Consider the following 57,671-nt stretch of genomic DNA (forward strand, 5'->3'; position numbering starts at 1 on the left):
GCAGCGTGAACTTTACCCTGCCGCTGAATTATTCACTGTTTGCGCAGCTGTATGAGATCCCGCTGCTGCATCACTGCCTGCCGATTGACTGGCAGGCTGATGCCGCCCGCTGGCGCGAAAAGGCGCTGCCGCTGGCGGAATGGAGTAAGCGGTTAGTGGAAGACGCCGGGCTGCATCCACTGTTTCATCACTGGCTGCTGCTGGAAGGTCAGCGCAGTATGCGCGGCGTACGGATGAATACGCTGGGCTGGTTCGATTTTAAATCGGCCTGGTTTGCGCCGCCCGCGCTGTAACGCTTTCGCGCTACGGCTGAAATGACTAGAATGTGACGTTCTCAACGGGGTGCCGCGTGCGGCTGAGAAAGACCCGTCGAACCTGATTCGGTTAATACCGACGTAGGGATTTGAGAGACCTGCTGCTCAGATCCTTTGCGACTCATCCCCTATTCTCCCGAAGGAGCGCAAAGTGTTAAACAAAGTTCTGCCACTGCTGCTGTTACTCTCCACGCCGGTCCTGGCGGCTAAACCGGTGCTCACGGTCTACACCTACGACTCCTTCTCCGCTGACTGGGGCCCAGGCCCGGCGATTAAAAAAGCCTTTGAAGCGCAGTGCGACTGCGAACTGAAATTTGTCACGCTGGAAGATGGCGTATCGCTGCTGAATCGCGTGCGGATGGAAGGCAAAAACAGCAAAGCCGATGTGGTACTGGGACTGGATAACAACCTGCTGCAGGCGGCGCAAAAAACCGGCCTGTTCGCCGCCAGTCAGGTCGATACCGCGCAGCTGACGCTACCGGGCGGCTGGCACGACAGCACCTTTATCCCGTTTGACTACGGCTATTTCGCCTTCGTCTATGACAAAACCCGCCTGAAAAATCCGCCGAAAAGCCTGAAAGAGCTGGTAGAGAGCCCGGAAAAATGGCGGGTGATCTACGAAGATCCGCGCACCAGTACACCGGGATTAGGTCTGCTGCTGTGGATGCAAAAAGTCTATGGCGATCAGGCACCGCAGGCGTGGCAAAAGCTGGCGCAGAAAACCGTGACCGTCACCAAGGGCTGGAGTGAAGCCTACGGCCTGTTCCTGAAAGGGGAAGGCGATCTGGTGCTGAGCTATACCACCTCGCCGGCTTACCACCTCATCGAAGAGAAAAAAGAGAACTACGCCGCCGCGCCGTTTGCCGAAGGTCACTATCTGCAGGTTGAGGTCGCCGCACAGTTAGCCAGCAGCAAACAGCCGAAACTGGCGCAGCAGTTCATGCAATTTATGGTGTCGCCTGCGTTCCAGAACACCATCCCGACCGGCAACTGGATGTATCCGGTGATCAACACCACCCTGCCGGCCGGATTTTCGACACTGAAGGTGCCTGCCACCGCGCTGCAATACTCGCCGGAAGAGGTTGCCAGCCAGCGTTCAGGCTGGATTAGCCAGTGGCAACGCGCCGTCAGCCGCTGATGCCGCGCTGGCTGATTCCTGGTTCGCTCGCCACGCTGCTGTTAATCAGCGTGGCGCTGTTCGCCTTTGGCTCACTGTGGAATGCCGCGCCGGTCACCGACTGGCGCAGCGTGCTGCAGGACGCGTATCTGCATCACGTTATCGCCTTCTCCTTTGGTCAGGCGCTGCTCTCTGCCCTGCTGTCGCTGCTGCCCGCCCTGCCGCTGGCCCGCGCCCTCTATCGACGCCGCTTTCCCGGCCGCCAGTTATTGCTGCGCCTGTGCGCCATGACGCTGGTGCTGCCGGTGCTGGTGGCGGTGTTCGGCTTGCTGACGGTCTATGGTCGCGTCGGCTGGCTGGCGCAGATTTGTCAGCTGATCGGCATCGATTATCGCTTCTCGCCCTATGGGTTGCAGGGCATTTTGCTGGCACACGTCTTTTTTAACCTGCCGCTGGCGACGCGCCTGATGCTGCAGGCGCTGGAAAGTATTCCGGCGGAACAGCGCCAGCTGGCGGCGCAGCTTGATCTGCGCGGCTGGCACCACTTTCGCTTGCTGGAGTGGCCGTGGCTGCGTCGTCAGCTGCTGCCGACCGGCGCGCTGATCTTTATGCTCTGCTTCGCCAGCTTCGCCACCGTGCTGTCGCTGGGCGGCGGGCCGCAGGCCACCACCATTGAACTGGCGATCTTCCAGGCGCTCAGTTACGACTACGATCCCGGACGGGCCGCCCTGCTGGCGCTGATCCAGCTCGGCTGCTGTCTGACGCTGGTGCTGCTTAGCCAGCGTTTCAGCAAGGCGATTCCCGTCGGCACCAGCCAGCTGCACGGCTGGCGCGATCCGCAGGATTCGCGCCTGGCGCAGCTGACCGATGGCCTGCTGATTGTGCTGGCGTTACTGCTGCTGTTGCCGCCGCTGGCGGCAGTGGTGGTGGATGGTTTGCACGGCGGGTTGCGCGGCGCGCTGGCCCAGCCAGCACTGTGGCAGGCGACGCTGACCTCGTTGCGCATTGCGCTGGGTGCCGGTCTGCTCTGTGTCACACTGACGCTGATGCTGCTGTGGAGCAGTCGCGAGTTGCGCCTGCGCCAGCATCCGGTCGCGGCGCAGCTGATCGACACCAGCGGTATGCTGATTCTGGCCATGCCCGGGATCGTGCTGGCGACCGGTTTCTTTTTGCTGTTTAACGCCACCGTCGGCCTGCCGGACTCGGCGGATGGGCTGGTGATCTTCACCAATGCGCTGATCGCCATTCCCTATGCGCTGAAAGTGCTGGAAAACCCGATGCGTGACGTCGCCGGGCGCTACGGCAGACTCTGCGAATCACTGGATATCCACGGCTGGAACCGGCTGCGACTGATTGAACTGCGGGCGCTGAAGCGTCCGCTGGCGCAGGCGCTGGCGTTTGCCTGCGTGCTGTCGATTGGTGATTTTGGTGTCGTGGCGCTGTTTGGTAACGCCGACTTCCGCACGCTGCCGTTCTACCTTTATCAACAGATCGGCGCCTATCGCGGTGCCGATGGCGCAGTGACCGCCCTGTTGTTGCTGTTACTCTGTTTGTTGCTGTTCACCCTGATGGAAAAATTACCGGGCCGCCATGCTGACTCTGAATAACCTTACCTACCTTTATCAGCATCTGCCGATGCGCTTCAGCCTGCACGCCGGGCGCGGCGAGCGTCTGGCGATCCTCGGCCCAAGCGGGGCGGGAAAAAGCACGTTGCTCAGTCTGATCGCCGGATTTCTGCCGATTCGTCAGGGCACGCTGCTGATTGATGGTCAGGACCACAGCCACAGCGTACCGGCCAGGCGGCCGGTTTCGATGCTGTTTCAGGAGAACAACCTGTTTCCGCACCTCAGCGTGCAGCAGAACATGGCGCTGGGATTGCATCCGGGATTGAAACTGAACGCCGATCAGCGTCAGCAGCTGGCTGCGCTGGCTGAACAGGTGGGGCTGGGCGATCTGCTGGCGCGGCTGCCGGGCGAGCTGTCGGGTGGACAACGTCAGCGCGTGGCGCTGGCGCGCTGCCTGCTGCGTGACCGGCCAGTGCTGCTGCTGGATGAGCCGTTTTCGGCGCTCGACCCGGCGCTGCGCAGCGAAATGCTGCAGCTGGTGCGCTCGGTGTGTGAAGCGCGCAGCATCACGCTGCTGATGGTGTCGCACAGTCTGGAAGATGCGCAGCAGATCGCGCCGCGCAGCGTAGTGATTGTCGATGGTCGGGTTTACTGGGATGGCGCGACCCGACAGTTGCTGTCGGGCGAGACGCGGGAAGCCGAGGTGCTGGGCATCCCGCGCCGCTGAATTACTCGAAGAAGACCTGCCACAGCAGATGGCGGAAAATCGGCATCATCGGATGGAACTGAATGCCGACGAAGGCGGCGATGGCGAGCGCCAGCCCCAGCGGTCCCAGCCAGCGCAGCCGTTCCGGCGGCAGATACGCAGTCGCCCAGTCCTGACTCCTGCCACTGCGCCACCAGCGCCAGCCCAGCCAGCCACCCAGCCACACCACAATCGCGGCCGCCAGCAGCAGCCACTTAAAGTTGCCGCCCTGCGCCGCCTCGGGAACATCCACCGCCACGCCCGCCAGGATGCCGGGCAGCAGATAGAGCGGTGGCCACAGCAGGCAGCCAATCAGATTAGGCGGCAGGAATTTACGTACCGGCAGCTCCAGCATCCCCGCGGCCAGCGGGATCAGCGGACGCGTCGGCCCGACAAAGCGCCCGACCAGAATGGTAAACATGCTGTGCTGATGCAGCGCGTGTTCGGTTTTATCCAGCAGACCTTTGTACTTTTGCAGATACTTCCAGCGATGCAGCGGCCCCTGAAATTTCCAGCCGATCCCGTAGGAAACCCAGTCGCCAATCAGGCAACCGACAAAACCCGCCGCCCAGGCCGGATAAAGACCAATCTGTCCGCTCCCCACCAGCGCGCCCAGACTCGCCATCAGCACGGTACCCGGCAGCAACAGCCCGACCAGCGCCAGCGATTCCAGAAAGGTGACCAACGCCACCGCAAACAGCGCCCACTCCAGCGACTGCGTAAACAGGTGTTGAACCCAGGCTTCCATAAACTTCCTTAGAAAAAGCAGAAGGCTGGATTGTCCAGAGCCAGCTACACAGCGTCAAGGCAAGAATTGTAGGACAATGTTGACAAAACCCAGCGGCGGAACTGTATAAATATCCATGTTATACTGAGCGGGTTTTCTCACCGATCAAAAATCCTGAGTCTGGAGACGATGTGAATAGGCCCCGCGCAGGTTTTCTGCTTACCCGCCACTGGCGCGATACGCCGCAAGGCAGCGAAATTATCCTCTGGCTCGCTACCGATCAGGGTGCGCAGCGCGTGGTGCTGCCGGTTCAGGAGTCAGTAGCGTTTATTCCGCGTGAGTTTCAGTCTCAGGTCAGCGAGCTGCTGAAGGATGAGCGTCAGCTGCGCATCCAGCCGCTCGAACTGAAAGATTTTCGCCAGCGCCCGGTGTTCGGGCTCTATTGCCGACAGAATCGCCAGCTGCAGCAGATCGAAAAGCGGCTGCGCGAACAGGGGATTCCGGTCTATGAAGCGGATATCCGCCCGCCGGAACGCTATCTGATGGAGCGTTTTATTACCGCACCGGTCTGGTTTGATGGCGAAGCCCGGGGCGACAGCGTGGTGAACGCCCGACTGAAGCCGCATCCCGACTATCGGCCCCCGCTCAAATGGGTCTCACTGGATATTGAAACCACCCAGCACGGTGAGCTTTATTGTATCGGGCTGGAGGGTTGCGGCCAGCGCCAGGTCTACATGCTCGGTCCGGCAAACGGCGATGCCAGCGCACTCGATTTTGAACTGATCTACCTTGATACCCGACCGCAACTGATTGAAGCACTCAACCAGTGGTTCGCTGAGCACGATCCCGACGTGATTATCGGCTGGAACGTGGTGCAGTTTGACCTGCGGGTATTGCAGAAACACGCCGATCGCTACGCGATTCCGCTGCGGCTGGGTCGTCAGAACAGCGCGCTGGAGTGGCGTGAGCATGGCTTCAAGCCCGGCGTGTTTTTCGCCCAGGCCAGCGGCCGGCTGATCATTGACGGTATTGACGCGCTGAAATCCGCTTTCTGGGATTTCCCGTCATTCAGCCTGGAATCGGTGTCGCAGCAGTTACTGGGCGAAGGCAAGGCGATCGATAACCCGTGGCAGCGCATGGAGGAGATCAACTGGCGCTTCGCCAACGATAAACCAGCGCTGGCGCGCTATAACCTGAAAGATTGTGAACTGGTGACGCGCATTTTCCACAAAACGGCGATCATGCCGTTTTTGCTGGAACGGGCAGCGGTGAACGGCCTGGCGGTGGATCGCCACGGTGGTTCGGTCGCCGCGTTCGGTCATCTTTATATTCCGCGTATGCATCGGGTCGGCTTTGTCGCGCCGAACCTCGGCGATGTGGCGCCGGAAGCCAGCCCTGGCGGCTACGTAATGGATTCGCGGCCAGGCCTCTACGACTCGGTGCTGGTGCTGGATTACAAAAGCCTCTATCCGTCGATTATCCGTACCTTCCTGATCGATCCGGTTGGGCTGGTGGAAGGGCTGGCGCACCCTGATGATGCTGATTCGGTGGAAGGCTTTCGCGAGGCGCGCTTTTCACGTCATACCCACTGCCTGCCCGCTATCGTCGAACAGATCTGGCTGGGCCGCGAAGCCGCCAAAAAGCAGGGCAACCAGCCGCTGTCGCAGGCGCTGAAGATTATCATGAACGCCTTTTATGGCGTGCTCGGCACCAGCGCCTGTCGCTTTTTCGATCCGCGCCTCGCCTCCTCGATTACGATGCGTGGTCACGCCATTATGCAGCAGACCCGCACGCTGATTGAGGCGGAAGGCTACGATGTGATTTATGGCGATACCGATTCGACCTTTGTCTGGCTGAAATCGGCCCACAATGAACAGGATGCGGCCGCGATTGGTCAGCAGCTGACACAAAAAGTGAACGCCTGGTGGCGTGACCATCTGCAGCAGACCCAGGGCCTGACCAGCGCGCTGGAGCTGGAGTATGAAAATCACTTCTGCCGTTTTCTGATGCCCACCATCCGTGGCGCTGAACAGGGCAGTAAAAAACGCTATGCCGGCCTGATCCGTGAAGCGGCGGGCGAACGCATGGTGTTTAAAGGGCTGGAGTCGGTACGCACCGACTGGACGCCGCTGGCACAGCAGTTTCAGCAGCAGCTCTACAGCCGGATTTTCCATCGTGAGCCGTGGCAGGACTATATCCGTGCTACCGTGGCGCAGTTGCTGGCCGGTGAACTCGACGATCAGCTGATTTATAAAAAACGTCTGCGCCGTCCGCTGAAAGAGTATGAAAAAAATGTGCCGCCGCACGTCCGCGCCGCCCGGCTGGCGGATGAGCAGAATCGCAAATTAAACCGGCCGTTGCAGTACCAGAATGGCGGCCGGATTCGTTACGTGATGGCGACGGCCGGCCCGGAGCCACTGGAGGCGCGTACCACGCCACTGGATTACGATCACTACGTCAGTAAGCAGTTACAACCGGTCGCCGACGGGATTTTACCTTTCGTCGGAGGGGACTTTGCTACACTGATTACCGGGCAGTTGGGTCTTTTTTGACAGGTGACGAATGCCCTGCCATCCAGTACCATAGCGCCCTTCCTGATACTCACCGCGCTAAGAGAGACTCTCCAGACCTGTTCGTTTGGATGAAATCCTATTGCCTGAGTATCCGGGAACACCTCTAAAAACGTTAAAATTCGAGCTAAAAATATATGGTTTTTACATTAGGTCAGCGCTGGATTAGTGATACGGAAAGTGAACTGGGACTGGGCACGGTGGTGGCGGTTGATACCCGCATGATCACCCTGCTGTTCCCGGCCACCGGGGAAAACCGCCTCTACGCCCGCAACGATTCGCCTGTTACCCGCGTCATCTTCAATCCGGGTGACACCATCACCAGCCATGAAGGCTGGCAGATGCGAGTCGATGAAGTACGCAACGAAAATGACCTGATGACCTATATCGGCACCCGTCTTGATACCGACGAAAGCGACGTGATGCTGCGCGAAGTGATGCTCGACAGTAAGCTGGTCTTCAGCAAGCCGCAGGATCGTCTGTTCGCCGGCCAGCTCGACCGGATGGACCGCTTCGCCCTGCGCTTCCGCGCCCGCAAATATCAGAGTGAGCAATATCGTCTGCCGATCAGCGGTTTGCGTGGCATGCGCACCAACCTGATTCCGCATCAGCTGCATATCGCCCACGATGTGGGCCGTCGCCACGCGCCACGCGTGCTGCTGGCGGATGAAGTCGGACTGGGTAAAACCATTGAAGCCGGGATGATCATCCAGCAGCAGCTGCTGGCCGGACGCGCCGACCGGGTATTAATCGTGGTGCCGGAAACCCTGCAGCATCAGTGGCTGGTTGAGATGCTGCGTCGTTTCAACCTGCGCTTTGCACTGTTTGATGACGATCGCTATACCGAAGCCCAGCACGACAGCGATAATCCGTTTGAAACCGAACAGTTAATTATCTGTTCGCTCGACTTTGTGCGCCGCAACAAGCAGCGTCTTGAACTGCTGGCCGATGCCGAATGGGATCTGCTGGTGGTCGATGAAGCGCACCATCTGGCGTGGTCGGAAGGCGCACCGAGCCGCGAATATCAGGTAATTGAGCAGCTGGCGGAAAAAACCGCTGGCGTCCTGCTGTTAACCGCCACGCCGGAACAGCTGGGCATGGAGAGCCACTTTGCCCGTCTGCGCCTGCTTGACCCCAATCGCTTTCACGACTTTGCCGCTTTTGTTGAAGAGCAGCAGCATTTCCGGCCGATTGCCGATGCGGTGACCGCGTTGCTGGCGGATCAGCCGGTCTCGCAGCAGGAGATGAACCGGATCAACGATCTGGTCGGCGAGCAGGATATTGAGCCGCTGCTGCAGGTCGCCAACAGCGATCGTGACGGCAAACAGGAGGCGCGCCAGGAGCTGATCTCGATGCTGATGGATCGCCACGGCACCAGCCGCGTGCTGTTCCGTAACACCCGTAACGGCGTCAAAGGGTTCCCGAAACGCGAACTGCACCAGATTCGTCTGCCGCTGCCAGCGCAGTATCAGACCGCGATTAAAGTCTCCGGCATTATGGGCGCCCGTAAAAGCGCAGAAGAACGCGCGCGTGACCTGCTCTATCCGGAACAGATTTATCAGGAATTTGAAGGCGACAGCGGCACCTGGTGGAACTTCGATCCGCGCGTGGAGTGGCTGATGGGTTACCTCACCAGCAACCGTAAAGAGAAAGTGCTGGTGATCTGCGCCAAGGCCGCCACGGCGCTGCAACTGGAGCAGGTATTGCGTGAGCGCGAAGGTATCCGGGCGGCGGTGTTCCATGAGGGTCTGTCGATCATCGAACGTGACCGTGCTGCGGCGTGGTTTGCTTCGGAAGAGAACGGCGCGCAGGTGCTGCTCTGCTCAGAAATCGGTTCAGAAGGCCGTAACTTCCAGTTCGCCAGCCGTCTGGTAATGTTCGATCTGCCGTTTAACCCGGATCTGCTTGAGCAGCGTATCGGTCGTCTCGATCGTATTGGTCAGGCGCACGATATCCAGATCCTGGTGCCGTGGCTGGAGAAGACCGCACAGGCGGTGTTACTGCGCTGGTATCACGAAGGGCTGGATGCGTTTGAACATACCTGCCCGACCGGCCGCACCATTTATGACAGCGTGCATTCGCAGCTGATCGACTATCTGGCGGCACCGGAAAACAGTGACGGCTTCGATGCCTTTATCACTGACTGCCGTAAGCAGCATGATGCGCTAAAACTGCAGCTGGAACAGGGACGCGATCGCCTGCTGGAGCTGAACTCCAACGGCGGCGACGCGGCTCAGGCGCTGGCGAATGCGATCGCTGATCAGGACGATGATACCGGCCTGGTGAACTTCGCGCTTAACCTGTTTGATATTGTGGGTATCAATCAGGAAGATCGCAGCGATAACCTGATCGTGCTGACACCATCCGATCATATGCTGGTGCCCGACTTCCCTGGCCTGCCGGAAGATGGCTGTACCATCACCTTTAACCGCGAACAGGCGCTGTCACGCGAAGATACCCAGTTCATTACCTGGGAACATCCGCTGATCCGCAATGGTCTGGATCTGATCCTGTCGGGTGATACCGGCAGCAGCGCCATCTCGCTGCTGAAGAACAAGGCGCTGCCGGTCGGTACGCTGCTGGTCGAGCTGATCTACGTGGTCGAAGCGCAGGCACCGAAGCATCTGCAGCTGACCCGCTTCCTGCCGCCGACGCCAATCCGTCTGCTGCTGGATCGTAACGGTACCAACCTGGCGGGCAAGGTGGAGTTTGAAAGTTTCAACCGTCAGCTGAATGCCGTTAACCGCCATACCGGCAGTAAGCTGGTCAACGCGGTACAGCAGGATGTCCACGCCATTCTGACCCAGGGCGAAGAGAAGGTAGTCAGCGAAGCGCGTGCGGTGATTGATGCTGCCCGCGCAGAAGCGAACGAGAAGCTGGGTGCGGAACTCTCCCGCCTGGAAGCGCTGAAAGCGGTCAACCCGAACATTCGTGAAGATGAAATCGAGGCGCTGGAAAGTAACCGTCAGCAGGTGCTGGAAAGCCTCGATGAGGCTAACTGGCGTCTCGACGCGCTGCGCCTGATTGTGGTGACTCACCAGTAAGCTCAGGGGCCGCATGGCCCCTTATTTTTGGAAAGATGCATGGAACCCTACAATCCACCGCGTGAACCCTGGCTGCACATCCTCTATCAGGATGCGCACATCATGGTGGTGAACAAGCCCAGCGGCCTGCTCTCAGTACCGGGCCGGCTGGACGAACATAAAGATAGCGTGATGACGCGGATCCAGCGTGATTACCCGCAGGCAGAGTCGGTACACCGGCTGGATATGGCCACCAGCGGCGTGATTGTGGTGGCGCTGACCAAAGCGGCAGAGCGCGAGCTGAAACGGCAGTTTCGGGAGCGTGAGCCGGCTAAGCGCTATGTCGCCTGCGTCTGGGGCCATCCGGCAGAGGAGAAGGGGCTGATTGATCTGCCGCTGATTTGCGACTGGCCCAACCGACCGAAGCAGAAAGTCTGCTTTGAGACCGGCAAAGCCGCACAGACTGAATATCAGGTGCTGGAGTATCGCGCCGATAACAGCGCACGCGTGTCGCTGAAACCCATTACCGGCCGGTCACATCAGCTGCGGGTACACTTGCTGGCGCTGGGGCATCCGATTCTGGGCGATAACTTTTATGCGCATCCGGAGGCCAAAGCGATGGCACCCCGTCTGTTGCTGCATGCGGAGTCCCTGACCATTACCCATCCCGCTTTCGGTAACCTCATGACCTTCCGCCAGCCCGCCGACTTTTAATCACCGGCCGGGCAGCCCGTGACGTCGGGAAAGACGTCACGGCAACAGCGCGATTATTTAAACCCTTTCTCTTTGCGGATCAGGTCGTAAGCCGCCTGAATTTCCTGCGCTTTCTGCTTCGCCATCTCCATCATCTCTGGCGGCAGCCCTTTGGCCACCAGCTTATCGGGATGGTGCTCCGTCATCAGCTTGCGGTAGGCGCGTTTGATGGTGGTGGCATCATCGCTGCTCTTTACGCCCAGCACGCTACAGGCATCTTCCAGCGTCGGTCCGCGTTGCGCCTGCTGGAAGCCACCGGCTGAACGCTGACCGCCGCCGAATTGCTGCCCGCCTTCCATCATCCGCAGGAACTGATCGAACTGACCGCGCGATATTCCCAGCTCTTCCGCAATCACGTAGAGCACCTGACGCTCATTAGGATGCAGTGAACCGTCCGCGAAGGCGGCCTGAATCTGAATCTCAAGAAACATCCGAATCAGGTCAAAGCGTCCGAAACAAGCGCTGCGCAGTTCGCGTAGCTTGCTGCGTAATGGATAATCGGCCTGCTTGCCTTCGCGGAACGCGCGCTGTGCCGCCGTACGCGATTCGCCGTGCAGTTGCATCCGCTCCATTAATAGCGAAGCAATCTGGATATCCGCTTCGGTGACGCGCCCTTTTGACTTGGTCAGATGGCCCATCACCTGAAAGGTGGTGCTGAAAAACAGCGTCTGTCGGGTTTGATTATTCGAGAAGTAAGCCTTGCCTTGTGCGCCGCGAACTTTGTCAATCATATGGCCAATGATCAAACCGATCACAATACCCCAAAAGCCTGCACCGGAAAGTAATCCCACCGCCAGACCCACAACTTTTCCCCAGTAGCGCATAAACTCCTCAATTCGCCATGCTTGCGGCTGAAAATTGCATTATCATACCTGTCATTTATCTCAGCGCCTAACGGCAACGCGGACAGAAAAGGATTAACGCTGGCACAACGCCGGGCAGTAAGTTAGTCTCTGACCCGATTGTCGGCATGATGCCAGTTTTCATGGAATTCTCGATACCGCGTATGAAAAAACATATACCTACCCTGCTGGCCACTCTGATCGGCTCAGCCATTAGCCAGCAAGCCTTTGCCGACGATTTGATGTCGCAGTGTATGTTAGGCGTGCCGAGTTATAACCGCCCGCTGGTAAGTGGCGACACTAACCAGCTGCCGGTGACCATTCACTCCGACGCCGCAAAGGGGAATTACCCCAATGATGCGGTTTTCACCGGCAATGTGAATATTGAACAGGGCAACAGCCGGATGCAGGCGGATGAAGTACAACTTCATCAGCGTCAGCAGGAGGGCCAGACCACGCCGGTTCGTACCGTCGATGCCCTCGGTAATGTGCACTACGACGACAATCAGGTCATCCTGAAAGGTCCGAAAGCCTGGTCAAACCTCAACAGCAAAGACACCAACGTCTGGAATGGCGACTACCAGATGGTGGATCGTCAGGGGCGCGGCACCGCTGACCAGATGAAGCTGCGCGGCAATAACCGCTATACCATTCTGGAAAACGGCAGCTTCACCTCCTGTCTGCCAGGTTCCAACAGCTGGAGCGTGGTGGGCTCGGAAGTCATTCAGGACCGTGAAGAGGAAGTGGCGGAGATCTGGAACGCCCGCTTTAAGCTCGGCTCGGTACCGGTGTTCTACAGTCCCTATCTGCAGTTACCGATCGGCGATCGCCGCCGCTCCGGTTTCCTGATCCCAAATGCAAAATATGGCAGCAACAACGGCTTTGAATTTGTGCTGCCCTATTACTGGAACATCGCGCCGCAGGCCGATGCCACCATCACGCCGCACTACATGAGTAAGCGCGGCATGCAGTTTGAAAACGAATTTCGTTATCTGACTGTGGCTGGTGCAGGTCTGGTGGAGTTCGACTATCTGGGCTCGGACAAACAGTACGATAACGACAAAGCGGTGCGCGGCATCGCCGAGGACGACAGTTCTGACCGCTGGTTATTCTACTGGCGTCACGCCGGTGTCTACGACAAGAACTGGCGTTTCAGCGCCGACTACACCAAGGTCAGCGACCAGTACTACTTCAACGATCTCGACTCGAAGTACTACAGCTCGACCGACAACTACGCTACGCAGAAATTCAGTATCGGCTACGCTGACACCAACTGGGATGCCACGCTCTCGACCAAAGACTTCCAGGTCTTTGGCGATACCAGCAGCAGCAATGTCTACCGTGCGATGCCGCAGCTGGACCTCAATTTCTATCAGAACGATATCGGTCCGTTTGATGGCCGTATCTACGCCCAGGCGGTGAAGTTCACTAACGTCAGCGATCGCTATCCTGAAGCGACCCGTTTACACATTGAACCAACCCTGAACCTGCCGCTCTCTAACGGCTGGGCCAGTCTGGATACCGAAGCGAAGCTGCTGGCGACCCACTATCAGCAAACGGATGTCGATTTCTACAACAACAATTACGCCAACGTAAATGGTAAGAGCGGCACGCTCGATGAGTCCGTCAACCGTACCCTGCCGCAGTTTAAAGTAGATGGCCGGATGGTGTTTGACCGCGACATGAGCTCGGCGGCAGGCTATACCCAGACGCTGGAACCGCGGGTGCAGTATCTCTATATCCCCTATCGCGACCAGAGCAATATCTATCCTTACGACTCGACCCAGCTGCAAACCGACTATACCGGTCTGTTCCGCGACCGTACCTATAGCGGCCTGGATCGCATCGCGTCGGCCAACGAAGTGGCGACCGGCGTCACCTCACGTATTTATGATAACGATCTGGTTGAACGTTTTAACGTTTCCGTGGGTCAAATCTACTCGTTTACCCCTTCACGCACTGGCGTTAATCAGACCAGTGAAGAAGATGATACCGGCAGCCTGATCTGGGCTGGCGATACATACTGGAAAGTAAGCGATCGTTGGGGCGTTCGGGGTGGGATTCAGTATGATACCAAACTCGATAACGTCTCCCAGGGAAATGCGGTGCTGGAATACCGTCGTGATGCCGATCGTATGGTGCAGCTGAGCTACCGCTACAGCAGCCCGGAATACGTGGCGACCGCACTGAATGACAGTACGCTGGTGAATAACCCGATCTACAAAAACGGGATTTCTCAGGTCGGCACCACGGCCAGCTGGCCGATTGCGGATGCATGGTCTGTCGTAGGCGCTTACTACTACGATACCCGCAACACGCGTCCGGCATCGCAACTGGTTGGCCTGCAATACAGCTCATGCTGTTACGCCATTCGCCTGGGCTACGAGCGCAAAATTAACGGTTGGGAAAATGACGACAGTAAGTATGACAACCAAATCTCATTCAACATTGAGTTGCGTGGTCTGAGTTCCAACTATGGCTTAGGCACCAACCAAATGCTGCGTCAGGGCATCATTCCTTACCAGCGCGCTTTCTGATGTTGTGATGTTTGACAGGCAATCCCGCAGTGCGGAACCAACAATGGATAAAGTATGAAGAACTGGAGAATGCTGATTCTTGGTGTGGCGATCAGTGCCAACACCGCGTTCGCAGCACCACAAGTGGTTGATAAAGTTGCAGCCGTGGTCAATAACGGCGTGGTGCTTGAGAGCGACGTTGACGGAATGATGAGCACCGTCAAATCTCAGGCCCAGCAGGCAGGTCAGCAGTTGCCAGATGACAAAACGTTGCGCCACCAGATTCTGGAACGTCAGATCATGGATAACATTATTCTGCAGATGGGCGAAAAAGCGGGCGTTGAGATCAGCGACCAGCAGCTGGATCAGGCGATTCAGAACATCGCTGCGCAGAACCGCATGAGCCTCGATCAGCTGCGTAGCCGCCTGGCTTACGACGGCATGAACTACGGCACTTACCGTTCGCAGATCCGTAAAGAGATGTTGATTGCGGAAGTGCGTAATAACGAAGTGCGCCGTCGCGTCACCATTCTGCCGCAGGAAGTGGATACGCTTGCCACCCAGATCGGCTCTCAGAACAGCCAGGGCACCGAGCTGAACGTCAGCCACATCCTGCTGCCGCTGCCAGAAAACCCGACCCAACAGCAGGTCGATGAGCAGGAAACCCTGGCGAAACAGCTGGTGGGTGAACTGAAAAACGGCGCTGACTTCGGCAAAATGGCGGTCACCTACTCAGCTGACTCGCAGGCGCTGAAAGGCGGCAACATGGGCTGGGGCAAAATTGAAGAGTTACCAACGCTGTTTGCACAGGCGCTGGCAACCGCGAAAAAAGGCGATATCGTCGGTCCGGTTCGTTCCGGTGTCGGTTTCCACATTCTGAAGGTGAACGATCTGCGCGGTGAGAGCAAAAATGTCTCGGTGACCGAAGTGCATTCGCGTCACATTCTGCTGAAGCCGTCGCCGATTCTCACTGACGATCAGGCGCGTGCTCAGTTAGAGCAGATTGCCGCCGATATCCGCAGCGGAAAAACCACCTTCGCGGCCGCCGCTAAAAAGTTCTCTGACGATCCCGGCTCGGCCAACCAGGGCGGCGATCTCGGCTGGACCTCACCGGAAGCCTTTGATCCGGCGTTCCGTGATGCGCTGCTGCGCCTGCAAAAAGGCCAGACCAGCCAGCCGGTTCACTCCTCTTTCGGCTGGCATTTAATTCAGCTGCTGGATACCCGTCAGGTGGATAAAACCGATGCGGCCCAGAAAGAGCGTGCTTACCGTATGCTGTTCAACCGCAAGTTTGCAGAAGAAGCACAGACCTGGATGCAGGAACAACGCGCCAGTGCCTACGTGAAGATTCTGGATGGCAATGCGCAGTAATGCCCGTGTGGTGATCACGCCCGGCGAACCTGCCGGGATTGGTCCCGATTTGACGGTGCAACTGGCCCAGCAAAACTGGCCGGTTGAACTGGTGGTGTGCGCCTCACCGGCTTTATTGCAACAGCGTGCGGCGCAGCTCGGTCTGCCGCTGACGCTGCGGAATTACCAGCCTGGCGTGGCGGCACAGCCGCAGCAGGCGGGTACGCTGACCATCCTGCCGATTGAAACCGCACAGCCAGTATCGCCTGGTGAGCTTTGCGTGGCCAACAGCGACTATGTGTTGTCCACGCTGGCGCGCGCCTGTGACGGTTGTCTGAGCGGTGAATTTGCCGCTCTGATCACCGGCCCGGTACACAAAGGCGTGATCAACGATGCCGGTATCGCCTTCACCGGTCATACCGAGTTCTTTGCCGATCGCGCCGGTGGCCATCGGGTAGTGATGATGCTGGCGACAGAAGAGTTACGCGTTGCGCTGGCCACCACCCATCTGCCGCTGAAAGCGGTCTCCGACGCGGTCACGCGGGAGTGCCTGCACGAAGTCATTACCATTCTGCATCACGACCTGCAGCAGAAATTCGCCATCGCCGAGCCGCACATTTACGTCTGCGGCCTTAACCCGCATGCGGGTGAAAGCGGCCACATGGGTCGCGAAGAGATCGACGTTATAATCCCGGCATTGAACGAACTGCGTCAGCAGGGCATTCAGCTCACCGGCCCGCTGCCGGCGGATACGCTGTTCCAGCCCAAATATCTGCAATATGCCGATGCGGTGCTGGCGATGTATCACGACCAGGGCCTGCCGGTGCTAAAATTTCAGGGGTTTGGCCGGGCGGTAAATATTACCCTTGGCCTGCCCTTTATCCGGACTTCAGTTGACCACGGTACCGCGCTTGAACTTGCCGGGCTGGGCCAGGCTGAACCGGGCAGCTTCATCACGGCGCTTAACCTCGCCATCACTATGATCAAGAGCAGTAATGAATAATCGCGTCCATCAGGGGCACTACGCCCGTAAACGTTTCGGGCAGAACTTCCTGAACGATCAGTACATTATCGACAGCATTGTCTCCGCTATCCATCCGCAGCGCGATGAAGCGCTGGTGGAGATCGGTCCTGGCCTGGGTGCCTTAACCGAGCCGGTGGGCGAACGCCTCGACAGCTTAACGGTGGTGGAACTGGACCGCGATCTCGCTGCGCGCCTGCAAACCCATCCGTTCCTCGGACCGAAGCTGACCATTTTCCAGCAGGATGCCATGACCTTCGACTTCGCCGCGCTGGCGCAGGAAAGAGGCCAGCCGCTGCGTGTGTTTGGTAACCTGCCGTACAATATTTCGACCCCGCTGATGTTTCACCTTTTCAGCTATACTGGTTCGATCAAAGACATGCACTTCATGCTGCAGAAAGAGGTGGTCAACCGTCTGGTGGCCGGTCCGGGCAGCAAAGCGTATGGCCGTCTGACGGTGATGGCGCAATATTACTGCCAGGTGATCCCGGTGCTGGAAGTGCCACCGCACTCCTTCACCCCGCCGCCGAAAGTGGACTCTGCCGTGGTACGTCTGGTGCCGTTTGCCGAGCCGCCGCATCCGGTCAGCGACGTGCGTATCCTGAGCCGCGTGACCACTGAAGCCTTTGGTCAGCGTCGTAAAACCCTGCGCAACAGCCTGAGCCATATGGTCGCGGCCGGAGCGCTGGAAGCGTTGTCGATTGATCCAACCCTGCGGGCCGAGAACGTCTCGGTTGCGCAATATTGTCAGCTGGCAAACTGGCTGGCGGACCATCAGGGAAAATCGCAGGAGTAAGTGATGAGTGAAACGGCCCGCGTCTCGGTTCATGTGCAAAGCCAGTACGTTGCTTCGCAATCCTCACCGGATGACGAACGTTACGTCTTCGCCTATACCATTACCATTCGCAACCTCGGCCGTTCATCGGTGCAACTGCTGGGACGTTACTGGCTGATTACCAACGGTAACGGCCGGGAAACTGAAGTTCAGGGCGAAGGCGTGGTGGGTGAACAGCCGCACATCGCCGCCGGTAATGAATTTCAATACACCAGTGGTGCCGTGATTGAAACACCGATGGGCACCATGCAGGGACACTACGTGATGGTCGACGAGCAGGGTGAAACCTTTCACGTTGAGATCCCGGTTTTCCGCCTCGCAATTCAGACTCACATTCATTGATTTACACGCCTGTTGCCCGCGTCGTCGGGCAAATTTTCATACTGGATAAAAGTCTATGAGCACATACCTGATTGGTGACGTTCACGGGTGCTACGACGAATTACGTGCGCTGCTGCAGCAGGTCGATTTCGATCCTCAGCAGGATACGCTGTGGCTGACCGGCGACCTGGTGGCACGCGGCCCCGGCTCGCTTGAAGTCCTGCGCTACGTTAAATCGCTGGGTGACGCGGTGCGGCTGGTTCTGGGTAATCACGATCTCCATCTGCTGGCTGTCTATGCCGGCATCAGCCGTAATAAGCCTAAAGATCGTCTGACACCGCTACTGGAAGCAGACGACGCCGACGAGCTGATTAACTGGCTGCGTCGGCAGCCGCTGTTACAGGTCGATGAAGAGCACAAGCTGGTGATGGGTCATGCCGGTATTACGCCACAGTGGGATATCGAAACCGCGAAAAAGTGTGCGCGTGAAGTAGAGTCGGTGCTCGCCAGTGACAGCTATCCGCTGTTCCTGGATGCGATGTATGGCGACATGCCGAACAACTGGAGCGAAGAGCTCACCGGACTGGCCCGCCTGCGCTTCAGTACCAATGCCCTGACCCGCATGCGTTACTGCTTCCCGAATGGTCAGCTGGATATGATCTGTAAGGATGCGCCGGAGTCGGCGCTGCCGCCGTTAAAGCCCTGGTTCAACATTGAGGGACCGGTAGCACGCGACTACACCATTGTGTTCGGTCACTGGGCTTCGCTGGAAGGCAAAGGCACGCCTGCAGGGATTATTGGTCTGGATACGGGCTGCTGCTGGGGCGGCACGCTGACCCTGCTGCACTGGGAAAGTCAGCGCTACTATGTGCAGCCTTCCAATCGCCAGCAACCGCTGCCGGATGAAGTCATTACGCAACAATCCGCAGGTTGATCAGACAAACAAAAACGCCCTGAAAATTCAGGGCGTTTTTTATTGCGCGCGGGCTTAACGGCGGCGATCGAGGATCTCAAAACAGTAGCTGTGTGAGTTCTGCGCATCCGCGTCATGAAACTCGCTGAAGGTCGATTGCCACTCATCGGGCTCATAGTCCGGGAACTGAGTGTCGCCTTCCACTTCCGCATCAATATGGGTCAGATAGAGACGGTCAGCGCGCGGCAGCATCTGCTCATAAATCCGGCCGCCACCAATCACCATCACCTCTTCCGCCTCACCTGCAGCCTCTAACGCCGCCTCCAGCGAGGTGACCCAGGTAACGCCTTCCGTGCTGCCCGGCTTGCTGCTGACCACGATGTTCAGACGGCCCGGCAACGGACGACCAATCGATTCAAAGGTCAGCCGCCCCATAATAACCGGCTTTTTCAGCGTGTTGCGCTTAAACCACGCCAAATCTGCAGGCAGGTCCCACGGCATGGCGTTCTCCATACCAATAATGCGATCTGCTGCTAATGCCGCGATAAGACTAATCATGTTAACCACTCACTGGAAAAAATTGGCGCCATCATACGTAAAGGCGAAACTTTCGTCGATAGCGGGAAAGGTCTATTTGCGTAAAGCTGTTTAGCCACCGCGTTTTCGCGCTGATGCAGAGTTTTTCACCGCACATTGGCAGCAGTTGACCACAGCTCGCCAGAGATCCGGCTCAGGCTGGTACAAAAGGGAGAGGAAGAGATAAAAACGGCTCCCGCAGGAGCCGCCAGGATAATCAGAAGTCGTAGCGCAGACGCACCAGATTCATATCACCGAGGTTATCAGTGCTGGAGGTAAAGACATGTTCGTAATCGACGCGGAAGCCGTAGTCGAGGAACAGCGTAACGCCCAGGCCGTTATCGATACGCTGGTAATTACGACCGTTAGCGTACTCGATACGATCGCCCATGACATAAGGCTGCACCGCTTTCAGACCGTACTGCGCCACCGGAACTTTATAACCGGCAAAGTATTCAATGCCCCAGGCGTCGTCAGCAAAGTAATCGTGCACATCTTTGCGTTTGGTGGTCATGAAGTTCTGATACCAGCCACCGCCCGCCGAAAGGGTCCAGTTGCCTGGCGTCCAGCTCAGCGCAGTACCCAGAATGTTCTGGTCATAATCTTTGCTGTCGCCGTTATCCGGGTTACGCATCGCCGCATGGGTATAGTTCCACGCCGTGCCCCAGGTCAGATCGTCAGTGATGTGATAATCCAGACCCAGCGAACCGCCGCCTTTACGTTTGTAGCGCAGGCCGTTGCCTGGCAGATATTCGTTATCGTCAAACAGGTAGGAGGCATAGAGATCGACGTCGCCGAAGGTGTTTTTATACTTCAGCTGCTTACGCGAGCGGTAAGATCCGTCGTAGTCGCCATTGATGCCGTTGCCAGGTGCCTGGCCGATCATGTCGTAATCCCAGATATCGGTTTTGGCGCCCACTACGTCGTAATAGACACTGTTCTGCTGGCCAAAGGTCAGCTGACCCCAGGTTTTGCTTTTCAGACCGGTATAGAGCTGGCGACGGGTGGTGTTATTGGCACCATCCGCGTAGTGACGATCCCAGTCGAATACCGCCGGCACGTTGACGCCCAGCTCGTAGTAGCTGATCCAGCTGACATCATCAAACAGGTAGTAGTCAGCACCGAAACGGAAACGGGTGCCGCCATCAAAGCCGTCACGCTTGTAGGATTTATCATTGACGCCGGTCTGGTGGTTGACCTGGGCACGAATACTGCCGCCCACGGCAAAGTTCAGACGGCTAAGCGGATCGCCCGCCTGCGGGTCCTGTTTTAACAGGGTGATTTCCGCCTGGCTGGCGAAAGGGAGCATTGCCATTAGTGCAGCCACTGCACTCAGAGAAAAAGTACGCATTTTCATTTTATTTTTGTCCTGAATCCGCTCTGGTAATAAGCGGCAGGCATAGTACTGATGAAAGATTTGTACAGGAAGCGTTTCAATTATAAAAACGTGCGAAACGACTTTATTCGCACCGAAAGCTAAAAAACTAAGCCAAATCAGTAACTTTAATTCAAATGCGTCTGCTTATCACGAGCATTTCAGTACCAATAAAAGCCAAAAAAAACGGCTCCCGCAGGAGCCGTTATCACCATTATTTCGCTTTGATTTGTGCGTGCATTTCCTGCACCGAAATAACCTGTTCCGTCGGATCGGCATTCAGCGCCATCGCCGTGGCGAAACCGCCGTTCAGCGTGGTGTCGTAGTGCACTTTATACTGCAGTGCGCTGCGGCGAATCAGCTTGGAATCTTCAATTGCCTGACGGCCTGCGGTGGTATTGACGATGTAGGTGTACTCGCCATTCTTCAGACGATCCTGAATGTGCGGACGCCCTTCATGCACCTTGTTGACCAGCCGCGGATTGATGCCGGCTTCACCCAGCACTACCGCCGTACCGTGGGTCGCATCCAGTTCGAAACCAAACTTCTGCAGTTTAGCGGCGAGGTCGACGATACGTTTCTTATCGCCTTCACGCACCGACAACAGCGCACGGCCTGATTTCTTCATGTTGCTCTGCGCACCGAGCATCGCTTTGGCAAAGGCTTCAGCGAAGGTCCGGCCCACACCCATCACCTCACCGGTGGAGCGCATTTCCGGGCCCAGGATCGGGTCGACACCCTGGAACTTGTTGAACGGCAGCACCACCTCTTTCACCGAATAGTAAGGCGGAATCACCTCTTCGGTGACGCCCTGCTCGGCCAGGGTTTTGCCAGCCATCACGCGCGCTGCCACTTTCGCCAATGGCACACCGGTCGCCTTGGAGACGAACGGCACGGTACGCGCGGCGCGAGGGTTGACCTCAATCAGATAGACTTCATTGTCTTTCACTGCGAACTGCACGTTCATTAAGCCACGCACGTTGAGCTCAAACGCCAGCTTCTCAACCTGCTGACGCATCACATTCTGAATCTCCTGATTCAGGGTGTAGGCCGGCAGGGAACAGGCGGAGTCACCGGAGTGCACGCCAGCCTGCTCAATGTGTTCCATGATGCCGCCAATCAGCACCCGCTCACCGTCGCAAATCGCATCGACATCCACTTCTACCGCATCATCAAGGAAGCGGTCGAGCAGTACCGGCGCATCGTTTGAAACCGAGACCGCCGTCTGGAAGTAGCGCTTGAGGTCGATTTCGTCATAGACGATCTCCATCGCGCGTCCACCCAGCACATAGGAAGGACGCACCACCAGCGGATAACCCAGTCCGGCGGCTTTTTCCACCGCCTGCTCCAGCGTCGCCACTGTGGCATTCGCCGGCTGCTTGAGGTTCAGGCGATCGACAGCCTGCTGGAAACGCTCACGGTCTTCAGCACGGTCAATCGAGTCCGGGCTGGTTCCGATAACCGGTACGCCAGCGGCTTCCAGCGCGCGCGCCAGTTTCAGCGGGGTCTGACCGCCATACTGGACGATAACGCCCTTCGGCTGCTCGATGCGCACAATCTCCAGCACATCTTCCAGCGTGACCGGTTCGAAGTAGAGGCGATCAGAGGTGTCGTAGTCGGTCGAAACGGTTTCCGGGTTACAGTTGACCATAATGGTCTCGTAACCATCTTCACGCAGCGCCAGCGCCGCGTGCACGCAGCAGTAATCGAACTCAATGCCCTGGCCGATACGGTTGGGTCCGCCGCCCAGCACCATAATCTTTTCGCGATCCTGATTCGGATTCGCTTCGCACTCTTCTTCATAAGTGGAGTACATGTAAGCGGTATCGGTGGCGAACTCTGCGGCGCAGGTATCCACGCGCTTGTAGACCGGGTGCAGGTTAAACTGCTGACGCAGCTTACGAATCTCGCTTTCAGCCACACCAGCCAGCGTCGCCAGTCGTGCATCGGCAAAGCCTTTACGCTTCAGGGCGCGCAGGAACGTATAGTCGAGGCTGTTAACCCCTTCACGCGCTACCTGCTCTTCCAGCCGCACCAGCTCTTCAATCTGCACCAGGAACCAGCGGTCGATGTTGGTCAGGTTGAAGACGCCATCCACGGACATGCCGGCACGGAACGCATCCGCGATGTACCAGATGCGGTCAGAACCGGCATCTTTCAGTTCGCGACGGATGCGGGTCAGCGCTTCCGGATCGTCGAGGTGAACTTTCGGGTCGAAGCCATTAGCTCCGACTTCCAGCCCGCGCAGCGCTTTCTGCATCGATTCCTGGAAGGTGCGGCCAATCGCCATCACTTCACCCACCGATTTCATCTGGGTGGTCAGGCGATCGTTGGCACCGGCAAATTTTTCAAAGTTGAAGCGTGGGATCTTGGTCACCACGTAGTCAATCGAGGGCTCGAACGAGGCTGGCGTTAAGCCGCCGGTGATGTCGTTCATCAACTCATCGAGGGTAAAGCCGACCGCCAGTTTGGCTGCCACTTTAGCAATCGGGAAGCCGGTGGCTTTGGACGCCAGCGCGGAGGAGCGCGAGACGCGTGGGTTCATCTCGATCACAATCAGTCGACCGTTTTTCGGGTTGACCGAGAACTGCACGTTGGAGCCACCGGTTTCGACACCGATTTCACGCAGCACCGCCAGCGAGGCGTTACGCATGATCTGGTACTCTTTATCGGTCAGCGTCTGGGCAGGTGCGACGGTGATCGAGTCACCGGTGTGAATACCCATCGCATCGAAGTTTTCGATTGAGCAGACGATGATGCAGTTGTCGTTCTTATCACGCACCACTTCCATCTCATACTCTTTCCAGCCAATCAGCGACTCATCAATCAGCAGCTCGTTGGTCGGAGAGAGGTCGAGACCGCGTTCGCAAATCTCTTCAAACTCTTCGCGGTTATAGGCGATACCGCCGCCGGTGCCGCCCATGGTGAATGAAGGACGGATGATGCAGGGGAAACCGACATCTTCAGCCACCGCCAGCGCTTCTTCCATATTGTGCGCGATGCCAGAGCGGGCGGTATCCAGCCCGATACTTTTCATCGCCACGTCGAAACGGCGACGGTCTTCAGCCTTATCAATCGCATCGGCAGTGGCACCAATCATGGTGACGCCAAATTCCGCCAGCACGCCCTGACGTTCCAGCTCCAGCGCACAGTTCAGCGCTGTCTGGCCGCCCATGGTCGGCAGGACCGCATCCGGGCGCTCTTTTTCGATGATTTTACGTACTACTTCCCAGTGAATCGGCTCAATGTAGGTCGCATCGGCCATTTCCGGGTCAGTCATAATGGTCGCCGGGTTGGAGTTGACCAGAATGACGCGGTAACCCTCTTCACGCAGCGCTTTACACGCCTGCGCACCGGAATAGTCAAATTCGCAGGCCTGGCCGATCACAATCGGACCGGCGCCAAGAATCAGGATGGATTTTATGTCTGTACGTTTTGGCATGATTAGCTCCTGATTACTTCGCTTTCGAACGGAATGCGTCAATCAATTCAATAAAGTGGTCAAACAGCGGTGCGGCATCGCCCGGTCCCGGACTCGCTTCAGGGTGACCCTGGAAGCTGAACGCGGGCTTGTCCGTGCGGTGAATCCCCTGCACGGTCTGGTCAAACAGCGAAATGTGCGTCACGCGCAGGTTCGCCGGCAGATCGGTTTCATCCACCGCAAAACCGTGGTTCTGCGCCGTAATCATCACGCGGTTGTTATCCAGATCTTTCACCGGATGGTTGCCGCCGTGGTGGCCCAGCTTCATCTTGACGGTTTTCGCTCCGCTGGCCAGCGCCAGTAACTGGTGGCCGAGGCAGATACCAAACAGCGGAATATCGGTTTTCAGGAAGGCCTGAATGGCGCTGATGGCATAGTCACAGGGTTCCGGGTCGCCCGGACCGTTGGAGAGGAAAATGCCATCCGGGTTCAGCTTCAGCACTTCTTCGGCCGGTGTCTGTGCCGGAACGACCGTCAGGCGACAGCCGCGGTCCACCAGCATCCGCAGGATGTTACGCTTGGCACCGTAGTCATAAGCGACCACATGGTAAGGCAGCGCTTCCGCTGAGGCCTGCTCTGGCAGTCCTCCTTCCAGCTGCCAGCTGCCCTGCTGCCAGCTATAGGTTTCCGCTGTGCAGACTTCTTTCGCCAGATCCATTCCTTTCAGACCCGGAAACGCCTGGGCTTTTTGCAGCGCCAGCGCAGCATCCGGGTTGTCACCGGCAATGATGCAGCCGTTCTGTGCCCCTTTCTCACGCAGTAAGCGCGTCAGCTTACGGGTATCAATATCGGCAATCGCCACAATGTTATTGCGCTGCAGGTAGGCAGATAAGCCCTCTTCGCTACGGAAGTTGCTGGCGATCAGCGGCAGATCACGAATAACCAGGCCCTGAGCATGAATCTGACTGGATTCTTCGTCGGCGGCATTGGCACCGACATTGCCGATATGAGGATAAGTGAGAGTGACGATTTGGCGGGAATAGGAAGGATCAGTGAGGATTTCTTGATAACCGGTCATTGAGGTATTGAAAACGACTTCCCCCACTGCCGACCCTGTTGCCCCGATGGCCCGACCGTGGAATTGGGTTCCGTCTTCCAGAACCAAGAGCGCTGACTTAATCAAAACATCCTCCAGGGAATAAACAGTCACAATATCTGCATATTAATTCAAAATAGTGGCCTGAATCAATGCAAAAACCGCCTGAATTGTCGATTTTTGGCAAATTGCGCGCATTCTAATGATCGACCTGGTGCTTGTCTACCCTGAGCCGGTATTTTTTCACTATTATCTGCCTTCTGAGTGGTAAAACGGGCATGAGCGGTAAAAAGAGAGGAAAACTCGGTGGAATAATCGTTTGCCAGACAGCAAAAAATCGAAACCGTGACGTAGCGGCGATTATTTTTGACCAAATGGTCAAAAATAGCAATTTTAAGAGCAGAAAATCAATGATAAAGATTAAAAATGGATTTTACGAGGCATTATGACATCGAAACGCCTGTTTTTGATAAAATTAAGGGCAATGAAAACATTGCCCCCTTTCAATCAAGTAATTACCGATTGAAACAACCACATCACGATGGTTCACAACACTCACAACATCGATAAATCCAGCACATCACGCATATCGAACAGGCCAGATTTTTTGTCTTTCAGCCAGGATGCCGCCTTAACAGCACCATTTGCAAAGGTCATACGGGTTGAAGCCTTGTGGGTAATCTCTACCCGCTCGCCAATATCAGCAAACATCGCCGTGTGCTCACCCACGATATCCCCCGCCCGCACCGTCGCGAAGCCGATGGTCTGTGGCTGGCGCTCACCGGTATGGCCTTCACGGCTATAGACCGCATGCTCATCCAGTTTCCACTGCATGGCATCGGCAATCGCTTCCCCCATCGCCAGCGCGGTGCCAGACGGCGCATCCACTTTATGACGATGGTGAGCTTCAATAATTTCGATATCCGCATAGTCGCCCATTACTTTGGCCGCCTTCTCCAGTAGCTTCAGCACCAGGTTCACGCCCACGCTGAAGTTAGCGGCGAATACAATGGCGATCTCTTCTGCGGCGGCACGGATCGCTGCTTTACCGGCTTCATCAAAACCGGTGGTGCCAATCACCATCGCTTTCCCCTGCTCACGACAGACAGCCAGGTAATCCAGCGTGCCTTCCGGGCGGGTAAAGTCGATCAGCACATCGAAGTCATCGATCACGGCGCCTAAGTCGTCAGCGATAATAATGCCGTTTTTGCCAATACCGGCCATCTCACCGGCGTCGCTGCCGATCAGAGAAGAGCCCGGACGCGCCAGCGCGGCACCCAGTTCTACCCCGTCCGCCTGCTGCGTCGCCTGGATCAGATGACGGCCCATACGGCCCGGTGCGCCGACAATGGCAATGCGGATATTCTTCATATTTATTCATTCCTAAAACAAAACTATGCATCCAAAGCGTCATCAGGTTAACCACGAGTTAACAGGCACGCCACTATTAATCAGGGATAATAAGAATTTTATGCCAGCCGCGCGCGATTATCAGTAAAAGCAATCATGGCAGCGCATTGGCGAGAGAGAAAAACAAAAAAGGCCGAACAGAGTCGGCCTTTATTTTAAATCACAATCAGTCACTTACTGCACGTTACGCACATCAACCCGCAGTTCTTTCGGCACTTCAAAGACGATATTCTCTTCACGACCAATCAGCTCAATCGCCGCTTCGCCGCCCAGGTCACGCAAGCGCTGGATCACCTGCTGCACCAGAATATCGGGCGCTGATGCACCTGCGGTCACGCCGATGCAGTCAACACCTTTGACCCACTCTTCCTGAATATCATCGGCAGAGTCAATCAGCTTCGCCAGTTTACCGGCACGCTGCGCCAGTTCTGCCAGACGGTTAGAGTTAGAAGAGTTCTTCGAGCCTACCACCAGCACCACATCCGCATCTTTAGCCAGGGTACGCACCGCTTCCTGCCGGTTGGTGGTGGCGTAGCAGATGTCATCTTTACGCGGCCCGATGATTGCCGGGAAGCGCTGACGCAGCGCATCAATGATGTCAGAGGTATCATCCACCGACAGCGTGGTCTGCGTCATGAAGCTGAGATTGTTCTCGTCTTTCACCGTCAGCTTAAACACATCTTCCGGCGACTCGACCAGATACATACCACCTTTGGGGTTGTTGTACTGCCCCATGGTGCCTTCCACTTCCGGGTGCCCGGCGTGACCAATCAGAATCGCTTCCACGCCCTTACGGCTGGCGCGCGCCACTTCCATATGTACTTTGGTCACCAGCGGACAGGTAGCATCAAACAGCATGGTGAGATTGCGCGCCTTCGCTTCTGCACGCACCGCCTGAGAGACACCGTGCGCAGAGAAGATCAGAATCGCGTCATCCGGCACTTCACTGATCTCTTCAATGAAGATGGCGCCGCGTTCGCGCAGACTGTTGACCACGTAGCGGTTGTGCACCACTTCATGACGCACATAGATCGGCGCGCCGTACATCTCCAGCGCACGCTCGACAATACTGATTGCCCGATCTACGCCAGCGCAGAAACCGCGCGGATTAGCCAACAGGATTTGCATCGTTCGCCTCCAGTGCCGGATCAATCTCCAGCACCTCGATATCAAACTGAACACGATGACCTGCCAGCGGATGGTTGAAATCGACGGTGATGGAATCACCTGAGACTTCACGGATCACCCCTGGCATTTCACTGCCGCCCATGCCGGTGAACAGCATAATGGCACCCACTTCAGGTTCTCCCGCGTCGATAAAATCACGACGGGAGAAATACTGGATCAGATCAGGACTGACGCTGCCAAACGCCTCTTCGGGCGCCAGGGTGAACTGTTTAGTTTCACCCGCCTTCAGCCCCAGCAGCGCCTGTTCCAGCGCGGCCGACAGGCTGCCATCGCCCAGACGAAACAGCGCCGGCTTGCCGTTTGCACGGGTCGATTCCGCCGTCGAGCCGTCTTCCAGCTTCAGCGTAAAATGCACCAACACCGCGCTGTCGCGCTGTACAGACTCACTCATCACTTACCCTTTCTGTTTTGCCTGTTTGCTGGCCGGGCTGAAAAAGCCCTCCAGCACCACTAACGCCGCACCAATACAGATGCCGCAGTCAGCGATATTAAATGTAGCGAAGTGCCAGTTACCGACGTAGAAATCGATAAAATCGACCACAAAGCCGTGATAAGAGCGATCAAACAGGTTGCCTATCGCTCCGCCGATGATCAGTGCATAGGCGATATTGGCGATCTTCTGACTGGCGCGATTGCGATACATCATCACCAGCAGCGAGACCACAATCGCCAGCGCGATACCGGCAAAGAACCAACGCTGCCAGCCGCCTTTGTCCGCCAGGAAGCTGAACGCCGCACCGTAGTTGTGGGCGTAGAACAGATTCAGGAACGGCATCAGCGGCTGCGTTTCGTGCAGCATCATGTTGTTCATCACCCACTGCTTACTGGCGAAGTCGACAACAATCACCACCAGCACCAGCCACAGCCAGCGCAATCCGGTTGAGAAAATAGGTTTACGCATCAGGCAAATTTACGCTCTTCACCGTTGCCGGCTACGTTGGTATAACAGCGACCACACACTTCAGCATGCTCCGGGTTCTGACCGACGTCGGTAGTGTAATGCCAGCAACGCTGACATTTCTCGCCTTCCGCTTTATGCAGGGCAATTTTCAGACCTTTCAGCAATTCGCTCTGCTGCGCTTCGTCGTTCGCCAGGGCGTAATCCGCCACCTGCGCGCCCGAGGTCAGCAGCACAAAGCGTAGTTCATTGCCCAGCGCCTGCAGTTTGGCCGCCAGCTCTGGCTCGGCATAGAGCGTCACCGTCGCTTCCAGTGCGCCACCGATACGTTTGTCGGCACGCGCCTGCTCGATCACCTTGTTAACTTCGCCGCGCACTTTCAGCAGCTCAGCCCAGTAGGCGTCGTTCAGCGCTTCATCTTCTGCCAGGCCAAACAGGCCCTGATACCACTCTTCGGTGAAGACATACTGCGCGCGATCGCCAGGCAGGTAGCCCCAGATCTCATCCGCGGTAAACGACATGATCGGTGCCATCCAGCGCACCAGCGCCTCAACGATGTGCCACAGCGCGGTCTGGCAGCTGCGACGCGCCAGGCTGTCGCCTTTGGCGGTGTACTGACGGTCTTTGATGATGTCGAGATAGAAGCTGCCCATCTCCACCGAACAAAACTGCATCAGGCGCTGGATCACTTCATGGAAGTCATAGTTTTCGTAGGACGCGGTAATATCCGCCTGCGCCGCCTGCGCACGGCCCACGGCCCAGCGATCCACCACCACCATCTCTTCCGGCTGCACCAGGTCGGTCGCCGGATTGAATCCGCTGAGGTTAGCCAGCAGGAAGCGGGCAGTGTTACGGATACGACGATAAGCATCGGCAGAACGCTTCAGGATCTCGTCTGACACCGCCATTTCGCCGGAGTAGTCGGTTGAAGCCACCCACAGACGCAGAATATCAGCGCCCAGTTTGTTCATCACATCCTGCGGCGAGACGGTGTTGCCGATCGACTTCGACATCTTGCGGCCCTGACCATCCACGGTGAAGCCGTGGGTCAGTACCTGACGATAAGGCGCTTTGCCTTTCATCGCCGTGGAGATCATCAGTGAGGACATGAACCAGCCGCGATGCTGATCCGAACCTTCCAGATACATATCCGGGGCGTGACCGCCAAATTCCGGACGCGCATCGACCACGGAGTAGCTGGTTGAACCGGAGTCAAACCAGACGTCCAGGGTATCAGGCACCTTAACGTAGTTATCGGCGTCATCGCCCATCAGTTCACGCGGATCGAGATCCCACCATGCCTGAATGCCATCCTGCTCTACGCGCTGCGCGACTTTCTCCATCAGCGCCAGCGTCTCCGGATGCAGCTGCTCGGTCTCTTTATGGACGAACAGCGCCATCGGCACGCCCCAGGTACGCTGACGCGAGATGCACCAGTCAGGACGGTTAGCCACCATCGATTCAATGCGCGCCTGACCCCAGTCCGGGATCCACTGCACGCCTTTGATCTCCTGCAGCGACTGCGCACGCAGGCCTTTCTGATCCATGCTGATGAACCATTGCGGTGTGGCGCGGAAGATGATCGGCGTTTTGTGACGCCAGCAGTGCGGATAGCTGTGCAGCAGTTTCTCAACGTGCAGCAGCGCATCTTTCTCTTTCAGCAGCTCAACGATCATGTCGTTGGCTTTAAAGACGTTGACCCCATCCAGCGTCGGATAGGTGCCTGGCAGATAGCTGCCATCCGGACCGACCGGATTGGCGGTTTCGATGCCATATTTCTGGCCGATGATATAGTCATCCGGGCCGTGGCCTGGTGCCGTGTGCACCGCACCGGTACCGGCTTCCAGCGTCACGTGATCGCCCAGTACCACCAGCGACTGAATCGCCATGAACGGATGCTGGAATTTCTGCAGCTCCAGCGCCGCGCCTTTGCATTCGCCCAGCACGCGCCATTCGCTGACGCCAGCGCGCTTCATCACGCTTTCGACCATCTCTTTCGCCAGGATCAGCGCGCGACCGTCGATCTGCAGCAGCTGGTAGTCAAATTCAGCGTTTAATGAGATCGCGCGGTTAGCCGGCAGCGTCCACGGCGTGGTGGTCCAGATCACCAGGGAAATCGGGCCATCAACCTGCGCCGCACCAAACGCCTGACGCACCGCGTCGGCATCGATAGCGTTGAACATCACGTCGATTGAAGGCGAAGTCTTGTCGTAATACTCCACTTCCGCTTCTGCCAGCGCAGAACGGCAGTCGAGGCACCAGTGCACCGGCTTGGCGCCTTTGTGCAGGTGACCGTTACCGATGATTTTACCCAGCGCGCGAATGATGTTGGCTTCGGTGGTGAAATCCATCGTCAGGTAAGGACGATCCCAGTCGCCGAGCACGCCCAGACGAATAAAGTCCGCCTTCTGGCCTTCAACCTGTTCAGCCGCATATTGGCGACAGGCGGCGCGGAACTCGGCGGCAGTGACCTTCTCGCCTGGCTTGCCGATCATCTGTTCAACTTTATGCTCGATCGGCAGACCGTGACAGTCCCAGCCCGGCACGTACGGCGAGTCGTAGCCCGCCATGCCTTTCGACTTGACGATAATGTCTTTCAGAATCTTGTTAACGGAGTGACCAATATGAATGCTGCCGTTTGCATACGGAGGGCCATCATGCAGGATAAAGGTTTTTTTCCCCTTTTTGGCTTCGCGGATAATGCCGTACAGGTTGTCAGCATTCCAGCGTTGCAACATTCCCGGTTCGCGTTTGGCCAGATCGCCACGCATCGGGAATCCCGTTTCCGGCAAATTCAGGGTAGATTTATAGTCACTCATCAGATTCTCGATTCCGTTTTTCGCTCAGGTTAAAGCCCAAAGAACTGCCGGGCCGTTACCACATCTTTCGCAATTTGTTCTTTCAACGCCTCCAGTGAGGCAAAGCGCTGCTCGTTTCGTAATTTATGCTTCAGCACCACGTCGATGTGCCGGCCATACAGATTCATATTGATGTCAAGCAGGTGAACTTCAAGCTGCTGGCGTAAACCTTTTACCGTCGGGCGGGTACCGATGTTGGCGACACCGGGTAGCGGCTCTGGCGTCAGGCCGTGTACCTCTACCGCATAGACCCCTTTCACCGGTGAAACGCTGCGGCGCAGAGGAAGGTTAGCGGTAGGAAAACCCAGCGTGCGTCCCAGTGCATCACCGTGCACCACACGACCTGAAATACTGAAGGGGTGGCCTAACAGCGACTGCGCCAGCGCTAAGTCATCCGCGGCCAGCGCCTGACGAACGGCGGTGCTGCTGATGCGCTTGCCGCCGTCACAGAAGGTTTCGGTGCTGACGACATCAAAGCCATACTCCGCACCGGCTTTCTGTAATAACAGGAAATCCCCCTGGCGACCAGCGCCAAAGCGGAAATCATCGCCCACCGCGAGATAGTTCACGCCCAGTTTTTCGACCAGTAATTCACTGATAAAACTCTGGGCGGACAGGGCCGCAAAGCGGCGGTCAAAGCGAACGCACAACACTTTATCGACCCCAGCTTCAGCCAGGTAGCGCAGTTTTTCACGCAGACGCGTCAGACGAGCCGGGGCTTTGTCACCCGCAAAAAGCTCCAGCGGTTGTGGCTCAAAAACCATCGCTACCACCGGTAAATTACGCTTCCGTCCCTCTTCACACAGACGGGACATCAGCGCCTGGTGACCGCGGTGCACGCCATCGAAATTACCAATGGTCAGAACGCAGCCGCGATGCTGCTCGTTAAGATTATGAATACCGCGGATAAACTTCATGGCTGACTCAAACCGGTGGAAATCGGCGGATTATACCCTTGAAACCGGCTGAGGTTAACCCGTCAGCACGCCTTTCATGCTTAACGGTGCGCATTTACTGGCGTGGAAGCCCCGGATAAGAATTTTGTCGCGAAATACTGTATTCAGCGAGGCGAAGCTGGTAGAATCTTGCGCCATCAAATACGTAACCGAGTGCTGCTCATAGAGCGACGCTTATTTGCACAAATCCATTGACAAAATCAGGTTGGAAGGGCATAGTCCTCGGCCTTTGATTTGTCTCTATAGAACACATTTGGGAGTTGGACCTTGGCTAATATCAAATCAGCTAAGAAACGCGCCGTAACATCTGAGAAACGCCGTAAGCATAACGCTAGCCGCCGCTCTATGATGCGTACCTTCGTTAAGAAAGTATACGCGGCGATCGCTTCAGGCGACAAAGCTGCTGCGCAGAACGCATTCAATGAAATGCAACCAATCGTGGACCGTCAGGCTGCTAAAGGTCTGATCCACAAAAACAAAGCTGCACGTTATAAAGCAAACCTGACTGCACAGATCAACAAACTGGCTTAATCGCCGCTTGTTCATCGCTTTGTTGAAAGAACCGGCGCTATGCCGGTTTTTTTTCGTCTGCGATATGGCGAGGAAACAGCGCGCTGAAGTCGGCATGGCAGATACGCTGGACAGCCGGATGCTGAATCATTCGCTCAGCAAAGATGATGTGATACTCCTCTAATACCGTATCCAGCCGTCCGATCTCCCTGATCACCTCACGCTGCCAGATCTCCTGCCGGTCCAGTGCCGGAGCGACAAAAAGCGCATTCTGCTGAGCACCAAACGCTTTCATTAACGCGGCATCATCAAACTCGCCCAGAATCTCAACCTGCAAACCCTGACTGTCGATCCAGTTAAGAATCTTACGTCCCAGCATTGAACGGCGTCCCGGAATCAGCAGGCGGCGCGTCTCCAGACAGGCGGGAAAAGGCTGTTCTGGCAGCGGCTGGGTGGACCAGAAACTGACCGGACACTCGCCCAGCTTGACCGAAAACAGCCCTTCCTGCTGGGTAGAGTCGATGGAGCAGTCAGAGATGATCATATCCAGCTTATGCTGACTGAGCTGCTCCAGCAGCATTTCATGGGTCGACTCGAAGCAGCGCAGATGGATCTTCTCTTCCGCCACCACCGCCGTCTCCAGCACTTTGCTCACCAGTTGCTTAGAGAGCGCATCCGCCACGCCCACATCAAACAGCAGATGCGACTCTTTGCGGTAGTTGACGATATCCAGCATCTCCTGACCGAGCATAAACATGCGGTCCGCATAGCGAAACACCAGTTGCCCCAGCTCAGTCGGCACCAGCCCGCGTCCCTGACGGCGGAACAGCTTGCCCTGCAGGCGCTCTTCCAGCGCCTTGATCTGTCCGGTAATAGTTTGCGGCGTCAGGGAGAGCGCCTCCGCCGCACCGACAATCGATCCCTCCCGGCAGGCGTGCCAGAAGTAGTAGAGATGATTGTAATTAATGTGCGACATGGTCCGGATTCCCGCGTAGCTGCGCCGGGCGATTGGCCAGACGCCGCCACAGAATCAGATAGCCCAGCACCGCAGAGAGAATCGATCCAATCAGAATACCGAGCTTCGCCAGGGTAATCAGTTCAGCATTGGTATCGCCATAAGCCAGCGAGCCGATGAAGATCGACATCGTAAAGCCGATACCGCACAGCACGCCCACCGCCGCGATGTCCTTAATGTGGGTATTTTCCGGCAGCCGGGCTAAGCCGGTTTTCACCGCCAGCCAGCAGAACAGGGTGATCCCCAGCGGTTTGCCGATCAGCAGTCCGGCAACAATCCCCAGCGGCAGCAGCGAGAACAGGCTATCAAACGAGACGCCCTTCAGTGAGACCCCGGCATTGGCAAAAGCAAACAGCGGCAGAATCAGCCAGCGCACCCAGGGATGCAGCGCATGCTCCAGGTGAATGGCCGGTGAGTGCCCCTCTTTCTTCGCCAGCGGGATCAGGAAGCCGACCACCACACCAGCCAGCGTCGCGTGGACACCCGATTTCAGCACCGCCGTCCACAGCACCATGCCAACCAGTAAATAGAGCCCGGTATTGCGGACGTTGAGCAGGTTCATCAGCGCCAGCACGCCAATCGCGGCGGCGGCCACACCCAGTGAAGCGACCGAGAGATCGTGGGTATAGAACAGCGCGATAATCACAATCGCCCCGAGATCGTCGATGATCGCCAGCGCCATCAGGAAGATCTTCAGCGCGGGCGGCACGCGGCTGCCTAACAGCGCCAGAATACCGAGAGCAAAGGCGATGTCGGTGGCGGTCGGGATCGCCCAGCCGCTGCGTGTTTCGGCGTCAGCGCCATTAAACAGCAGGAACAGCACCGCCGGTGCCACCATCCCGCCCAGTGCGGCAATCAGCGGGAAAATCGCCTGGTCACGCTTAGCCAGCGCGCCCATCACCAGTTCCCGTTTGACCTCCAGCCCCACCATCAGGAAAAACAGCGCCATCAGTGCATCGTTGATCCACAGCAGCAGATTTTTGCTGATATCGAGATTGCCAAAACGAAACTCGACCGGTATTGCCAGCAGGTCGCGGTAACCCTGTTGTGTGTCACCGTTGTTGGCAAGAATCATCGCCAGCGCAGCCGCCAGGATCAGCACTACCCCGCCGGTCGCATCACTATTCAGGATTTTTTTTAGTCTGATATTCACACGCGTTATCCTTATCCATCCAGAGATCAATCAAAGTCTCTAAGAGTAACGATAATGATAGCTCGAAAAAAACAGATTATTTAGCGTATATCGCTCGGAAATAGCGAGCTATCGCCCCAGGCAAAAAAAAGCCAGCGACCTGGCGCTGGCTTCGGAGCAGGATGAACTTAGCGGGTTAAGTCATCAAAGAATTTTTTCACGCCGTCGAAAAAGCTCTTGGAGCGCGGGCTGTTGTGCTCGCCGCTCGGTCCGCCAAAGCTCTCTTCCAGTTCACGCAACAGCGCTTTCTGTTTCTCGTTGAGGCTGACAGGCGTTTCCACCACCACCCGGCACAACAGATCACCAACCGCACCGCCGCGTACCGACTTCACGCCGCGTCCGCGCATGCGGAACAGTTTACCGGTCTGGGTTTCAGACGGCACTTTCAGCTTCACACGACCATCCAGCGTCGGCACTTCAATCTCACCGCCCAGTGCTGCCATCGCAAAGTTGATTGGCACTTCACAGTAGAGGTTGTTCTCTTCACGTTCAAAGATCGGGTGCTTCTTCACCGATACCTGAACGTAGAGATCGCCCGCAGGTGCGCCCTGCTCGCCGGCTTCACCTTCACCACTCAGACGGATGCGGTCACCGGTGTCGACTCCGGCCGGGATTTTCACCGACAGCGTTTTCGACTTCTCTACCCGGCCATGACCATGACAGGCATTGCACGGATCTTTAATCACCGAGCCGCGACCGCGACAGGTCGGACAGGCTTGCTGCACGGTAAAGAAGCCCTGGCGCATCTGCACCTGGCCCGCACCGTGACAGGTCGAACAGGTCTGAGGCTGCGTTCCCGCTTTTGCGCCGCTGCCGTGGCAGACGTCACACTCTTCCAGCGTAGGAATGCGGATCTCTTTGGTCACGCCGCGTACCGCTTCTTCCAGCGACAGCTCCATGTTGTAGCGTAAATCGGCGCCACGGGCTGCGCGCTGACGGCGGCCGCCACCAAAGATGTCACCGAAAACGTCGCCAAAGATATCGCTGAAATCTGCGCCGCCGCCACCAAAGCCGCCGCCACCGAATCCACCGCCGCCCATGCCACCCTGTTCAAAGGCGGCGTGGCCATATTGATCGTAGGCCGCACGCTTCTGCGCATCGGTCAGGATTTCGTAGGCTTCCTTGACCTCTTTGAATTTGGCTTCGGCCTCTTTGTCACCGGGATTGCGGTCCGGGTGAAACTTCATCGCCAGGCGTTTGTAAGCCTTTTTGATTTCACGCTCGTCTGCGGATTTGGCGACGCCTAAAATCTCGTAGTAATCACTCTTCGCCATATTTATTTAGCCCTTAACATGATCGCACGGGCGTGGAGAGAACTCCTACGCCCGTGCTGGTTTCAACGGCTGTCAGGCCAACCGTCGCGCCCGGTCAGGGGCAATTATTTCTTGTTGTCTTTCACTTCTTCAAATTCAGCGTCGACAACGTCGTCATCTTTCTTCGCTGACGCATCGCCGGCATCCGCCGCACCCGCCTGAGACTGCTGTGCGGCTTCCATCAGTTTGCCAGACACTTCCATCAGCGCCTGCATTTTGGCGTCGATTTCCGCTTTGTCTTCGCCTTTCAGCGCGGTTTCCAGTGCGGCCAGCGCAGCTTCGATAGGCGCTTTGTCGTCAGCGGTCAGCTTATCGCCCGCTTCATCCAGCTGCTTACGCGTGCTGTGGGCAATCTGGTCACCCTGGTTACGGGTCTGTACCAGCTCTTCGAACTTACGGTCAGATTCAGCGTTCGCTTCCGCGTCACGCACCATTTTTTCGATCTCTTCGTCGTTCAGACCGGAAGAGGCTTTAATGGTGATTTTCTGCTCTTTACCGCTGTTCTTATCTTTCGCTGACACGTGCAGGATACCGTCCGCATCAATATCGAAGGTGACTTCGATTTGCGGCATACCGCGCGGTGCCGCCTGGATACCGTCCAGGTTGAACTGGCCCAGTGACTTGTTGTCATTGGCGCGTTTACGCTCACCCTGCAGCACGTGAATCGTCACGGCTGACTGGTTATCTTCAGCTGTTGAGAACACCTGGCTGTGCTTGGTCGGGATAGTGGTGTTCTTGCTGATCAGCGACGTCATCACGCCACCCATGGTTTCGATACCCAGTGACAGTGGCGTTACGTCCAGCAACAGCACGTCTTTCACGTCACCGCCCAGTACACCACCCTGAACCGCTGCACCTACTGCAACCGCTTCGTCCGGGTTCACGTCTTTACGTGGCTCTTTACCAAAGAACTCCGTTACTTTGGCCTGAACCAGCGGCATACGCGTCTGACCACCAACCAGAATAACGTCGTTGATGTCAGACACTGACAGACCGGCATCCTGCAGCGCAACTTTCAGTGGCGCAATAGAACGGGCAACCAGATCTTCCACCAGTGACTCCAGTTTCGCACGGGTCACTTTGATGTTCAGGTGCTTAGGACCGGTCGCGTCTGCCGTGATGTATGGCAGGTTAACGTCGGTCTGCTGTGCTGAAGAAAGCTCGATTTTCGCTTTTTCTGCCGCTTCTTTCAGACGCTGCATTGCCAGCGGATCGTTGTGCAGATCGATGCCCTGATCTTTCTTAAATTCTGCGACCAGATAGTTGATCAGGCGGCTGTCGAAGTCTTCACCACCCAGGTGGGTATCACCGTTGGTCGCCAGAACTTCGAAGGTTTTTTCGCCATCAACTTCGTCGATCTCAATGATTGAGATATCGAAGGTACCGCCACCCAGGTCATAAACTGCGATGGTGCGGTTGCCCTGGCCTTTATCCAGACCATACGCCAGCGCGGCTGCCGTTGGTTCGTTGATGATACGCTTCACTTCCAGACCCGCGATACGGCCGGCATCTTTGGTCGCCTGACGCTGCGCATCGTTAAAGTAGGCCGGAACGGTAATAACGGCTTCAGTTACTGGCTCACCGAGGTAATCTTCGGCGGTTTTCTTCATTTTTTTCAGCACTTCAGCAGAGATCTGCGGGGGTGCCATTTTCTGACCTTTCACTTCCAGCCAGGCGTCACCGTTGTCTGCATTGGTGATTTTGTACGGCATGATTTTGATATCACGCTGCACTTCTTCGTCCTGGAAGCGACGACCGATCAGACGCTTAATCGCGAACAGGGTGTTCTGCGGGTTGGTCACTGCCTGACGTTTAGCCGGTTGACCGACCAGAGTCTCGCCATCCTGCGTGTAAGCAATAATTGAAGGCGTGGTGCGATCGCCCTCGGCATTCTCCAGCACGCGTGCTTTAGTGCCATCCATGATCGCAACACAAGAGTTGGTTGTACCCAGGTCAATACCAATAATCTTACCCATCTAAACATCTCCCACTTAAATTCGTTGCCAATTTGGGTTGTGAACCTTTTATGTGGGCGGGTTGTTTGCATTCAACCTGCCAGCACATGCTTTTTTTCCAACGTTCACAACGCTCGATGACAAGTAAATGGGGCCGCTTCGATGCGCATCAAGGGTTAAACCAAAAAAAAATTTTTCATCATTGGCCCTGTTGGGATCAAAGATCGCTGGCAGGGTGGTGAATATGATGCGGCGCTCCGCTTAGCGCCTGGAGCGAGGCGGAGACCTTTTCTTTCATCAACGATCGTTTAACCGCCGAGGAACTATGGCAAATTCAACGCTGGCTAACCCTGCCCCGCTGGGACTCATGGGATTTGGCATGACAACTATTCTGCTGAACCTGCACAACACTGGCTTGTTCACCATGGACGTCGCCATTTTAGCGATGGGCATTTTTTATGGTGGGATCGCGCAGGTGCTGGCCGGACTGCTTGAGTTCAAAAAGAACAATACCTTTGGGCTGACCGCCTTTACCTCTTACGGCATGTTCTGGCTGAGCTTTGTGGCGATACTGCTGCTGCCGAAAATGGGTCTGGCAAATGCCACCGACGAACGCTTTCTTGGTGCCTGGCTGGCACTGTGGGGTATCTTCACGCTCTTTATGTTCGTCGGGACGCTGAAGGGTGCGCGGATGCTGCAGTTTGTTTTTGCCTCGCTGACGCTGCTGTTTGCCCTGCTGGCGGTGGCGCATCTGATGCATCTGCCAGCACTGGTGCCCTATGCAGGCTGGGTGGGTATTGTGTGTGGCGCCAGCGCCTGTTATCTGGCAATGGGTGAAGTGCTGAACGAAACCTTCGACCGCGTTGTTCTGCCGATTGGTGCAAAGCAGGTCTGAGCAGCGTTATAAGCGGAGCCTGGCTCCGCTTATGCCGTTACCCTTGTTTCACCGCCTGATACAGGCCAGGCTGATGGCTGATATCACGCCGCAGCCAGATACCCACCACCAGCCCCACCAGCGCCAGGGCCAGCACATACCAGGCGGGCGCGAAGGTCGAAAAACGCATCATCAGCGTAACCACGATAGGCGTCAGACCGCCAAAAATCGCATAGGAAAGGTTGTAAGAGAATGAGAGACCGGTAAAACGCACCTCAGCCGGAAACGCGCGCACCATCACAAACGGCACCACGCCGACCACACCGACGCTTAATCCCACCACGCCATACAGCAGAAACAGCTGCTGCGGATGGCTGGCAACCTGATGGTAAAAAAGCCAGCTACACAGCGCCAGTAGCACGCTGCCGACGCACAGCGTGCGGCTGGCACCAAAGCGGTCAGCCGCCATACCGGCAATAATGCAGCCGAAGCAGAGCATCACGGTGGCGATGCTGTTGGCCTGCAGGGTCAGCGCGGGCGCAATCCCTTGCTGCTTCTGCAACCAGACCGGCGACATCAGGATGACCACCACGATGCAGGCTGACAGCAGCCAGGTCAGCAGCATGGAGATCGCCACCGATTTTTTATGCCGGGTGAGCACGGTTTTCAGCGGCAGCGTCTCCGCTAGCGCTTTACGCTGTTGCATCGCCACAAATACCGGCGTCTCATGCAGCCAGCGGCGCAGGTACATCGCCCCCAGCCCAAACAGCCCGCCGAGCAAGAACGGAATACGCCAGCCGCCCTCAAGGATCGCCTGCTGCGTCATCGAGGTATTGATCAGCGTCGCCACCACCGAACCCAGCAAAATACCCACGGTCAGCCCGGCGGTCAGCGTGCCGCAGGCGATACCGATGCGTTTATAAGGGACATGCTCTGCCACAAACACCCAGGCACCCGGCACTTCACCGCCAATCGCCGCACCCTGCAACATACGCAGCAGCAGCATCAAAATCGGCGCAGCGATGCCGAGCGTTTGCCAGGTTGGCAACGCGCCCATCATCAGGGTCGGCAACGCCATCAGTAAGATGCTCAGGCTGAACATCTTCTTACGCCCGACCTTATCGCCAAAGTGCGCCATGATAATGCCGCCCAGCGGGCGCGCCAGATAACCGGCCGCGAATATCGCGAAGGTTTGCAACTGGCGCAGCCACTCAGGCATATCGGCGGGGAAAAAGAGTTCGCCGATCACTGCGGCGAAGAAGACGAAAATGATGAAGTCGTAAAATTCCAGCGCGCCGCCGAGAGCGGCCAGCGCCAGCGTTTTGTAATCTTTGCCAGTCAGGCGCTGAACAGATGTCGGATTCATAATATTCCAGAGGCAAAAGAGAAAAGGTTGTAAAGCTGGGCTTACTATACCGTCAATCTTTTGCCACACCAGCCAGGCTGTAGCTTATGCCTGAAAAGCGGAATATTTAGTTATTTATCTCACGTATCGCGCTTTTAGGCCGAAAAGCTGCTACCACGTCGGCGTGAGTTTCCACGTATGGTCCTTCCAGCAACTGTAAACAATAAGGTACGGAGGCGAAAATGCCGTGCACCTTCACCTTACCCTCTTCATCCTTCAGACCTTCCAGCGTCTCTTTGATCGATTTCGGCTGGCCGGGCAGATTAAGGATCAGCGACTGCTTGCGGATCACTCCGACCTGACGCGACAGAATGGCGGTCGGCACAAACTGCAGGCTGATCTGGCGCATCTGCTCACCAAAACCGGGCATTTCGCGATCGGCAACCGCTAAGGTAGCGTCCGGCGTGACATCGCGCCGTGCCGGTCCGGTGCCGCCGGTGGTCAGTACCAGATGGCAAAAACGTTCATCAACCAGTTCGCAAATGGCCTGTTCGATCATCGGCTGCTCATCCGGTACCAGCCGTGATTCGATCTCAAATGGCGTGCTGATGGCGCTGTTCAGCCAGCTTTCCAGCGCCGGAATGCCCTGATCCTGATAAATGCCGTTGGCGGCGCGATCGGATACCGAGATCAGGCCTATGCGTAATGTGTTCATGATTATCTTCGCTGTGATTTACCGCGGTGCGGTGGAATAAAAGGGGAAGAGCAGAAAGGATAATACAAAGCGAAAGTGACGGAAAAGGGAAACCGTGACGGACAGTGCCGTCACGGTCAGGCATTACAGCAGTTCTGCCAGCATCTTCTCAAGTTTGCCCTGATCAACGGCAAAATTGCGGATACCTTCGGCCAGCTTCGCCACCGCCATTGGGTCCTGGTTGTGCTGCCACAGGAACTCAGACTCGGTCATGCGGGCCGGACGCGCTTTCACTTCACCGCTGTAGCTCAGCTTGCGCTCCAGCGTGCCTTCGCTTTCTGCCAGCTCTTTCAGCAGCGCAGGCGAAATGGTCAGACGATCACAACCAGCCAGTTCGATGATTTCGCCGACGTTACGGAAGCTGGCGCCCATCACCACGGTTTCATAGCCGTGCTGCTTGTAGTAGTTGTAGATTTCAGAAACCGATACCACGCCTGGATCTTCGTGCGCGGCATACTCTTTCTTATCGGTGTTGGCTTTGTACCAGTCGAGAATACGGCCAACAAACGGTGAAATCAGGAACACGCCCGCTTCAGCACAGGCACGCGCCTGGGCGAAGGAGAACAGCAGCGTCAGGTTACAGTTGATGCCTTCTTTTTCCAGCTGCTCCGCCGCGCGGATACCCTGCCAGGTTGAAGCCAGTTTGATCAGGATGCGATCGTTGCTGATACCGGCATCGTTATAGAGTTTGATCAGGCTGCGGGCTTTGGCGATGCTGCCTTCAGTGTCGTAAGAGAGACGGGCATCGACTTCGGTCGAAATGCGGCCGGGGATCAGTTTGAGAATTTCCAGACCGATGTTAACCGCCAGCTTGTCAGAAACCAGCTGCAACTGCTCTTCTTTGTTGCTGCTCTGCTCACGCGCCCAGCCGATCGCTTCATCGATCAGTTTGCGGTATTCAGGGATTTGTGCGGCGTTGAGAATCAGAGAAGGGTTGGTAGTAGCGTCCTGCGGCTGGTACAGCTTCATGGCTGCAATATCACCGGTGTCGGCTACCACGGTGGTGAGCTGACGCAGGGAAGTAAGTTTGTCCGTCATGTTCTTTTCTCTTAGTTAACTGTCAGGGTGAAAAAAGGCTGTTGCGATAATATCACGCGTCAACGGTGGCGCAAGGTCAGGGAATGCCGTTTACCATAGCGTGAACAAATAGGTGTGATTCGTCATTCTTTGCGGCTTTTTTGGTACACTGCGTGGCTTAACGAACAGCCAATTCCCTGTAAAACCAGGTGTTAACCGAGGAAGCAACTATGTTGATGGTGATCTCGCCCGCCAAGACGCTGGATTACGAAAGTCCGCTGGCGACCCCGCGGTTTACCCAGCCTGCCCTGTTAGAAAAGTCACAACAGCTGATTGAAATTGCGCGCGATCTGTCACCCGCCAGCATCGCCTCGTTAATGGGCATCAGTGACAAGCTGGCGCACCTCAATGCCGAGCGTTTTAACAGCTGGCAGCCCGATTTCAGCCCGGACAACGCCCGCCAGGCGATTCTGGCGTTCAAAGGGGATGTCTACACCGGCTTGCAGGCTGAGACCTTCAGCGATCAGGATTTCGATTTCGCTCAGCAGCATTTACGTATGTTGTCCGGCCTGTATGGCGTCCTGCGTCCGCTGGATCTGATGCAGCCCTACCGGCTGGAGATGGGCATCCGGCTGGCCAATCCGGCTGGCAAAGATCTCTACAGCTTCTGGGGCGATCTGCTGACGGAGACGCTGAACGCCGCGCTGGCGGAACAGGGTGACGCGGTGCTGATTAACCTCGCCTCTGACGAATACTTCAGGGCGATCAAACCGAAAAAGCTGCAGGCGCAGCTGATTAAGCCGGTGTTCCTCGATCAGAAGAACGGCAGTTATAAAGTGATTAGCTTCTATGCCAAGAAGGCGCGCGGATTAATGAGTCGCTTCGTGATTCAGCAGCGTCTGACAAAGCCGGAACAGCTTAAAGCGTTTGATGTGGATGGCTATGCTTTTGATGCTGCCAGCAGCAGCGAGACGGAGCTGGTGTTTAAGCGCGCCGGGCTGTAACCGGCTGCGCCCGTGGTGCTTCCCGTTATTCGGGAAGCACCACAAAGGGTTATTTCAGCAGAAAGGCCCGCAGTGCGGCAAAATCGGCCTGCATCTGATGTGACAGCAACGGCAGTTCTGCCCGCTCCGCCAGCTCTGGTGGCAGCGTCAGCGTCTGCTCCAGAATCTCTTCCACGCTCTCTCTGAATTTCGCCGGATGCGCGGTGCCAAGGAACAAACCATACTCCCCATCCTGCAGCTGATCGCGCAGCAGACGCCAGGCAATCGCAGCGTGCGGCTCAGAGATATAGCCCAGTTCCGCCAGCTCACGCATGGCGGCGCGGGTGGTCTCATCCGAAACCGCGCCGTAGGCCAGATCGGTTAACCGCCAGGTCTTACGGCGGAATAGCTCTTCAACGCGCGGCCAGTTGTTAGGCTGGCTGACATCCATGGCATTCGACAACGTCGAGACCGTCAGATTCGGCTGCCACTCGCCGTTACCCAGGAAGCGCGGCACCGTATCGTTGGCGTTAGTGGCTGCGATAAAGCGCTTGATCGGCAGACCCAGCGATTTCGCCAGCAGACCGGCGGTCAGATCGCCAAAGTTGCCGCTCGGCACCGACACCACCAGCTGATTACGTTTTTCCTGTGGCAACTGGGCGACCGCTTCAAAGTAGTAGCAGATCTGCGCCAGCAGGCGGCTGATGTTGATGGAGTTGGCTGAGTTCAGACCAATCGCCTGCTTCAGCTCTGCATCATCAAACGCCTGTTTCACCAGCGACTGACAGGCATCGAAATCGCCGTCGATAGCGATAGTTTCGATGTTGCCGCCCAGGGTACAGAAGAGTTTCTCCTGCAGCGGGCTGATTTTGCCCTGCGGATAGAGGATCACCACCCGCACGTTCTTCATGCCGTAGAAAGCGTGCGCCACGGCCGCACCGGTATCGCCGGAGGTGGCGGTTAAAATGGTGATCTGCTCATCTGAGCCGCTGACATACGCCAGCATTTGCGCCATAAAACGGCCGCCGAAATCTTTAAACGCCAGCGTCGGGCCGTGGAACAGTTCCAGACAGGCGATATCTTCACTGACCGCCTTGACCGGTGCCGGGAAAGCAAACGCGGCTTTAACACGCTCAGCCAGTTGGTGGGCCGGGATTTCGTCACCAATATAGGCCGAGAGAATTTTGCTGCTGCGGCTGACAAAATCCATCTCCAGCATCGCGTCGATGTCGGTCAGTTCAAACTCTGGCAGCTCAAGCGGGAAAAACAGCCCCTGCTGCGAACCCAGACCCTGTTTCACCGCCTGGGCGAAGCTGACCTGCTCGTTGTGATCCTTTAGATTGTAGAGTTTCATGCGTTATCCCAATTGTCGTGCGCCAGCCGTGTCAAGACGGCAGATATGGACGAAGCCTTCATCATTCTGCAGATAGTGCTGGCTCAGCCAGTCAGCCATCCGCTGTGCCGTTTCCATCTGATTGCAAACGGCGAAAAGTGTCGGACCGGAGCCGGAAATCCCGCAGGCCAGCGCGCCAATATCCTGCGCGGCCTGCCGTGCATCGGCGAAGCCTGGCAGCAGTCGGGTGCGATAAGGCTCGGCGATCACATCCTGCATCAGTTTAGCTGCCAGCTGCGGCTGACGCGTATGGCAGGCATGAATGAAGCCCGCCAGCAGACGGCCATGCTTGATGCAGTCCTCTTTACGATACTGCGCCGGCAGAATCGCGCGCGCTTCGGCGGTAGAAACTTTAATGCCTGGGTAGGCCATCACCCACAGCCAGTCATCAAAGCCCGGCACCGGCTGGCTGATAATGTCGTTCTCTTCCAGCATCAGCTGAATGCCGCCGAGGAAGCACGGTGCCACATTATCATAATGGACGCTGCCGGAAATCCGCCCTTCCAGTTCACCCATCAGCAACAGCAGCTGGCTGTCGCTGAGTGGCTTGCCGCAAAATTCGTTCATTGCCATCAGGCCAGCCACCACCGAACAGGCGCTCGACCCCAGCCCGGAGCCGATCGGCATGTTCTTCTCCAGCGTCATCGCCACCGGAATCTCTTTCCCCAGCGCCTCGCAGAACCGCTGCCAGCACTGATAAACGATATTCTCTTTGGGATCGGCTGGCAGCTTAGTCACGAAACGGCCCGCGTTGGTCAGGCTGAAGCGATCGGCCGCTTCGACCGAGACGCAGTCGCCCAGCAGCGAGCCATCCACCGGCGACACCGCCGCGCCCAGCACATCGAAGCCGACGCTGACGTTACCAATTGAGGCCGGTGCATAAATTTTTACCATTATTAAACTCCCAACTTCCATGACAGCGTGCGCAGCAGGTCAGCAAAAACACCGGCTGCCGTCACATCATTTCCTGCACCGTACCCGCGCAGTACCAGCGGAATCGGCTGATAGTAGCGGCTGTAAAAGGCCAGCGCGTTCTCGCCGTTTTTCACTTTATACAGCGGATCGTTACCGTCAACGGCATCGATTTTCACTTTGCAGACGCCGCCCTCTTCAATCACCCCGACGAAGCGCAACACTTTCCCTTCATCGCGTGCCTGCGCCACCCGTGCGGCAAAGGCGTTATCCAGCTCCGGCAGGCGCTGCATAAACTGTTCGACATCCTGAATGGCGGTCAGACTCTCCGGCAGCAATGGTTCGATCTCAATGTCGCTCAGCTCCAGCTGGTGACCCGCTTCACGGGCCAGAATCAGCAATTTACGCGCCACATCGGTGCCGGAGAGATCGTCACGCGGATCGGGTTCAGTGAAGCCCATTTCGCGGGCCATATTCGTCGCCTGAGACAGCGTTACGCCCTCATCCAGCTTGCCGAAGATAAACGACAGCGAGCCGGAGAGAATACCGGAAAAGCGCAGCAGTTCGTCACCGGCATTCATCAGGTTCTGCAGGTTTTCGATCACCGGTAAGCCTGCGCCGACGTTGGTGTCGTAGAGGAATTTACGTCGTGACTTCGCCGCCGCCGAGCGCATCTGCTGGTAATAATTCCACGACGAGGTGTTGGCCTTTTTGTTCGGCGTCACCACGTGGAAACCCTCGCTGAGGAAATCCGCATATTGATCGGCCACCGCCTGGCTGGAGGTACAGTCGACGATCACCGGGTTCAGCAGATGGTACTCTTTCACCAGACGGGTCAGACGGCCGAGGTTAAACGGCTCTTTGGCTTCGCTCAGCGCCGCTTTCCAGTTGCTCAGATCGATGCCGTGTACATGGGTCAACAGCGCGCGTGAATTGGCGATGCCGCAGACCCGCAGATCGATATGCTTCTGCTTCAGCCACGCCTGCTGACGGTGTAACTGATCCAGCAGCGCGCCGCCCACCCCGCCAACGCCGACCACAAACACTTCGATGACCTGATCGGTGGCGAACAACATCTGATGCACCACACGCACCCCGGTGATCACTTCGTCATTATTCACCACCACCGAGATCGAGCGCTCGGACGAGCCCTGGGCAATCGCCACGATATTGATGTTGGCGCGCGCCAGCGCCGAGAAGAATTTTGCCGAAATGCCGCGCAGCGTGCGCATACCGTCACCGACCACCGAAATCACCGCAAGGTTTTCAATGATATCCAGCGGATCGAGCAGGCCATCTTTCAGTTCAAGATAGAACTCCTCTTCCAGCACGTGGCGCGCCCGCGCCAGTTCATTCTGCGGTACACAGAAGCTGATGCTGTATTCGGAAGAGGATTGGGTGATCAGCACCACCGAGATACCGGTGCGTGACATCGCAGCAAACACCCGAGCCGCCATTCCGACCATCCCTTTCATGCCAGGACCGGAGACGTTAACCATCGCCATATTATTCAGGTTGGTGATGCCTTTGACCGGATTCTCATCCAGCTCGCCCTGGCCGCCAATCAGCGTGCCGGGCGCCTGCGGGTTGGCGGTATTTTTAATCAGGCACGGGATCTGGAACTGGGCAATCGGCGCGATGGTACGCGGATGCAGCACTTTGGCACCAAAATAGGAGAGCTCCATCGCCTCCTGGTAGGACATCGATTTCAGCAGGCGCGCATCCGGCACCTGGCGCGGATCGCAGGTATAGACGCCATCGACATCGGTCCAGATTTCACAGCAGTCAGCGCGCAGACAGGCCGCCAGCACCGCTGCCGAATAGTCTGAGCCGTTACGTCCCAGTACCACCAGTTCACCGCGCTCATTGCCGGCGGTGAAGCCGGCCATCAGGATCATATTCTGTGGCGGGATCTGGCTGGCGGCAATGCGACGGGTCGATTCGGCGATATCTACGGTCGATTCGAGGTAGTGACCAACTGCCAGCAGTTTCTCGACCGGATCGATAACGCTGACCTCGTGGCCTCGCGCCTGCAGCAGCGCTTCCATAATGGCGATCGAGAGTTTTTCACCGCGGCAGATAATCGCCGCATTCACGCTGTCGGGACATTGCCCTAACAGGCTGATGCCATGCAGCACCTGTTTCAGCTGAGCAAACTCAAGGTCAACGCGGGTTTTCAGGCGATCGTACTCAAAGCCGGGCTGCGCGTCCGCCAGGCCCTGCAGCAGCGCGCTGAAGATGCGTTCGGCATCGCTGATATTCGGCAAAGCGTCCTGACCACTGATGGTTTTTTCGATCATCGCCACCAGATGGTTAGTAATCTTCGCTGGCGCAGAGAGCACGGTTGCAACCTGTCCTTGTTGCGCATTATTTTCCAGAATGTCGGCGACGCGGAGAAACCTTTCCGCATTCGCCACCGAGGTCCCGCCGAATTTCAGCACTCGCATAATTTAAACTCTCCTGAATTTAAGCCGAAAAAAAAGCCCGCACTGTTTAGGTGCGGGCTTTTTTCTGTTTTTTCCTGTATGCGTCAGCCCGCACCGTTACCTGAGGTAATGGTGGTGGTAATGATTGTGATGTTCAGGCTGTTTTTACGCATTGAGATTTATTTTCTGTCTGTTTTTGTCTGTCCGTCTGGCCTTCAGAAGTAAAGCAAAGCGCACGTTAAGTCAACGAATTTGTCCGAAGGTCAAATTTTCGGCACTGCGCACAGCTGCCTGTGAAAGCGCTAAATCGTGTGCGATCGTTTGCCATGCTAAAATTCTCTACGATCTGTCGCTGGAAAATCCGCTTTTTCCCGAGGATTTATCTATAAGTTTTTTTTCTATGTCATGCAGCAGGCGGTGCAGCATCGCGCTGTCACGCTGTTCCAGCAGGCCAATGCGCTGGTTAATCCAGTCTGCCATTTTCTCGTCGTCGCTGACTTCCAGCGTCTGCAGTAACTGATGAAAACGCTGACGCAGCGCCTGTAGCTGCTGAGCGTCTGCCGCCGCGACTGCCGGTGCCGCCACCTGATTCAGCTTCGCCAGCTGATAGCAGTAGACCATGACCGCCTGCCCCAGATTCAGCGATGGGTAGTCGTTCGCCATCGGAATGCCGGTCAGCAGATCAACCTGCTCCAGCTCCTCATTGGTCAGCCCGCTGTCTTCACGTCCAAAGACCAGCGCCATGCTGTTCACCCACTGACGCTTTTCCAGCAGCTGAATTTCAACCTGTTCAGGCGTGGCGTAATAGCGGAATTTTGCCCGGCTGCGGGCGGTGGTCGCCACCGAGAAGTCAATATCCGCTAACGCCTCAGCCAGGGTCGCGTAGGTCTGGAGGTTATCGAGGATGTCGCCGGCACCATGCGCGACCCGGCGCGCTGCCGGGTCCTGCCAGGCGTCACTGGCGACAATCCGCAGCTGGCTAAAGCCCATGGTTTTCATCGCGCGCGCCGCAGCGCCAATATTTTCTGCCCGGGCAGGCGAGACCAGAATCAGGGGAAAAAGCATGTTTATTCCGTTGGGTTTGCTGACATAACGCCATATTAACACGGCTGTTAATGATTTAGCCGCCTCGCAGAAACAACAAAAGCAGATGTTAAAACCACCAGAAATCGATGCCAAACGCGTTTTTGCGGCTCAGATGGGCCTTATTTATAAAATCGTTATAAATTCATTGAAATTCAGTAAGCTAAAATACCGTTCCCTTTCGGTTATAGTTTGCAAATTACGCGCCGCAAATGTAGCAAAAATGCTGCTTTTTGTGAGCTAAGCAGGCAATCTACGAGAAGTTTTTCACAAAAGTGTTAACGTGCTACAATTGCATTTGATATAAGTCAACGAAGCGTTGTTTTTATGCTTATCGGTTGTAGTTGGTGCTGTTAGGTTGCTGTTAATGCAGTTAGGATATGCGCCATTATCTTTCTCTCACGGGGCATGCGATTTTCATCCTGACTGGCTGAGCTAATACTGTTGTTGACGTTGATAGATGGCTTATCAGAATAGTATTCCGTACAACGGTTCAGCACGGTCCGCCGCTCTCGATGATGAAGAACGCCATAGCGCTGTACGCCCTGTTTTTAATTTGTTGGCAAATTTTAGGTAGCTAAACATGCAGACCCCGCACATTCTTATCGTTGAAGACGAACTGGTCACGCGTAATACCCTCAAAAGCATTTTTGAGGCGGAAGGTTATGTGGTGTATGAGGCGACGGATGGTGCTGAAATGCATCAGGTGCTGACCGACAATGACGTCAATCTGGTCATTATGGACATCAACCTGCCCGGTAAAAACGGCCTGTTACTGGCCCGTGAACTGCGCGAACAGGCTAACGTCGCTCTGATGTTCCTGACCGGCCGTGATAACGAAGTCGATAAAATTCTCGGTCTGGAAATTGGCGCTGACGACTACATCACCAAGCCCTTTAACCCGCGTGAACTGACGATCCGTGCCCGCAACCTGCTGTCACGTACCATGAATCTGGCGCTGCCAAGCGAAGAGCGTCGTCAGGTTGAGAGCTATAAGTTCAACGGCTGGGAGCTGGATATTAACAGCCGCTCGCTGATCAACCCGAACGGTGAACATTACAAGCTGCCGCGCAGTGAGTTCCGCGCCATGCTGCACTTCTGCGAGAACCCGGGCAAGATTCAGACCCGTGCGGATCTGCTGAAAAAAATGACCGGTCGCGATCTCAAACCGCATGACCGTACCGTCGATGTGACCATCCGCCGTATTCGTAAGCATTTCGAATCAACGCCGGATACGCCAGAGATTATCGCCACCATTCATGGTGAAGGTTATCGCTTCTGCGGCGACCTGCAGGACTAACCGGTCCGCTGGTAAAAAAACGCCCTGACGGGCGTTTTTTTTTGCCTTAGCGCCACGGCATAATCGGGACTGCGCTCAGGGCATTTTTCGGCGAGCCTTCCACCACTTTATCGGAGTAGGTCAGATAGACTAAGGCGTTGCGCTTTTTATCGAAGAAGCGTACAACCTGCAGCTTCTTGAAGATCAGTGAGGTGCGCTGGCGAAACACCACGTCACCCTGCGCTTTGCCCTGCGCAATCTTCTCACTCAGCTCGACCGGCCCGATCTGCTGGCATGAGATGGCTGCGTCAGAGGTGTCTTCCGCCAGACCTAATCCGCCCTTGATGCCGCCGGTTTTCGCCCGACTGATATAACAGGTTACATTTTTAACATCGGGGTCATCGAAGGCCTCAACGACAATCTTGTGGTCGGGTCCGAATATCTTGAACACCGTATCTACCGAGCCAATTTCCTCGGCGAGCAGCGGGCTGGAAAAGGTCAGAGTGGCAAACGCGGCGATCATAAGACGAGATATTGTCATGGAGTTACCATTGCAAATGGAATAGACGAGACTGTAATGTACTGTCAATCGAGTTAATGACCAAACCAAAACGGGTTTAAGCCCGCACTGATGTAGCACCATCTTCCTGAGAAAGCTGCCCACGCCTTTTGAGCATTTAGTGCTATTATTCGACGACTGCGTTTAGCTGCACCACCAGAGTATGAGGATGTTTTATGGACCAAGCCGGTATCATTCGCGATTTGCTTGTCTGGCTGGAGAGCCATCTGGATCAACCCCTTTCACTGGACAACGTCGCCCTGAAAGCAGGTTACTCTAAATGGCATTTACAAAGGATGTTCAAGGACGTCACTGGCCATGCAATTGGCGCTTATATCCGTGCGCGACGTCTGTCAAAGGCCGCAGTTGCACTGCGTCTGACCAGCCGCCCGATTCTGGATATTGCCCTGCAGTATCGTTTTGACTCGCAGCAGACCTTTACCCGTGCGTTTAAAAAGCAGTTTAACCAGACGCCGGCCTGGTATCGCCGCTCTTCAGAGTGGAATTCATTTGGCATCCGTCCGCCAATTCGCCTCGGCGATGAGACGCAGCCTGAACCGAGCTTCGTTACCTTGCCGGAAACGGTGCTGGTGGGGCAAACCCAGAACTACACCTGTACTCTGGAGCAGATCTCCAGTTACCGCGACGAAATGCGCATCCACTTCTGGAAGCAGTTCCTGCTGGAGACCGATACGGTGCCGCCGGTGCTGTATGGCCTGCACCAGGTGCGCGCCAGCCAGGATAAGGATGATGAGCAGGAGATCCTCTACACCACCGCAGTGCCGGCCGACAGCGCCATGAATCTGCACTCCGGCCAGAGCGTGATCCTCGAAGCGGGCGATTATGTGCAGTTCACCTACACCGGACCGCGCGTTGAGCTGCAGGAGTTTATCCTGTTGCTGTACGGCACCTGTATGCCGACGCTGGGCCTGACCCGCCGCCAGGGACAGGATATTGAACGGTTTATCACCGACGGTGGTAAAAAGCGCAGCGAGCCGCCAACAGAGATCCGCTGTGAATATCTGATTCCGATTCGTCGCCAGCCCGCCGCCAGTTAAGCCCTTCTGCCGTCATGCCGACGGCAGAAAGTACTTCTCTTTAGCGCTGCAGTTCGTCGAGCGCCGGCGCATCAAGATGGGAAATATCCCCGGCCGTTTCCACCACCCAGCCCTGCGCCAGCCAGGCGCTCTGTTGATGATCGACGCGTGAGATCGAGCAGTTACGCAGCCGCAGACGCCGCTCCGCATGGGCTGGCAGGCCGAGGATGGTGCTGACCAGTACCCCCAGCGCCATGCCGTGACTGACAATCAGTGGCCGGCTGCCCGCAGGCAGATCGAGACAGGCATTCAGCGCCTGATGCATCCGCGTGGCCATCTCGGTCATCGACTCACCGTTCGGGATACGTCCCCCTTCGGTACCGTTAACCAGCGTGGCGCGCCACTGCTCCTCTTCGGCGGTTAACCCGTCGAGCGGACGCTTCTCCAGCACCCCCATGTTCAGTTCGCGCAGGCGAGGATCGAGCGTCACCACGCAACCACAGGCATCGGCGATGATCTCAGCCGTGTGGCGCGTACGCCCGAGATCGCTGGCGATAATGTGCGTGATGCCCAGACTCCTGACGCGTTCACCCACCTGATGGGCTTGTTGCTCACCTTTTTCCGTCAGCGGACTGTCGGACTGACCCTGAATGCGGCGTTCCGCATTCCATACCGTTTCACCGTGACGAACAAGATAGACCTGTAGCATGCTTAGTTTCCGTTATACTGCGACAAAAATCGCCTTAGAGCCTTCCCCATCAGACGTCATCGTTGCAGGCAGTCTGGCGAGAGGCAGCGCGAAACAACCGGAGCGTACAGGCAGTACGTAAGGGTTGTGGCACTGCTCAGGTTCAGGCTGGCCAGTAAAATAGCCTGATGGGCCAGGCTCTTAATCACCTAAGGGTTCAATCAATTATGTACCATGTTGTCGCAGCCACCACCAACCCAGCGAAGATTCGCGCGATTGCGCAGGCATTCAACGACGTTTTCGGCGAGGGATCCTGCCATATTGAAGGGGTCGAGGTCGATAGCGGCGTTGCCGCACAGCCGTTAACCCATCTTGAAACGCGAACTGGCGCACGTCAGCGGGTAATGAATGCCCGACAGGTCCGACCTGAAGCAGCATTCTGGGTGGCCATTGAGGCCGGCATTGAAGATGACTGCGCCTTTGCCTGGATGGTGGTGGAAAATCAGAAACAGCGTGGAGAATCCCGCTCGGCCAGCTTCACGTTGCCGCCGGTGGTACTGGCTGGACTGCGTGAAGGCCGCGAGCTGGGCGAGGAGATGGCACGGTTAACCGGCATTGAGAATATTAAACAGCAGGGCGGCGCGATTGGTGCTTTTACTCAGGGCCTGCTCAGCCGCTCCAGCGTCTATCATCAGGCACTGATCCTGGCGCTCTGCCCGTTTGTTCATCCGCTTTATCAGCAGTGATCAGCGACGGCCCAGATGCGCTTCCAGCCAGCGTTTCAGCTCGGGCGGGGCCTCTTTCAGGCTGTTTGAGCCACGCGTGATGGTTGCAATGCCGACCCCAAGCTCGTTTTTCAGCTCGCGCTGGCTCATCTCGCCGTTCATCAGCTCTTCAATAATCCGCAGACGGGTGCCAAAGGCTTCGCGCTCATCCGGTGTCATCATCAGCTGCATCAGCGGCAGCGCGTGGCCGTCCGCAAACGCCTGCTGCATCAGCCCGACAAAGCGATGCCAGCTATCCTCTGCCAGGTGCGCATCGGTGGGGGAATCAGGTTGGGTCATGAAGAGGCTTCCGTACTCGCTAAAGAGTACGGAAGCTTAGCACAGCTAGTAACGGCGATTCCACTCAGCATCTGACAGGATCTTGTCAGGCTGGCCCATGAAGTGACGATAGTAGGCGTCATACGCCAGAACATTCTTCACGTAGCCACGGGTTTCTGAGAACGGAATGGTCTCAATAAACGCCACCGCATCGAGGTTACCGCCACTGACTTTCTGCCAGCTGCGTACCCGTCCAGGCCCGGCATTGTAAGCCGCCGAGGCGAAGATCCGGTTCTGACCAAACTGCTGATAGACATACTCCAGGTACTGCGTCCCGATCTGGATATTGGTCTCCGGGTCCAGCAGCTGACTGGTATTGGCGTAACCCGGAATATTGTACATTTTGACGGTATGCGCCGCAGTGGCTGGCATGATCTGCATCAGGCCGCTGGCACCGACCGGTGAGCGCGCTTTCGGGTTCCATGCACTCTCCTGACGTGAGATAGCCATCGCGTAGCTCGGCGGGATCTGCTTATCCTGGGTATTACGCTGATAGACGCTCTGCCACGCCAGCGGGAAGCGCTCTTTCAGGCTGTCCCACATTTTGGCGGTAATGGTGGCCTGCACGCTGAGATCCCACCAGTCCTGCTCGTTGGCGTAACGCGCCAGCATCTGCTGCTGACTGTGCGGCCGGCTGGCAATCAGGTTAGCCCATTCGCTGCGCGCCAGGTTATCCAGTCCCCAGTACATCAGCTCACGAACCCGGGCCAGCTCTGCGCCCTGAACCGTGGCACTATCGGGCTTCGGCGCTTCATCGACCTGCAGCGGATAGTCCACACCCAGTCGCTGCGCCGCTACCATCGGATAGAAGCCGCGCGCCTGCATCAGCTTACGCAGGATCTCTTCCGCTTCCTCTTTGCGATCTTTTTCAAACAGCAGATCGGCCTGCCAGTATTGCCACTCATCCTTCTCTTTAGCTTCCAGCGGCAGGCGGGCGATCCAGGTATTCAGACCGCGGCGATCGTGCTGGGAGAGCGCCAGCCGCACCCGGCGTTCCACCAGCGCGGTCGATTCGCTGTTCATCACTACCGCATCACGCCAGCGCGCCTGTTCTGAAGTCAGGTCGCTGCCCATCATGCGCCACACCACGATCTCCTTCAGCGCCTGCTCATCCTCCGGCCCCATTTTCTGGGCACGCGCCAGAATCGGGATCAGGCTGCGGGCGTTTTCCATATCCTGCCGTGCTACCCGCGTGAAGGCGTAAAGAGTGGCCTGACGGGTAAAGTCTGTTGGTCCGACGGCGCTGGCAAAGGTGCTGACCGTCAGCGGGTCCTGCTGCAGCGCCTGGATCGCATCTGACATGGTCTGGTAATCGGCCGGCAACGATTTCGCCAGATAGCTCACCAGGCTGTCGTTGCCCGCTTTCATCGCCAGCCGGATGCGTTCCAGAATGGTAATCGGTGAGAGCTGGCCGGAGGCCTGCCATACCGAGAAGAGCTTATCGCAATCGTTGGGCAACGCCGTGCCGCGCAGCCAGATCTGCTTCGCGCCGTCAAAAGCCGCCTGCTGCTGGCCGGTGGCCCATTTGGCGTAGTACCAGTTACAGCGCGCCTGCACCGGTTTCGGCTCGGTCGGACTGAAATTAAGCACGCCCTGCCAGTCCTGGCGATGCGCCAGCACGTTGATAAAACGGGTGCTGAGCGAACGCGCCGGTGGCAACGTCGGATACTGACGGATAAAGTTTTGCACCGCCAGGCTGGTCTCCTGATCGAGATCCTGCGCCAGCAGACGATACTGCAGATAAGGATAAAGGGGATAATCCTGTAGCGTTGGCAACAGCTGATCCACCGTGGCCATCTGGTTACTGTCCCAGGCCTGTTTAATTTGTTGATAACGCTGTCGTTGTTGATCAAGCGAATCGGCCCATGCGCTGCTGGCCGTGCCGACCAGGCAGATCCCTATCATCCAGTTACGCCACTTCACCACGTAAATCTCCTCTGTTGCTGGGCGCCGGCAGGTTGCCAGACTCCCTTCATGCTAACCAGGCCACCCGGCTCTTGCCATGTTCTTCACAAAATTTACGCACGCAGAGGTTAAACGCACCGTCATCGCCCGTCCGCTGCGCCGCAATTGTGCAAATAATCATCACAAAAACTTATGGCAACCACACTTAACGCGTTGAATCATAGCGTTAAAAAAATGGCACAGCCTTTGCTCTGTTGAACCCCATCTTGTATACCAGCTGGAATTCAACGTATGGCTTCGACCTTTGGCTTGACCCTTCACGACTGGCAGCAACGCTATCAATCGGCACCGCAGCAGATTATTCCGCTGCTGGAGGCGCATCTGGCGGCGCTGGACCCGCAGGATAACGCCTGGATCTATCTCGCGACCCCGGCTCAGCTGATGGCGCAGCTGGAACCGCTGCTGGCGCAGTACCAGCGCGATCCCGCATCGCTGCCGCTGTTTGGCGTGCCGTTCGCCGTCAAGGACAACACCGATATTGCTGGCTGGCCGACCAGCGCCGCCTGCCCGGCCTTTACCTATATCGCAGATAACGACGCGACGGTGGTCGCCAGACTAAAAGCCGCTGGCGCGGTGGTGATTGGCAAAACCAACCTCGATCAGTTTGCCACCGGCCTGGTGGGCACCCGTTCACCCTATGGCGCTGTCTCTAATACCTTTGATGCCGACTACGTCAGCGGCGGCTCCAGCTCCGGTTCCGCCTCGGTGTTAGCGCGCGGGCTGGTCGGCTTCTCACTCGGCACCGACACCGCCGGTTCGGGTCGGGTCCCGGCCGGATTTAATAATATTGTTGGCCTGAAACCCACCAAAGGCTGGTTTTCTGCGCACGGCGTGGTGCCGGCCTGTCGGCTGAATGACACGCTCTCCGTCTTTGCCCTGACGGTGGAGGATGCCTTTACCGTCGCCACTCTGGCCGGTGGTTATGACGCCGCTGACGCCTACTCGCGCGTCAATCCGCATACCGCACCGGCCAGCCTGCCCGCTCACCCTCACTTTGCCATCCCGGCGAATCCAGAATTCTTTGACGATGCGGCAGCCGAAGCGGCCTGGGATCGGGCGCTGGAAGCGCTGCTGATTGCGGGCGTAACGCTGCAGCCGATTGATTTCACGCCGTTCAGCCAGCTGGCAGAGCAGCTCTATTCCGGTCCCTGGGTGGCCGAGCGTACCGCCGCGGTCGGCGACATGCTGCATCGTCCGGCGGAGATGGACCCGGTGGTGCACGGCATCGTCGCCAGCGGCCTGAAATACAGCGCCGTTGAGGCGTATCAGGCGGAGTACCTGCGGGCGGAGCTGACGCGTCAGATTCAGCAGACTCTGGCGCAATTTGACGCGCTGGTGGTACCGACCTCGCCCACCATCCACACGCTGGCGGAGATGAAGCAGGAGCCGGTGGCGTACAACTCACAGTTCGGCACCTACACCAACTTCACCAACCTGGCCGATCTCGCCGCGCTGGCGCTGCCCGGACCGTTCCGCAATGACGATTTACCGGCGGGCATTACGCTGATCGCGCCTGCCTGGCACGATCGTGCGCTGGCCGACTTTGGGTTGCGCTGGCAGCAGCAGTTAGCGCTACCGCTCGGTGCCACCGGCCAGCCGCAGCCGACCCGGTCGCGCGTCCTGCCGCCTTCAGCCGATCACGTACGGGTGGCGGTGGTCGGCGCGCATCTCACCGGGATGCCGCTTAACTTCCAGCTCACCAGCCGTCAGGCGGTGTGGGTGGAGGAGACGCAGACCGCGCCGGATTATCGCCTGTTTGCGCTGCTGAATGGGCCGATCAAAAAACCTGGCCTGATGCGCGACGATCGCGGTGCCGCTATCACCGTCGAGCTGTGGGATATCCCGCTGGCGCGCTTTGGTGAGTTCGTGGCGGAGATC

The 57,671-nt window shown here is 56.9% G+C and carries 48 protein-coding genes, 1 riboswitch and 1 other annotated feature (2 of these 50 running past the window's edge); of the genes, 20 read left to right on the forward strand and 28 right to left on the reverse strand.

The genetic code is table 11. The features are described 5' to 3' along the window. The 4 genes from sgrR to thiQ all read left to right on the forward strand — a co-directional run. A protein-coding gene (gene sgrR / locus LZU96_RS17000) for an HTH-type transcriptional regulator SgrR (RefSeq protein WP_233985318.1) crosses the window boundary here: on the forward strand, positions 1-293 show its final stretch. The gene continues 1,369 nt to the left of window position 1, outside the view; 293 of the gene's 1,662 nt are visible here — the last part of the coding sequence; its start codon lies off the left edge, out of view; it ends in the stop codon at positions 291-293. A gap of 35 nt (positions 294-328) precedes the next feature. After that, positions 329-420: riboswitch (TPP riboswitch) on the forward strand. Between the two features lie 45 nt (positions 421-465). Then, positions 466-1,452 carry a thiamine ABC transporter substrate binding subunit gene (gene thiB / locus LZU96_RS17005; RefSeq protein WP_233985319.1) on the forward strand — a complete coding sequence of 329 codons (987 nt, stop codon included), beginning with the start codon at positions 466-468 and terminating at the stop codon, positions 1,450-1,452. Continuing rightward, positions 1,428-3,038, forward strand: a complete 1,611-nt coding sequence (gene thiP, locus LZU96_RS17010; RefSeq protein WP_233985320.1) for a thiamine/thiamine pyrophosphate ABC transporter permease ThiP — start codon at positions 1,428-1,430, stop codon at positions 3,036-3,038. The genes thiB and thiP overlap by 25 nt, the downstream gene beginning before the upstream one ends. Then, positions 3,022-3,723, forward strand: a complete 702-nt coding sequence (gene thiQ / locus LZU96_RS17015) for a thiamine ABC transporter ATP-binding protein ThiQ (protein WP_233985321.1) — start codon at positions 3,022-3,024, stop codon at positions 3,721-3,723. The genes thiP and thiQ overlap by 17 nt, the downstream gene beginning before the upstream one ends. 1 nt (position 3,724) lies before the next feature. Here the strand turns inward: thiQ and LZU96_RS17020 are convergent, their stop codons facing one another. Then, a complete protein-coding gene (locus tag LZU96_RS17020) occupies positions 3,725-4,489 on the reverse strand; it encodes a DedA family protein (protein WP_233985322.1) in 765 nt (254 codons plus the stop codon). A 170-nt stretch (positions 4,490-4,659) separates the two neighbouring features. Here LZU96_RS17020 and polB point away from each other — a divergent pair, with 170 nt between their 5' ends. From polB to rluA, 3 genes are all read left to right on the forward strand, one after another. Next, on the forward strand, positions 4,660-7,020 hold the full coding sequence (gene polB, locus LZU96_RS17025; protein ID WP_233985323.1) for a DNA polymerase II: 2,361 nt from the start codon (positions 4,660-4,662) through the stop codon (positions 7,018-7,020). A 155-nt stretch (positions 7,021-7,175) separates the two neighbouring features. Continuing rightward, positions 7,176-10,082 carry an RNA polymerase-associated protein RapA gene (gene rapA, locus LZU96_RS17030; RefSeq protein ID WP_233985324.1) on the forward strand — a complete coding sequence of 969 codons (2,907 nt, stop codon included), beginning with the start codon at positions 7,176-7,178 and terminating at the stop codon, positions 10,080-10,082. 39 nt (positions 10,083-10,121) lie between these two features. Further along, positions 10,122-10,775, forward strand: coding sequence for a bifunctional tRNA pseudouridine(32) synthase/23S rRNA pseudouridine(746) synthase RluA (gene rluA, locus LZU96_RS17035; protein ID WP_233985325.1), 654 nt, complete (start codon positions 10,122-10,124; stop codon positions 10,773-10,775). Positions 10,776-10,828: 53 nt separating this feature from the next. Here the strand turns inward: rluA and djlA are convergent, their stop codons facing one another. Further along, positions 10,829-11,638 carry a co-chaperone DjlA gene (gene djlA / locus LZU96_RS17040; protein WP_094119243.1) on the reverse strand — a complete coding sequence of 270 codons (810 nt, stop codon included), beginning with the start codon at positions 11,636-11,638 and terminating at the stop codon, positions 10,829-10,831. A gap of 182 nt (positions 11,639-11,820) precedes the next feature. On the opposite strand from djlA, the gene lptD reads away from it, so the two are divergent. From lptD to apaH, 6 genes are read left to right on the forward strand one after another with little or no spacing between them, the layout of a single operon-like run. Continuing rightward, the gene (gene lptD, locus LZU96_RS17045) at positions 11,821-14,193 is read left to right on the forward strand and encodes an LPS assembly protein LptD (RefSeq protein WP_233985326.1); all 2,373 of its coding nucleotides are present in this window, start codon (positions 11,821-11,823) and stop codon (positions 14,191-14,193) included. A 54-nt stretch (positions 14,194-14,247) separates the two neighbouring features. Further along, a complete protein-coding gene (gene surA, locus LZU96_RS17050) occupies positions 14,248-15,543 on the forward strand; it encodes a peptidylprolyl isomerase SurA (protein ID WP_233985327.1) in 1,296 nt (431 codons plus the stop codon). Further along, positions 15,533-16,525 (forward strand): 4-hydroxythreonine-4-phosphate dehydrogenase PdxA, encoded by a 993-nt coding sequence (gene pdxA, locus LZU96_RS17055; protein WP_233985328.1) that lies wholly within the window; start codon positions 15,533-15,535, stop codon positions 16,523-16,525. Before surA ends, pdxA begins: the two co-directional genes overlap by 11 nt. Next, positions 16,518-17,339: a 16S rRNA (adenine(1518)-N(6)/adenine(1519)-N(6))-dimethyltransferase RsmA gene (gene rsmA, locus LZU96_RS17060; RefSeq protein WP_094119241.1), complete on the forward strand. Its 822-nt coding sequence runs from the start codon at positions 16,518-16,520 to the stop codon at positions 17,337-17,339. Before pdxA ends, rsmA begins: the two co-directional genes overlap by 8 nt. 3 nt (positions 17,340-17,342) lie before the next feature. Further along, on the forward strand, positions 17,343-17,720 hold the full coding sequence (gene apaG / locus LZU96_RS17065; RefSeq protein ID WP_094119240.1) for a Co2+/Mg2+ efflux protein ApaG: 378 nt from the start codon (positions 17,343-17,345) through the stop codon (positions 17,718-17,720). 55 nt (positions 17,721-17,775) lie between these two features. Further along, positions 17,776-18,633, forward strand: coding sequence for a bis(5'-nucleosyl)-tetraphosphatase (symmetrical) ApaH (apaH, locus tag LZU96_RS17070; protein ID WP_233985329.1), 858 nt, complete (start codon positions 17,776-17,778; stop codon positions 18,631-18,633). Between the two features lie 54 nt (positions 18,634-18,687). On the opposite strand, the gene folA is transcribed toward apaH, so the two are convergent. The 10 genes from folA to ribF form a co-directional block, all read right to left on the reverse strand. After that, positions 18,688-19,170, reverse strand: a complete 483-nt coding sequence (gene folA / locus LZU96_RS17075) for a type 3 dihydrofolate reductase (RefSeq protein ID WP_233985330.1) — start codon at positions 19,168-19,170, stop codon at positions 18,688-18,690. A gap of 235 nt (positions 19,171-19,405) precedes the next feature. Continuing rightward, the gene (locus LZU96_RS17080) at positions 19,406-20,539 is read right to left on the reverse strand and encodes a porin (RefSeq protein WP_409520462.1); all 1,134 of its coding nucleotides are present in this window, start codon (positions 20,537-20,539) and stop codon (positions 19,406-19,408) included. 238 nt (positions 20,540-20,777) lie between these two features. Then, positions 20,778-24,005: a carbamoyl-phosphate synthase large subunit gene (carB, locus tag LZU96_RS17085; RefSeq protein ID WP_094119235.1), complete on the reverse strand. Its 3,228-nt coding sequence runs from the start codon at positions 24,003-24,005 to the stop codon at positions 20,778-20,780. Between the two features lie 13 nt (positions 24,006-24,018). Further along, positions 24,019-25,167, reverse strand: a complete 1,149-nt coding sequence (carA, locus tag LZU96_RS17090) for a glutamine-hydrolyzing carbamoyl-phosphate synthase small subunit (protein ID WP_233985332.1) — start codon at positions 25,165-25,167, stop codon at positions 24,019-24,021. Between the two features lie 468 nt (positions 25,168-25,635). After that, positions 25,636-26,451: a 4-hydroxy-tetrahydrodipicolinate reductase gene (dapB, locus tag LZU96_RS17095; protein ID WP_233985333.1), complete on the reverse strand. Its 816-nt coding sequence runs from the start codon at positions 26,449-26,451 to the stop codon at positions 25,636-25,638. A gap of 213 nt (positions 26,452-26,664) precedes the next feature. After that, positions 26,665-27,618, reverse strand: coding sequence for a 4-hydroxy-3-methylbut-2-enyl diphosphate reductase (gene ispH / locus LZU96_RS17100; RefSeq protein WP_233985334.1), 954 nt, complete (start codon positions 27,616-27,618; stop codon positions 26,665-26,667). After that, positions 27,599-28,069, reverse strand: coding sequence for an FKBP-type peptidyl-prolyl cis-trans isomerase (fkpB, locus tag LZU96_RS17105; protein ID WP_233985335.1), 471 nt, complete (start codon positions 28,067-28,069; stop codon positions 27,599-27,601). Before fkpB ends, ispH begins: the two co-directional genes overlap by 20 nt. Before the next feature lie 3 nt (positions 28,070-28,072). Next, on the reverse strand, positions 28,073-28,579 hold the full coding sequence (gene lspA / locus LZU96_RS17110; protein WP_233985336.1) for a signal peptidase II: 507 nt from the start codon (positions 28,577-28,579) through the stop codon (positions 28,073-28,075). Further along, the gene (gene ileS, locus LZU96_RS17115) at positions 28,579-31,395 is read right to left on the reverse strand and encodes an isoleucine--tRNA ligase (protein WP_233985337.1); all 2,817 of its coding nucleotides are present in this window, start codon (positions 31,393-31,395) and stop codon (positions 28,579-28,581) included. Before ileS ends, lspA begins: the two co-directional genes overlap by 1 nt. Before the next feature lie 29 nt (positions 31,396-31,424). Then, the gene (ribF, locus tag LZU96_RS17120; RefSeq protein ID WP_233985338.1) at positions 31,425-32,351 is read right to left on the reverse strand and encodes a bifunctional riboflavin kinase/FAD synthetase; all 927 of its coding nucleotides are present in this window, start codon (positions 32,349-32,351) and stop codon (positions 31,425-31,427) included. Between the two features lie 306 nt (positions 32,352-32,657). Between ribF and rpsT the strand changes: the two genes are divergently transcribed. Beyond that, positions 32,658-32,921 (forward strand): 30S ribosomal protein S20, encoded by a 264-nt coding sequence (rpsT, locus tag LZU96_RS17125; protein ID WP_006117633.1) that lies wholly within the window; start codon positions 32,658-32,660, stop codon positions 32,919-32,921. A 37-nt stretch (positions 32,922-32,958) separates the two neighbouring features. Here rpsT and nhaR read toward each other — a convergent pair whose 3' ends face one another. The 4 genes from nhaR to dnaK all read right to left on the reverse strand — a co-directional run bounded on the left by nhaR (position 32,959) and on the right by dnaK (position 38,396). Beyond that, positions 32,959-33,876 (reverse strand): transcriptional activator NhaR, encoded by a 918-nt coding sequence (nhaR, locus tag LZU96_RS17130; protein WP_233985339.1) that lies wholly within the window; start codon positions 33,874-33,876, stop codon positions 32,959-32,961. Further along, positions 33,863-35,068: a Na+/H+ antiporter NhaA gene (nhaA, locus tag LZU96_RS17135; protein WP_233985340.1), complete on the reverse strand. Its 1,206-nt coding sequence runs from the start codon at positions 35,066-35,068 to the stop codon at positions 33,863-33,865. The genes nhaR and nhaA overlap by 14 nt, the downstream gene beginning before the upstream one ends. A gap of 167 nt (positions 35,069-35,235) precedes the next feature. Next, positions 35,236-36,381 (reverse strand): molecular chaperone DnaJ, encoded by a 1,146-nt coding sequence (gene dnaJ / locus LZU96_RS17140; RefSeq protein WP_233985341.1) that lies wholly within the window; start codon positions 36,379-36,381, stop codon positions 35,236-35,238. 104 nt (positions 36,382-36,485) lie between these two features. Beyond that, the gene (dnaK, locus tag LZU96_RS17145; protein WP_031376016.1) at positions 36,486-38,396 is read right to left on the reverse strand and encodes a molecular chaperone DnaK; all 1,911 of its coding nucleotides are present in this window, start codon (positions 38,394-38,396) and stop codon (positions 36,486-36,488) included. Positions 38,397-38,700: 304 nt separating this feature from the next. Here dnaK and satP point away from each other — a divergent pair, with 304 nt between their 5' ends. Beyond that, positions 38,701-39,270 (forward strand): acetate uptake transporter, encoded by a 570-nt coding sequence (gene satP, locus LZU96_RS17150; RefSeq protein WP_233985342.1) that lies wholly within the window; start codon positions 38,701-38,703, stop codon positions 39,268-39,270. Between the two features lie 37 nt (positions 39,271-39,307). Here the strand turns inward: satP and LZU96_RS17155 are convergent, their stop codons facing one another. The 3 genes from LZU96_RS17155 to tal form a co-directional block, all read right to left on the reverse strand. Continuing rightward, a complete protein-coding gene (locus LZU96_RS17155; protein WP_233985343.1) occupies positions 39,308-40,615 on the reverse strand; it encodes an MFS transporter in 1,308 nt (435 codons plus the stop codon). 106 nt (positions 40,616-40,721) lie between these two features. Next, positions 40,722-41,309: a molybdopterin adenylyltransferase gene (gene mog / locus LZU96_RS17160; RefSeq protein WP_233985344.1), complete on the reverse strand. Its 588-nt coding sequence runs from the start codon at positions 41,307-41,309 to the stop codon at positions 40,722-40,724. Between the two features lie 123 nt (positions 41,310-41,432). After that, entirely contained in the window at positions 41,433-42,386 is a 954-nt protein-coding gene (tal, locus tag LZU96_RS17165) for a transaldolase (RefSeq protein ID WP_013356716.1), read from the reverse strand. Between the two features lie 209 nt (positions 42,387-42,595). On the opposite strand from tal, the gene yaaA reads away from it, so the two are divergent. Then, entirely contained in the window at positions 42,596-43,369 is a 774-nt protein-coding gene (gene yaaA, locus LZU96_RS17170) for a peroxide stress protein YaaA (RefSeq protein ID WP_233985345.1), read from the forward strand. Positions 43,370-43,418: 49 nt separating this feature from the next. Here yaaA and thrC read toward each other — a convergent pair whose 3' ends face one another. The 5 genes from thrC to LZU96_RS17190 all read right to left on the reverse strand — a co-directional run bounded on the left by thrC (position 43,419) and on the right by LZU96_RS17190 (position 49,144). Next, a complete protein-coding gene (gene thrC / locus LZU96_RS17175) occupies positions 43,419-44,702 on the reverse strand; it encodes a threonine synthase (RefSeq protein WP_233985346.1) in 1,284 nt (427 codons plus the stop codon). Between the two features lie 3 nt (positions 44,703-44,705). Continuing rightward, positions 44,706-45,635: a homoserine kinase gene (gene thrB, locus LZU96_RS17180; protein ID WP_233985347.1), complete on the reverse strand. Its 930-nt coding sequence runs from the start codon at positions 45,633-45,635 to the stop codon at positions 44,706-44,708. Positions 45,636-45,637: 2 nt separating this feature from the next. Next, positions 45,638-48,100 carry a bifunctional aspartate kinase/homoserine dehydrogenase I gene (thrA, locus tag LZU96_RS17185; protein WP_233985348.1) on the reverse strand — a complete coding sequence of 821 codons (2,463 nt, stop codon included), beginning with the start codon at positions 48,098-48,100 and terminating at the stop codon, positions 45,638-45,640. A gap of 26 nt (positions 48,101-48,126) precedes the next feature. After that, positions 48,127-48,245 (reverse strand) — a sequence feature (Thr leader region). After that, positions 48,184-48,252: a thr operon leader peptide gene (gene thrL, locus LZU96_RS23625; RefSeq protein WP_409520461.1), complete on the reverse strand. Its 69-nt coding sequence runs from the start codon at positions 48,250-48,252 to the stop codon at positions 48,184-48,186. (Overlaps the previous feature by 62 nt.) Before the next feature lie 166 nt (positions 48,253-48,418). After that, positions 48,419-49,144 (reverse strand): tRNA/rRNA methyltransferase, encoded by a 726-nt coding sequence (locus LZU96_RS17190; protein WP_233985349.1) that lies wholly within the window; start codon positions 49,142-49,144, stop codon positions 48,419-48,421. Between the two features lie 601 nt (positions 49,145-49,745). Between LZU96_RS17190 and arcA the strand changes: the two genes are divergently transcribed. Then, entirely contained in the window at positions 49,746-50,462 is a 717-nt protein-coding gene (gene arcA, locus LZU96_RS17195) for a two-component system response regulator ArcA (protein ID WP_046289182.1), read from the forward strand. 46 nt (positions 50,463-50,508) lie between these two features. On the opposite strand, the gene creA is transcribed toward arcA, so the two are convergent. Beyond that, positions 50,509-50,982 (reverse strand): protein CreA, encoded by a 474-nt coding sequence (gene creA, locus LZU96_RS17200; RefSeq protein WP_233985350.1) that lies wholly within the window; start codon positions 50,980-50,982, stop codon positions 50,509-50,511. A 194-nt stretch (positions 50,983-51,176) separates the two neighbouring features. Between creA and robA the strand changes: the two genes are divergently transcribed. Further along, entirely contained in the window at positions 51,177-52,058 is an 882-nt protein-coding gene (robA, locus tag LZU96_RS17205) for an MDR efflux pump AcrAB transcriptional activator RobA (protein WP_233985351.1), read from the forward strand. Between the two features lie 40 nt (positions 52,059-52,098). Here the strand turns inward: robA and gpmB are convergent, their stop codons facing one another. Then, positions 52,099-52,746 (reverse strand): 2,3-diphosphoglycerate-dependent phosphoglycerate mutase GpmB, encoded by a 648-nt coding sequence (gene gpmB / locus LZU96_RS17210; protein WP_233985352.1) that lies wholly within the window; start codon positions 52,744-52,746, stop codon positions 52,099-52,101. Between the two features lie 206 nt (positions 52,747-52,952). Here gpmB and yjjX point away from each other — a divergent pair, with 206 nt between their 5' ends. Continuing rightward, complete coding sequence (yjjX, locus tag LZU96_RS17215; protein WP_031376028.1) at positions 52,953-53,471, forward strand: inosine/xanthosine triphosphatase; 519 nt, start codon at positions 52,953-52,955, stop codon at positions 53,469-53,471. Here yjjX and trpR read toward each other — a convergent pair whose 3' ends face one another. Both trpR and sltY read right to left on the reverse strand, forming a co-directional pair. After that, positions 53,472-53,789: a trp operon repressor gene (trpR, locus tag LZU96_RS17220; RefSeq protein ID WP_233985353.1), complete on the reverse strand. Its 318-nt coding sequence runs from the start codon at positions 53,787-53,789 to the stop codon at positions 53,472-53,474. A 45-nt stretch (positions 53,790-53,834) separates the two neighbouring features. Further along, positions 53,835-55,754, reverse strand: coding sequence for a murein transglycosylase (gene sltY, locus LZU96_RS17225; RefSeq protein WP_233985354.1), 1,920 nt, complete (start codon positions 55,752-55,754; stop codon positions 53,835-53,837). A gap of 270 nt (positions 55,755-56,024) precedes the next feature. Here sltY and atzF point away from each other — a divergent pair, with 270 nt between their 5' ends. After that, positions 56,025-57,671: the 5' portion of an allophanate hydrolase gene (gene atzF / locus LZU96_RS17230; protein ID WP_233985355.1), read on the forward strand. 150 nt of this gene lie beyond the right edge of the window; 1,647 of the gene's 1,797 nt are visible here — the first part of the coding sequence; its start codon is at positions 56,025-56,027; the stop codon falls past the right edge of the window.

Origin of the sequence: Pantoea agglomerans, from assembly GCF_021397715.1 — a bacterium.
Classification (GTDB): domain Bacteria; phylum Pseudomonadota; class Gammaproteobacteria; order Enterobacterales; family Enterobacteriaceae; genus Pantoea; species Pantoea astica.

Coding starts and splice junctions, on each gene's coding strand:
- thiQ (WP_233985321.1), top strand. CDS start 3,022: ATGCTGACTCTGAATAACCTTACCTACCTTTATCAGCATCTGCCGATG.
- LZU96_RS17020 (WP_233985322.1), bottom strand. CDS start 4,489: ATGGAAGCCTGGGTTCAACACCTGTTTACGCAGTCGCTGGAGTGGGCG.
- rapA (WP_233985324.1), top strand. CDS start 7,176: ATGGTTTTTACATTAGGTCAGCGCTGGATTAGTGATACGGAAAGTGAA.
- rluA (WP_233985325.1), top strand. CDS start 10,122: ATGGAACCCTACAATCCACCGCGTGAACCCTGGCTGCACATCCTCTAT.
- djlA (WP_094119243.1), bottom strand. CDS start 11,638: ATGCGCTACTGGGGAAAAGTTGTGGGTCTGGCGGTGGGATTACTTTCC.
- lptD (WP_233985326.1), top strand. CDS start 11,821: ATGAAAAAACATATACCTACCCTGCTGGCCACTCTGATCGGCTCAGCC.
- surA (WP_233985327.1), top strand. CDS start 14,248: ATGAAGAACTGGAGAATGCTGATTCTTGGTGTGGCGATCAGTGCCAAC.
- pdxA (WP_233985328.1), top strand. CDS start 15,533: ATGCGCAGTAATGCCCGTGTGGTGATCACGCCCGGCGAACCTGCCGGG.
- rsmA (WP_094119241.1), top strand. CDS start 16,518: ATGAATAATCGCGTCCATCAGGGGCACTACGCCCGTAAACGTTTCGGG.
- apaG (WP_094119240.1), top strand. CDS start 17,343: ATGAGTGAAACGGCCCGCGTCTCGGTTCATGTGCAAAGCCAGTACGTT.
- apaH (WP_233985329.1), top strand. CDS start 17,776: ATGAGCACATACCTGATTGGTGACGTTCACGGGTGCTACGACGAATTA.
- folA (WP_233985330.1), bottom strand. CDS start 19,170: ATGATTAGTCTTATCGCGGCATTAGCAGCAGATCGCATTATTGGTATG.
- LZU96_RS17080 (WP_409520462.1), bottom strand. CDS start 20,539: ATGCGTACTTTTTCTCTGAGTGCAGTGGCTGCACTAATGGCAATGCTC.
- carB (WP_094119235.1), bottom strand. CDS start 24,005: ATGCCAAAACGTACAGACATAAAATCCATCCTGATTCTTGGCGCCGGT.
- dapB (WP_233985333.1), bottom strand. CDS start 26,451: ATGAAGAATATCCGCATTGCCATTGTCGGCGCACCGGGCCGTATGGGC.
- ispH (WP_233985334.1), bottom strand. CDS start 27,618: ATGCAAATCCTGTTGGCTAATCCGCGCGGTTTCTGCGCTGGCGTAGAT.
- fkpB (WP_233985335.1), bottom strand. CDS start 28,069: ATGAGTGAGTCTGTACAGCGCGACAGCGCGGTGTTGGTGCATTTTACG.
- lspA (WP_233985336.1), bottom strand. CDS start 28,579: ATGCGTAAACCTATTTTCTCAACCGGATTGCGCTGGCTGTGGCTGGTG.
- ileS (WP_233985337.1), bottom strand. CDS start 31,395: ATGAGTGACTATAAATCTACCCTGAATTTGCCGGAAACGGGATTCCCG.
- ribF (WP_233985338.1), bottom strand. CDS start 32,351: ATGAAGTTTATCCGCGGTATTCATAATCTTAACGAGCAGCATCGCGGC.
- nhaR (WP_233985339.1), bottom strand. CDS start 33,876: ATGTCGCACATTAATTACAATCATCTCTACTACTTCTGGCACGCCTGC.
- dnaJ (WP_233985341.1), bottom strand. CDS start 36,381: ATGGCGAAGAGTGATTACTACGAGATTTTAGGCGTCGCCAAATCCGCA.
- dnaK (WP_031376016.1), bottom strand. CDS start 38,396: ATGGGTAAGATTATTGGTATTGACCTGGGTACAACCAACTCTTGTGTT.
- satP (WP_233985342.1), top strand. CDS start 38,701: ATGGCAAATTCAACGCTGGCTAACCCTGCCCCGCTGGGACTCATGGGA.
- LZU96_RS17155 (WP_233985343.1), bottom strand. CDS start 40,615: ATGAATCCGACATCTGTTCAGCGCCTGACTGGCAAAGATTACAAAACG.
- mog (WP_233985344.1), bottom strand. CDS start 41,309: ATGAACACATTACGCATAGGCCTGATCTCGGTATCCGATCGCGCCGCC.
- tal (WP_013356716.1), bottom strand. CDS start 42,386: ATGACGGACAAACTTACTTCCCTGCGTCAGCTCACCACCGTGGTAGCC.
- yaaA (WP_233985345.1), top strand. CDS start 42,596: ATGTTGATGGTGATCTCGCCCGCCAAGACGCTGGATTACGAAAGTCCG.
- thrC (WP_233985346.1), bottom strand. CDS start 44,702: ATGAAACTCTACAATCTAAAGGATCACAACGAGCAGGTCAGCTTCGCC.
- thrB (WP_233985347.1), bottom strand. CDS start 45,635: ATGGTAAAAATTTATGCACCGGCCTCAATTGGTAACGTCAGCGTCGGC.
- thrA (WP_233985348.1), bottom strand. CDS start 48,100: ATGCGAGTGCTGAAATTCGGCGGGACCTCGGTGGCGAATGCGGAAAGG.
- LZU96_RS17190 (WP_233985349.1), bottom strand. CDS start 49,144: ATGCTTTTTCCCCTGATTCTGGTCTCGCCTGCCCGGGCAGAAAATATT.
- arcA (WP_046289182.1), top strand. CDS start 49,746: ATGCAGACCCCGCACATTCTTATCGTTGAAGACGAACTGGTCACGCGT.
- creA (WP_233985350.1), bottom strand. CDS start 50,982: ATGACAATATCTCGTCTTATGATCGCCGCGTTTGCCACTCTGACCTTT.
- robA (WP_233985351.1), top strand. CDS start 51,177: ATGGACCAAGCCGGTATCATTCGCGATTTGCTTGTCTGGCTGGAGAGC.
- gpmB (WP_233985352.1), bottom strand. CDS start 52,746: ATGCTACAGGTCTATCTTGTTCGTCACGGTGAAACGGTATGGAATGCG.
- yjjX (WP_031376028.1), top strand. CDS start 52,953: ATGTACCATGTTGTCGCAGCCACCACCAACCCAGCGAAGATTCGCGCG.
- trpR (WP_233985353.1), bottom strand. CDS start 53,789: ATGACCCAACCTGATTCCCCCACCGATGCGCACCTGGCAGAGGATAGC.